The 51,811-nt window shown below is 71.9% G+C and carries 44 protein-coding genes, 1 tRNA gene and 1 pseudogene (1 of these 46 only partly in view); 29 read left to right on the top strand and 17 right to left on the bottom strand.

Annotated elements, in window-relative coordinates:
- On the bottom strand, nucleotides 1–375 hold the 5' portion of the coding sequence (locus ABZS77_RS17860; RefSeq protein ID WP_354823799.1) for a YceI family protein. Its footprint begins 294 nt before the window's first position; the window shows 375 of its 669 coding nt (coding positions 1–375); its start codon is at nucleotides 373–375; its stop codon lies off the left edge, out of view.
- Between the two features lie 220 nt (nucleotides 376–595).
- Between ABZS77_RS17860 and ABZS77_RS17865 the strand changes: the two genes are divergently transcribed.
- Together ABZS77_RS17865 and ABZS77_RS17870 are read left to right on the top strand one after the other, a co-directional pair.
- On the top strand, nucleotides 596–1,060 hold the full coding sequence (locus tag ABZS77_RS17865) for an Rrf2 family transcriptional regulator (protein WP_007462839.1): 465 nt from the start codon (nucleotides 596–598) through the stop codon (nucleotides 1,058–1,060).
- 238 nt (nucleotides 1,061–1,298) lie between these two features.
- Complete coding sequence (locus ABZS77_RS17870; RefSeq protein WP_354823801.1) at nucleotides 1,299–2,291, top strand: sulfite exporter TauE/SafE family protein; 993 nt, start codon at nucleotides 1,299–1,301, stop codon at nucleotides 2,289–2,291.
- A gap of 239 nt (nucleotides 2,292–2,530) precedes the next feature.
- Here the strand turns inward: ABZS77_RS17870 and ABZS77_RS17875 are convergent, their stop codons facing one another.
- Nucleotides 2,531–3,958, bottom strand: coding sequence for a pyridoxal-dependent decarboxylase (locus tag ABZS77_RS17875; protein ID WP_354823803.1), 1,428 nt, complete (start codon nucleotides 3,956–3,958; stop codon nucleotides 2,531–2,533).
- Between the two features lie 282 nt (nucleotides 3,959–4,240).
- Here ABZS77_RS17875 and ABZS77_RS17880 point away from each other — a divergent pair, with 282 nt between their 5' ends.
- Nucleotides 4,241–6,502 carry a cellulose binding domain-containing protein gene (locus ABZS77_RS17880; protein ID WP_354823805.1) on the top strand — a complete coding sequence of 754 codons (2,262 nt, stop codon included), beginning with the start codon at nucleotides 4,241–4,243 and terminating at the stop codon, nucleotides 6,500–6,502.
- Between the two features lie 200 nt (nucleotides 6,503–6,702).
- Here ABZS77_RS17880 and ABZS77_RS17885 read toward each other — a convergent pair whose 3' ends face one another.
- Together ABZS77_RS17885 and ABZS77_RS17890 are read right to left on the bottom strand one after the other, a co-directional pair.
- The gene (locus tag ABZS77_RS17885; protein ID WP_354823807.1) at nucleotides 6,703–7,698 is read right to left on the bottom strand and encodes an LLM class flavin-dependent oxidoreductase; all 996 of its coding nucleotides are present in this window, start codon (nucleotides 7,696–7,698) and stop codon (nucleotides 6,703–6,705) included.
- Between the two features lie 60 nt (nucleotides 7,699–7,758).
- Complete coding sequence (locus tag ABZS77_RS17890) at nucleotides 7,759–8,238, bottom strand: Lrp/AsnC family transcriptional regulator (protein WP_354823809.1); 480 nt, start codon at nucleotides 8,236–8,238, stop codon at nucleotides 7,759–7,761.
- Nucleotides 8,239–8,321: 83 nt separating this feature from the next.
- On the opposite strand from ABZS77_RS17890, the gene ABZS77_RS17895 reads away from it, so the two are divergent.
- Entirely contained in the window at nucleotides 8,322–9,503 is a 1,182-nt protein-coding gene (locus tag ABZS77_RS17895; protein WP_354823811.1) for an aminotransferase class I/II-fold pyridoxal phosphate-dependent enzyme, read from the top strand.
- 344 nt (nucleotides 9,504–9,847) lie between these two features.
- Here the strand turns inward: ABZS77_RS17895 and ABZS77_RS17900 are convergent.
- Nucleotides 9,848–9,921, bottom strand: a tRNA-Leu gene (locus ABZS77_RS17900).
- Nucleotides 9,922–10,014: 93 nt separating this feature from the next.
- Between ABZS77_RS17900 and ABZS77_RS17905 the strand changes: the two genes are divergently transcribed.
- From ABZS77_RS17905 to polA, 8 genes are all read left to right on the top strand, one after another.
- Nucleotides 10,015–10,638 carry a response regulator gene (locus ABZS77_RS17905; protein WP_234584542.1) on the top strand — a complete coding sequence of 208 codons (624 nt, stop codon included), beginning with the start codon at nucleotides 10,015–10,017 and terminating at the stop codon, nucleotides 10,636–10,638.
- 50 nt (nucleotides 10,639–10,688) lie between these two features.
- Nucleotides 10,689–11,873 carry a hypothetical protein gene (locus tag ABZS77_RS17910; RefSeq protein WP_354823813.1) on the top strand — a complete coding sequence of 395 codons (1,185 nt, stop codon included), beginning with the start codon at nucleotides 10,689–10,691 and terminating at the stop codon, nucleotides 11,871–11,873.
- Between the two features lie 208 nt (nucleotides 11,874–12,081).
- Nucleotides 12,082–13,248 carry a branched-chain amino acid ABC transporter substrate-binding protein gene (locus tag ABZS77_RS17915; protein WP_354823815.1) on the top strand — a complete coding sequence of 389 codons (1,167 nt, stop codon included), beginning with the start codon at nucleotides 12,082–12,084 and terminating at the stop codon, nucleotides 13,246–13,248.
- Between the two features lie 109 nt (nucleotides 13,249–13,357).
- The gene (locus tag ABZS77_RS17920; RefSeq protein ID WP_354823817.1) at nucleotides 13,358–14,308 is read left to right on the top strand and encodes a branched-chain amino acid ABC transporter permease; all 951 of its coding nucleotides are present in this window, start codon (nucleotides 13,358–13,360) and stop codon (nucleotides 14,306–14,308) included.
- On the top strand, nucleotides 14,305–15,495 hold the full coding sequence (locus tag ABZS77_RS17925; protein WP_354823819.1) for a branched-chain amino acid ABC transporter permease: 1,191 nt from the start codon (nucleotides 14,305–14,307) through the stop codon (nucleotides 15,493–15,495). The genes ABZS77_RS17920 and ABZS77_RS17925 overlap by 4 nt, the downstream gene beginning before the upstream one ends.
- Nucleotides 15,488–16,405: an ABC transporter ATP-binding protein gene (locus ABZS77_RS17930; RefSeq protein ID WP_354823821.1), complete on the top strand. Its 918-nt coding sequence runs from the start codon at nucleotides 15,488–15,490 to the stop codon at nucleotides 16,403–16,405. The genes ABZS77_RS17925 and ABZS77_RS17930 overlap by 8 nt, the downstream gene beginning before the upstream one ends.
- Nucleotides 16,395–17,105 (top strand): ABC transporter ATP-binding protein, encoded by a 711-nt coding sequence (locus ABZS77_RS17935; protein ID WP_354823823.1) that lies wholly within the window; start codon nucleotides 16,395–16,397, stop codon nucleotides 17,103–17,105. Before ABZS77_RS17930 ends, ABZS77_RS17935 begins: the two co-directional genes overlap by 11 nt.
- A gap of 132 nt (nucleotides 17,106–17,237) precedes the next feature.
- Entirely contained in the window at nucleotides 17,238–19,937 is a 2,700-nt protein-coding gene (polA, locus tag ABZS77_RS17940; RefSeq protein ID WP_354823825.1) for a DNA polymerase I, read from the top strand.
- Nucleotides 19,938–20,009: 72 nt separating this feature from the next.
- Here the strand turns inward: polA and ABZS77_RS17945 are convergent.
- The 3 genes and pseudogenes from ABZS77_RS17945 to ABZS77_RS17955 all read right to left on the bottom strand — a co-directional run.
- Nucleotides 20,010–20,354, bottom strand: a pseudogene (locus ABZS77_RS17945) (DUF3140 domain-containing protein); the annotation flags it as partial.
- Nucleotides 20,341–20,559, bottom strand: coding sequence for a DUF2945 domain-containing protein (locus ABZS77_RS17950; RefSeq protein ID WP_354823827.1), 219 nt, complete (start codon nucleotides 20,557–20,559; stop codon nucleotides 20,341–20,343). The gene ABZS77_RS17950 and the pseudogene ABZS77_RS17945, both read right to left, overlap by 14 nt.
- A gap of 150 nt (nucleotides 20,560–20,709) precedes the next feature.
- On the bottom strand, nucleotides 20,710–21,516 hold the full coding sequence (locus ABZS77_RS17955; RefSeq protein WP_354823828.1) for a class I SAM-dependent methyltransferase: 807 nt from the start codon (nucleotides 21,514–21,516) through the stop codon (nucleotides 20,710–20,712).
- Between the two features lie 370 nt (nucleotides 21,517–21,886).
- Here ABZS77_RS17955 and rpsA point away from each other — a divergent pair, with 370 nt between their 5' ends.
- Nucleotides 21,887–23,386 (top strand): 30S ribosomal protein S1, encoded by a 1,500-nt coding sequence (gene rpsA / locus ABZS77_RS17960; RefSeq protein WP_354823830.1) that lies wholly within the window; start codon nucleotides 21,887–21,889, stop codon nucleotides 23,384–23,386.
- A 497-nt stretch (nucleotides 23,387–23,883) separates the two neighbouring features.
- A complete protein-coding gene (gene coaE / locus ABZS77_RS17965; RefSeq protein ID WP_354823832.1) occupies nucleotides 23,884–25,065 on the top strand; it encodes a dephospho-CoA kinase in 1,182 nt (393 codons plus the stop codon).
- Nucleotides 25,066–25,089: 24 nt separating this feature from the next.
- Here the strand turns inward: coaE and ABZS77_RS17970 are convergent, their stop codons facing one another.
- Complete coding sequence (locus ABZS77_RS17970; RefSeq protein ID WP_354823834.1) at nucleotides 25,090–26,577, bottom strand: hypothetical protein; 1,488 nt, start codon at nucleotides 26,575–26,577, stop codon at nucleotides 25,090–25,092.
- A gap of 300 nt (nucleotides 26,578–26,877) precedes the next feature.
- Here ABZS77_RS17970 and uvrB point away from each other — a divergent pair, with 300 nt between their 5' ends.
- The 4 genes from uvrB (at nucleotide 26,878) to ABZS77_RS17990 (ending at nucleotide 31,704) form a co-directional block, all read left to right on the top strand.
- The gene (uvrB, locus tag ABZS77_RS17975; RefSeq protein ID WP_354823836.1) at nucleotides 26,878–28,986 is read left to right on the top strand and encodes an excinuclease ABC subunit UvrB; all 2,109 of its coding nucleotides are present in this window, start codon (nucleotides 26,878–26,880) and stop codon (nucleotides 28,984–28,986) included.
- Between the two features lie 67 nt (nucleotides 28,987–29,053).
- A complete protein-coding gene (locus ABZS77_RS17980; RefSeq protein WP_354823838.1) occupies nucleotides 29,054–29,899 on the top strand; it encodes a helix-turn-helix domain-containing protein in 846 nt (281 codons plus the stop codon).
- A 400-nt stretch (nucleotides 29,900–30,299) separates the two neighbouring features.
- Complete coding sequence (locus ABZS77_RS17985; RefSeq protein WP_354823840.1) at nucleotides 30,300–30,668, top strand: VOC family protein; 369 nt, start codon at nucleotides 30,300–30,302, stop codon at nucleotides 30,666–30,668.
- Nucleotides 30,669–30,846: 178 nt separating this feature from the next.
- Nucleotides 30,847–31,704, top strand: coding sequence for a helix-turn-helix transcriptional regulator (locus tag ABZS77_RS17990; RefSeq protein WP_354823842.1), 858 nt, complete (start codon nucleotides 30,847–30,849; stop codon nucleotides 31,702–31,704).
- Between the two features lie 102 nt (nucleotides 31,705–31,806).
- Here the strand turns inward: ABZS77_RS17990 and ABZS77_RS17995 are convergent, their stop codons facing one another.
- Nucleotides 31,807–32,100: an antibiotic biosynthesis monooxygenase gene (locus ABZS77_RS17995; RefSeq protein ID WP_354823844.1), complete on the bottom strand. Its 294-nt coding sequence runs from the start codon at nucleotides 32,098–32,100 to the stop codon at nucleotides 31,807–31,809.
- Between the two features lie 400 nt (nucleotides 32,101–32,500).
- Between ABZS77_RS17995 and ABZS77_RS18000 the strand changes: the two genes are divergently transcribed.
- Nucleotides 32,501–33,499 (top strand): TerC family protein, encoded by a 999-nt coding sequence (locus ABZS77_RS18000; RefSeq protein ID WP_354823846.1) that lies wholly within the window; start codon nucleotides 32,501–32,503, stop codon nucleotides 33,497–33,499.
- A gap of 38 nt (nucleotides 33,500–33,537) precedes the next feature.
- Here ABZS77_RS18000 and ABZS77_RS18005 read toward each other — a convergent pair whose 3' ends face one another.
- Both ABZS77_RS18005 and ABZS77_RS18010 read right to left on the bottom strand, forming a co-directional pair.
- The gene (locus ABZS77_RS18005) at nucleotides 33,538–34,452 is read right to left on the bottom strand and encodes an NlpC/P60 family protein (RefSeq protein ID WP_354823848.1); all 915 of its coding nucleotides are present in this window, start codon (nucleotides 34,450–34,452) and stop codon (nucleotides 33,538–33,540) included.
- Nucleotides 34,453–34,511: 59 nt separating this feature from the next.
- Nucleotides 34,512–35,609 carry a dipeptide epimerase gene (locus ABZS77_RS18010; protein WP_354823850.1) on the bottom strand — a complete coding sequence of 366 codons (1,098 nt, stop codon included), beginning with the start codon at nucleotides 35,607–35,609 and terminating at the stop codon, nucleotides 34,512–34,514.
- A 43-nt stretch (nucleotides 35,610–35,652) separates the two neighbouring features.
- Here ABZS77_RS18010 and ABZS77_RS18015 point away from each other — a divergent pair, with 43 nt between their 5' ends.
- Nucleotides 35,653–36,450 carry a tyrosine-protein phosphatase gene (locus ABZS77_RS18015; RefSeq protein WP_354823852.1) on the top strand — a complete coding sequence of 266 codons (798 nt, stop codon included), beginning with the start codon at nucleotides 35,653–35,655 and terminating at the stop codon, nucleotides 36,448–36,450.
- Here ABZS77_RS18015 and ABZS77_RS18020 read toward each other — a convergent pair.
- The 3 genes from ABZS77_RS18020 to typA all read right to left on the bottom strand — a co-directional run bounded on the left by ABZS77_RS18020 (nucleotide 36,419) and on the right by typA (nucleotide 40,004).
- Nucleotides 36,419–37,120 (bottom strand): lysoplasmalogenase, encoded by a 702-nt coding sequence (locus ABZS77_RS18020; protein ID WP_354823854.1) that lies wholly within the window; start codon nucleotides 37,118–37,120, stop codon nucleotides 36,419–36,421. The genes ABZS77_RS18015 and ABZS77_RS18020 overlap by 32 nt on opposite strands.
- A 52-nt stretch (nucleotides 37,121–37,172) precedes the next feature.
- Nucleotides 37,173–38,021 carry a serine hydrolase gene (locus ABZS77_RS18025; RefSeq protein ID WP_354823856.1) on the bottom strand — a complete coding sequence of 283 codons (849 nt, stop codon included), beginning with the start codon at nucleotides 38,019–38,021 and terminating at the stop codon, nucleotides 37,173–37,175.
- A 114-nt stretch (nucleotides 38,022–38,135) separates the two neighbouring features.
- Nucleotides 38,136–40,004 carry a translational GTPase TypA gene (gene typA, locus ABZS77_RS18030; RefSeq protein ID WP_203176814.1) on the bottom strand — a complete coding sequence of 623 codons (1,869 nt, stop codon included), beginning with the start codon at nucleotides 40,002–40,004 and terminating at the stop codon, nucleotides 38,136–38,138.
- A gap of 133 nt (nucleotides 40,005–40,137) precedes the next feature.
- Between typA and ABZS77_RS18035 the strand changes: the two genes are divergently transcribed.
- Both ABZS77_RS18035 and ABZS77_RS18040 read left to right on the top strand, forming a co-directional pair.
- The gene (locus ABZS77_RS18035; RefSeq protein ID WP_354823858.1) at nucleotides 40,138–41,508 is read left to right on the top strand and encodes a DedA family protein; all 1,371 of its coding nucleotides are present in this window, start codon (nucleotides 40,138–40,140) and stop codon (nucleotides 41,506–41,508) included.
- 34 nt (nucleotides 41,509–41,542) lie between these two features.
- Nucleotides 41,543–42,430, top strand: a complete 888-nt coding sequence (locus ABZS77_RS18040; protein WP_354823860.1) for a transglycosylase SLT domain-containing protein — start codon at nucleotides 41,543–41,545, stop codon at nucleotides 42,428–42,430.
- 60 nt (nucleotides 42,431–42,490) lie between these two features.
- Here ABZS77_RS18040 and ABZS77_RS18045 read toward each other — a convergent pair whose 3' ends face one another.
- Complete coding sequence (locus ABZS77_RS18045) at nucleotides 42,491–44,617, bottom strand: efflux RND transporter permease subunit (RefSeq protein ID WP_354823862.1); 2,127 nt, start codon at nucleotides 44,615–44,617, stop codon at nucleotides 42,491–42,493.
- Between the two features lie 123 nt (nucleotides 44,618–44,740).
- Here ABZS77_RS18045 and ABZS77_RS18050 point away from each other — a divergent pair, with 123 nt between their 5' ends.
- The 5 genes from ABZS77_RS18050 (at nucleotide 44,741) to ABZS77_RS18070 (ending at nucleotide 49,880) form a co-directional block, all read left to right on the top strand.
- On the top strand, nucleotides 44,741–45,256 hold the full coding sequence (locus ABZS77_RS18050; protein ID WP_354823864.1) for a MarR family transcriptional regulator: 516 nt from the start codon (nucleotides 44,741–44,743) through the stop codon (nucleotides 45,254–45,256).
- Nucleotides 45,257–45,258: 2 nt separating this feature from the next.
- Nucleotides 45,259–46,926 (top strand): CocE/NonD family hydrolase, encoded by a 1,668-nt coding sequence (locus ABZS77_RS18055; RefSeq protein WP_354823866.1) that lies wholly within the window; start codon nucleotides 45,259–45,261, stop codon nucleotides 46,924–46,926.
- Between the two features lie 153 nt (nucleotides 46,927–47,079).
- The gene (locus ABZS77_RS18060) at nucleotides 47,080–47,955 is read left to right on the top strand and encodes a hypothetical protein (protein ID WP_354823868.1); all 876 of its coding nucleotides are present in this window, start codon (nucleotides 47,080–47,082) and stop codon (nucleotides 47,953–47,955) included.
- A 72-nt stretch (nucleotides 47,956–48,027) separates the two neighbouring features.
- The gene (locus tag ABZS77_RS18065) at nucleotides 48,028–48,603 is read left to right on the top strand and encodes a helix-turn-helix domain-containing protein (protein ID WP_354823870.1); all 576 of its coding nucleotides are present in this window, start codon (nucleotides 48,028–48,030) and stop codon (nucleotides 48,601–48,603) included.
- A complete protein-coding gene (locus ABZS77_RS18070; RefSeq protein ID WP_354823872.1) occupies nucleotides 48,600–49,880 on the top strand; it encodes an MFS transporter in 1,281 nt (426 codons plus the stop codon). Before ABZS77_RS18065 ends, ABZS77_RS18070 begins: the two co-directional genes overlap by 4 nt.
- A 49-nt stretch (nucleotides 49,881–49,929) precedes the next feature.
- Here ABZS77_RS18070 and ABZS77_RS18075 read toward each other — a convergent pair whose 3' ends face one another.
- Nucleotides 49,930–50,133, bottom strand: a complete 204-nt coding sequence (locus ABZS77_RS18075) for a cold-shock protein (protein WP_007072071.1) — start codon at nucleotides 50,131–50,133, stop codon at nucleotides 49,930–49,932.
- Between the two features lie 193 nt (nucleotides 50,134–50,326).
- On the opposite strand from ABZS77_RS18075, the gene ABZS77_RS18080 reads away from it, so the two are divergent.
- Together ABZS77_RS18080 and ABZS77_RS18085 are read left to right on the top strand one after the other, a co-directional pair.
- Nucleotides 50,327–51,010, top strand: a complete 684-nt coding sequence (locus tag ABZS77_RS18080; protein ID WP_354823874.1) for a 50S ribosomal protein L11 methyltransferase — start codon at nucleotides 50,327–50,329, stop codon at nucleotides 51,008–51,010.
- 101 nt (nucleotides 51,011–51,111) lie between these two features.
- Entirely contained in the window at nucleotides 51,112–51,720 is a 609-nt protein-coding gene (locus tag ABZS77_RS18085; protein ID WP_354823876.1) for a VTT domain-containing protein, read from the top strand.
- The last annotated feature ends 91 nt before the right edge of the window (nucleotides 51,721–51,811 follow it).

Here is a 51,811-nt window from a genome sequence, read left to right on the forward strand (position 1 = left end):
GCCGAGTCGGCTACTGCGCAGTCGCGCCCATTGGAAGATGGGATCCTCGTTGCGCTTCCATTCGATGCCCGTACTTCTATATTCAAGATTGGGAAAGCGTTCCACGTCGAGGAAGTCGGCGCTCTTCAGATGGGTGTCCCGGTCCAGGCTCCCGGTGGTGATGCTCGCCGCCTCGATGGTCGCGGTCACGGACGAGAGCAGCGGATCCTCCGCCACGGAGATCTGCGCGGTCGCCTCGGCGAACTCGCCACGCACCGGGCTCACCATCATGTGCCGGGAGAGGAAACCGATCCGCTTGTGCGCCTGATCGAGAAGATAGGTGCCGGCGACCGGGATGGTCATGCCATCCCAGGTACGTGTGGCGACATCGGTCATCGTGTTGCCTTCCCCCCGACGTGATCCAGGTGTTTATCAATATGCTTCCGGAGCCGCCCAAACGATTGGTCAGTCGTACTCCCCGCCCAGCATAAGGTCGCTTCGTCGTCGCATTTCGGGCCCCACCCGACGGTGGATCGAGACGTACGCCGCCGGTGGCCGGATGATCGGTTGAGGGCCGCCCGTCCGGCCGGTCGGCCACCGGGCTAACCTTGCCGACATGCGCCTTTCCGCCCGCGTCGACTACGCCCTCCGCGCGGCCGCGGAACTCGCCGCGACGGCCAGCGGCCCGGGGCGCGGCCGGCCGGTCACCGCTGACCAGATCGCCCGAGCCCAGGAGATCCCGCCGAAGTTCCTGGAGAGCATCCTGCTCCAGCTGCGCCGAGGCGGCATCGTGCACGCCCAGCGTGGCCCCGAGGGCGGCTACTGGCTCGCCCGCCCGGCCGAGGAGATTTCCCTCGCCGAGGTCATCCGCGTCATCGACGGCCCGCTCGCCCACGTCCGCGGGCAGCGCCCGGAACAGCTCGGCTACCACGGCCCGGCCCGCGCCCTCCAGGAGGTCTGGATCGCCCTGCGGGCCAGCGAGCGGGAGATCCTGGAACTGGTCAGTGTCGCCGACGTGGCCGCGGGCACGCTGCCCGCCCGCGTCACCGAGCTGGCCGCCGACCCGCGCGCCTGGATCTGACCGACTTCCCCCTCACCAGTTCGTCCCGGCCCGCGGTGCGCTGCCGTTGTGTGGTGCGCCGCCGTTGTGCGGTGCGGTGCGCTGCGGTCGTGCGCTGCCGTCCTGCGGTGCGCTGCCGTCGTGGGGTGCGCCGCCGTCGGCTGGCGTCCCATCCACCGATCAGGGGCTTGACCCCGGCTGCCCCGTGGCGCATTGTCGACCAAGTCGATAGGAGATATCGAAAAGTCAGGGGGCGCTCGTGCGAAAGCTGCTGGTTCTCGCTCTGGTCGGGCTCGTCGCGCAGCTGATCGACGGCTCGCTCGGCATGGCGTACGGGCTGACCTCGTCCACCCTGCTGCTGGTCGCCGGCGTCGCCCCGGCCGCCGCCTCGGCCTCGGTGCACCTGGCCGAGATCGGCACCACCCTCGCCGCAGGCGTGGCCCACTGGCGTTTCGGCAACGTCGACTGGCGTGTGGTGAGCCGCATCGCGCTCCCCGGCGCGATCGGCGCGTTCGCCGGCGCCACAGTGCTCAGCTCGATCTCCACCGAATCCGCCGCGCCGTGGATGGCCGGCATCCTGTTCACCCTCGGCGCGTACCTGCTGGTCCGCTTCGCCCGTCCACTGCGTACCGACCGGGTCGGCGGGCGGCTGCGTGGCCGGTTCCTCAGCCCACTCGGCCTGGTCGCCGGCTTCGTCGACGCCACCGGCGGCGGAGGCTGGGGTCCGGTCGCCACCCCGGCGCTGCTCGTCTCCGGCCGCCTCGAGCCACGCAAGGTGATCGGCTCGGTGGACACCGCCGAGTTCGTGGTCGCCGGCGCCGCCAGCATCGGCTTCCTCATCGGACTGGGCACCGAAGGATTCCTCCTGCCCACCGTCGCCGCCCTGCTGGTCGGCGGGCTCATCGCCGCCCCACTGGCCGCCTGGCTGGTCCGCATCGTGCCGGCGCAACTGCTCGGCGCGGCCGTCGGCGGCGTGATCGTGCTGACAAACGCGCGCACCCTGATCCGCTCCGCCGAACTGGACGGCCCGGTCCGCCCCGCGCTCTACGCCCTGCTGGCGGCCGGCTGGCTGGCGGCCCTCGCCCTGGCCGTGCGGGCACTACGCCGTACCCGCCGAGCCCGCGCCACCGCCGCCGAGGCCGCGACCGCTGGCCCCGCCGCCGAGCCCGCCGGGGCCTGCCCTGTCGCGCCCGTCGGGTCACCCGCCGTCTCTGCCGACCTGGCCGCGACGGGTACGTCCACCCCACGCTGAACCCCACCCGCCCACCGGCTGCGACAGTGGCCGGGTCGCGGCCTGGCGCGCCTGGGGCCTGCTGCGGTCTGGTCAAGATCGCGCTCGATCCTGGATGTAGTTCCTTCCCGCCGTCTCGAGGCCACTACATCCAGGATCGAGCACGATCATGACCAACGGTGGAGTCCGGGACCTGCCTTCAGACGGGACGCGTCCGGCGGGGCGCGTCGGGCGGGGCGGGTCAGGCGGGGCGGGGCGCGTCAGGCGGGGCGCATCAGGTGGTCGGCGGCGGAGGACAGCAGCGTCCACGCCTCGTCGACGTGCGCCTCGGTGGTCTGGGGTGACCCCACGGCCAGCCGCAACGTGTACCGGCCGCCGACCCGGGTGTGCGTCAGGAACACCCGGCCGCTGTGGTTCACCCGTTCCAGAAGTGACGCGTTGGTGTCGTCGTCGGCGCGTAGCCGGAAGCAGACCAGCGAGAACGGGTGTGCCGCGGCCAGGTCGAAGCGGTCGTCGTCGTGGATCCGTTCGGCGAACCGAGTGGCCAGCGCCACTCCGGAGCGGATGTGTGCCCGCAGCCCTTCGGCGCCGTACCAGCGCAGCACGAACCAGAGTTTGAGGGCGCGGAAGCGGCGGCCCAGCGGTACCTGCCAGTCCCGGTAGTCGATGACCGCCCCGGATTCGGTGGCCGCGTTGCGCAGGAACTCCGGCAGCACGGTCAGCGCCTCGACCAGTTCGGCGCGGTCGGCCACCCAGAACGCGTCGCAGTCGAAGCCGGTGAGCAGCCATTTGTGTGGGTCGAAGCAGTACGAGTCGGCGTACTCCAGGCCGGCGTGTGACCAGCGCAGTTCGGGACAGACGGCGGCGGATCCCGCGTACGCGGCGTCGACGTGCAGCCAGATGCCGTATTCGGCGCAGATCGCCCCGATCTCGGGGATGGGGTCGACGGCGGTGGTGGAGGTGGTGCCGATGGTGGCGACGACGATGGCGGGGATGTCGCCGGCGGCCAGGTCGGCGTCGATCGCGGCGCGCAGCGCGGCTGGCAGCAGGGCCTGGGTGTCCGGGTCGACGTCGATGGTCCGGACCCCGTCGGCGCCCAGCCCTGCGATCCGGGCGGCCTTCTCGATGGAGGAGTGCCCGTGGGTGGAGGTGTACGCGCGGTAGCGCCGGTCGACGCCGGTCGTGCGCCAGCGGCCGTGGCTGGCCCGGTGCAGTGCGGCGAGTGTGGCCACCAGGGTCGCCGAGGACGCCGAGTCCTGGATCACGCCGCCGCCGCTGCCGGTGGAGTGGAACCGCTCGGGAAGGTCCAGCAGTTGCGCCAGCCAGTCCATCATCACCGTTTCCAACTCGGTGCAGGCGGGGCTTGTGGCCCAGAGCATGCCCTGGACGCCGAGCCCGGAGCTGACCAGGTCGCCGAGGACGCTCGGGCCGGACGTGTTGGCCGGGAAGTAGCCGAAGAAGCCGGGGTGCTGCCAGTGGGTCAGCCCCGGTACGACGATGGAGTCCAGGTCGGCGAGGACCGCTTCGACCGGTTCGCCGCCGGCGGTGGGGGGCGAGGCGGGCAGCCCGGACGCCACGGTTCCGGGCGGGTCGGTCGGGGTGACCGGCCGTTGCTCCACTGTGGCCCAGTAGTCGGCGATCCAGTCGATGACGGCGTGTCCGGCGCGGCGGAACTCGTCAGGGCTCATGTGCGCAACCATCGGGTGAGTCGATCAGGTGCGCGGGACCGAGGGCAAGACGTCCGGCGGGTCGGTGGAGTCGGGTGACATCCGCAATCTTCGACGGTCGTCGATGTTGCGTCCTGGAAAGCGCTTGCCCTACGATGCGGTTCGAGCCGGATCCGTGATTTCCAGGGCGTTCATCCCGATCAGATTCGCCGTCCGTCGCCGTCGCGGCGGGCAGGGTTCCACCGTGCTCCCGGGCAGGGGCGGTGGACCGCGGCGGTCACCACCGGATCCCGGAGGCAGTTCATGCACCCGTCCAGACATCGGCTGATCCTGCTCGCCTCGGCGACGGCGGCAGCCGTCGTGACCGGCACCGTCGGCACGGTGGTCGCTTCGGCCGCCGCCGCGGGCTGCCGCGTCGACTACCAGGTCACCAACCAGTGGCAGGGCGGCTTCGGCGCCAACGTCACAGTCACCAACCTCGGCGACCCGGTCGACGGCTGGGCCCTCACCTGGTCGTACGCCGCAGGTCAGCAGGTGGCGCAGGCGTGGAACGCGACGGTCACCCAGTCCGGCGCGCAGGTCACCGCGCGCAACGTCGACTACAACGCGGCGATCGCGACCAACGGCACCGCCGCGTTCGGCTTCAACGCCTCGTGGAGCGGCAGCAACCCGGTCCCGGCCAGCTTCGCGCTCAACGGCGTCACCTGCACCGGCGCACCGCCCACGGGCGAGCCGACGACCCCGCCACCGACGACTCCGCCACCCACCACCCCGCCACCGACCACGCCACCACCCACCACCCCGCCGCCGACCGGCAGCGGACTGCAGATGGAGAACCTCGACCGGGGGTTGGTCAGTGTCCGCTCCGGCAGCGGCAACCTGGTGTCCTGGCGGCTGCTCGGCACCGAGACCTCCGGCGTGGCGTTCAACCTCTACCGGGGTTCGACCAGGGTGAACTCCAGCCCCATCACCGGCGCCACCAACTACCTCGACAGCGGCGCGGCGGCCGGCTCCGCGTACACCGTGCGGGCCGTGGTGGGCGGCGCCGAGCAGGCGGCGTCGGCGCCGGCCCTGCAGTTCGGCAACGGTTACCTGGACGTGCCGTTGCAGGTCCCGGCCGGCGGTACGACCCCGAGCGGGGAGAGCTACACCTACAGCGCCAACGACGCCTCCGTCGGTGACCTCAACGGCGACGGCAGCTACGAGATCGTGCTCAAGTGGGACCCGTCGAACGCCAAGGACAACTCCCAGTCCGGGTACACCGGGAACGTCTACGTCGACGCGTACACCCTCACGGGCACCCGGTTGTGGCGCGTCGACCTGGGCCGCAACATCCGCGCTGGCGCGCACTACACCCAGTTCCAGGTGTACGACTACGACGGCGACGGCCGCGCCGAGGTGGCCATGAAGACCGCCGACGGGACCCGCTCGGGCACCGGCCAGGTGATCGGCTCGTCGTCGGCGGACTACCGCAACTCCAGCGGCTACGTGCTCGCCGGTCCGGAGTACCTGACCATGTTCGACGGACGCAACGGCGCGATCCTGTCCACCGTCACCTACGACCCGCCGCGCGGAACGGTGTCGTCCTGGGGTGACTCGTACGGCAACCGGGTCGACCGGTTCCTCGCCGGCACCGCGTACCTGGACGGGCAACGCCCCTCGCTGATCATGGCCCGGGGCTACTACACCCGCGCGGTGATCGCGGCCTGGGACTTCCGTAACGGCACCCTGACCAGGCGCTGGACGTTCGACTCGAACTCCTCGGGCAACGGCGCCGCCGCCGGGCAGGGCAACCACCAGCTCTCCGTCGCCGACGTGGACCGCGACGGTCGCCAGGAGATCGTGTACGGCGCCGCCACCATCGACGACAACGGCCGGCTGCTCTACTCGACGGGCAACGGGCACGGCGACGCCCTGCACGTCGGGGACCTCGACCCGGGCCGTGCCGGCCTGGAGGTGTTCAAGGTCGACGAGGACGGCAGCAAGCCCAGTTCCTGGTTCGCCGACGCCCGTACCGGTCAGATCCTCTGGTCGACGCCGGCCTCGGGCGACAACGGCCGGGGTGTCTCCGCGGACATCTGGGCGGGCAGCCCGGGTGCGGAGTCGTGGTCGTCGGCGGTCGCGGGCCTGGCCAACACCCGGGGGCAGAACGTCGGCCGTAAGCCGTCGTCCGCCAACTTCCTCGCCTGGTGGGACGGCGACCCGGTGCGGGAGCTGCTCGACGGCACGAAGATCGACAAGTACGGCACCGGCGGCGAGACTCGGCTGCTCACCGGCAGCGACGTGGCCTCCAACAACGGCACCAAGTCCACGCCCGCGCTCTCCGGGGACATCCTGGGGGACTGGCGTGAGGAGGTGGTCTGGCGGACCACCGACAGTCGGGCGTTGCGCATCTACAGCACACCCGTCCCGACCAGCACCCGGATCCACACCCTGATGCACGACCCGCAGTACCGGGTGGCGGTCGCCTGGCAGAACACCGCCTACAACCAGCCGCCGCATCCGGGGTTCTTCATCGGTGACCAGATGGCCAGCCCGCCGACCCCGAACATCTACCTACGTTGATCCGAACCCTGGCGGTCCCGAACGGGGTCGCCTAGGGTGGCAGGCACCGGGCCGCAGCCGCGGAATCCGCTCAGCTCCGGCCCGGTGCGCCACACCGCGGCATTCCCGACCCGTCCCGACCGGGAATGCCGTACCACCACCGGCACCAACATTAGGCACCGTCCGGGTCGCTAGGGTGACGCTGACGTGAAGATCGTGTTTCACGCGTCCTGGCGCAGGCCGCCCGCCACCCGGTCGGCGATCAGCTCGTACGAGCGCACCCGGTCCTCGACGTCGTACACCAGCGTGGTCAGCATCAGCTCGTCCGCGCCGGTGCGCTCCTGAAGGTCGGTCAGCTGCCGGCGTACCGTCTCCGGCGAGCCCATCGCCTGACCGTCCCGGCGTGCCAGGACGAACTCCCGCTCGGCATCCGTGTACGGGTACGCCGCCGCCTCGTCGGGCGTCGACAGCGGCTCGGGTCGACCGGAGCGCAGCTTCAGGAACGACAGGGCGCTCGGCCCGGCCAGCCACTCGGCGCGCTCGTCGGTGTCCGCGCAGACCGCGTTGACGGCCACCATCGCGTACGGCTTGTCCAACCACTGCGACGGCTGGAAGTTCTGCCGGTACAGGGCCAGCGCCGGCAGGGTGTTCGCCGAGCTGAAGTGGTGCGCGAAGGAGAACGGCAGGCCGAGCAGTCCGGCGAGCTGCGCGCTGAAGCCACTGGACCCGAGCAGCCACACGGCCGGCTGCTGACCGCGACCGGGGGTGGCGACGATCATTCCCGGCTTCTCGCCACTGAAGTAGTTCATGAGGTCGGCCAGCTCGCGGGGGAAGCCCTCGGCGGACAGGCCCTCCATGGTGCGGCGCAACGCCAGCGCCGTGACCTGGTCGGTGCCCGGCGCCCGACCGATGCCCAGGTCGATCCGACCCGGGTGCAGCGCCTCCAGGGTGCCGAACTGCTCGGCAACCACGAGCGGCGCGTGGTTGGGCAGCATCACCCCACCCGAGCCGAGGCGGATCGTCGAGGTGTTCGCGGCCAGGTGCGCCAGCAGCACGGCGGGGGCGGAGCTGGCGATCGCCGGCATGTTGTGGTGCTCGGCGACCCAGAACCGGCGGTAGCCCAGCTCCTCGGTGCGCCGGGCCAGCTCGGTGGTGGCCCGCAACGCGGCGCCGGCGGTGGCGCCCTTCGCGACCGGGGCAAGATCAAGAACAGACATCGGTACGGTGATCACACGTTGTGCCAACTCCCCGACCTGCCCGTTCATTCCAATCGTGGCTCAGCCCATCCCGCGGGCCTGCTCGAAGATCAGGCTGGTCTGGGTGTGCTGCACCACGGGATCGACCGCCAGATGGTCCAGCACGAAGTCGCGCAGCGCGTCGCCGGACGCCGCCCGCACGTGCAGCACGTAGTCCTCCGCGCCGGCCACGTGGAACACCGACACGACCCCCGGCAGCCGCACCGACCGGGCCCGGAACGCGTCCACCGCCGCCCGCTCGTGCGCGGTCAACCGCACCGACACCAGCGCCTGCAACGGCAGGCCCAGTGCGGCCGGGTCCACCTCGGCGTGGAAACCGCGGATCGCGCCGCGCTCCCGCAGCGCCCGCGTACGGGTCAGACACGTCGACGGCGCCACCCCCACCCGCTCGGCGAGGGCGTTGTTCGGCAACCGGCCGTCCGCCGCCAACTCGGACAGGATCGCCCGGTCCACCTCGTCCAGGGCCGGATAGGACCGCACATCGTTCGGCTCAGGAGGCATTCCACCATTCTCGCCCGAACGCAGCGATGAAAGAAGGCCTCTCGACAGAATGATCTGCCGAACTATTGCCCTGATACCGGCGGATGTTCGACGCTACGCGCATGACGACGACGGTGGACACCCGAGCCGTACACGCCGGCCGCGACGACCTGCGTGCCCTCGGCGTGCACGTACCACCGATCGACCTCTCCACCACCAACCCGCTGCCATCGGTCGACGACGGCGGCAACGCCTACGAGCAGCTCGCCACCGGCGGCACCCTCCCCGCCGACGGCAGCGCCGTCTACCAACGGCTCTGGAACCCCACGGTCGCCCGCTTCGAAACCGCCCTGGCCGACCTGGAGGGCACCGAGCAGGCAGTCGCCTTCGGCAGCGGCATGGCCGCCCTCACCGCCACCCTGCTGGCGGCCACCCGCGACGGCCACCGGCACATCGTCGCCGTCCGACCCCTGTACGGCGGCACCGACCACGTCCTGGCCACCGGCCTGCTCGGCACCTCGGTCACCTGGGCCAACCCAGACCAGGTCGCCGACGCCATCCGTCCCGACACCGCGCTGGTCATCGTCGAGACACCCGCCAACCCCACCCTCGACCTCGTCGACATCGCCGCCCTGGCCACCGCCGCCGGCGACATCCCGCTGCTCGTCGACAACACCGTCGCCACGCCCGTCCTGCAACAACCCGCCAGGCACGGCGCCGCCCTCGTCCTGCACAGCGCCACCAAGAGCATCGGCGGCCACGGCGACGTCCTCGCCGGCGCCGTCGCCTGCGACGTCGACTGGGCCACCCGGCTCCGCCAGGTCCGCGCGGTCACCGGCGCGATCCTGCACCCCCTCGGCGGGTACCTCCTGCACCGCGGCCTGCAGACCCTGCCGCTGCGGGTCCGCGCCCAGCAGGCCAGTGCGGAGAAACTCGCCGGCTGGCTCGCCGACCACCCCGCCGTACACCGGGTGCACCACCCGTCGGTGAACGACCCGGCGGCGCTCGTCGGCCGGCAGATGGCCGGCCCCGGCAGCCTGCTCGCCTTCGAGGTACGCGGCGGCGCCTCCGCCGCGGCCACCGTCGCCGGAGCCTGCCGCCTGATCACCCACGCGGTGTCCCTGGGCGGCGTCGACACCCTCATCCAGCACCCGGCGTCGCTCACCCACCGGCCGGTCGACGGCGACGCGAAGCCCGCGGCATCCCTGCTGCGCCTCTCGGTCGGTCTCGAAGACCCCGAGGACCTGCGCGCCGACCTCGCCCACGCGCTCGACACGATCGCCTGATCAGCGCAGTTCGCGGTTGCCCACCATCCGGGTCTGCGAGCCCTGCGCCCACATGACCCGGCCCGCTCCGACGAGTCTGTCCCCACCCCCGAGACGTGGACAACCGTGATCTGCGTGCTCGCCTCCGCGAACAACCGCGCCGCAGCGGGCGGGTGGTAGCGGCCGAGCAGGTAGGCGCATGCGGCGCGATCTGTCTGATTGTCGACCGCGGGCCGGCGGCGAAAGCAACGAAACCCGGTGCCGGGCTGGCGTGGCTCAGCCGGCGAGGTGCTGCTGCCGTGCTCGCAGGCGCAGTTCAGGTGGGTGCACAGCCCGCTGTCGACACGGCTGTACGACAGGTTTTGTGCCCCCGGTGGGACTCGAACCCACACTGTCGGAGGTTTGAGCTCCGTCTCTCTGCCGGTTGGAGTACAGGGGCCTCCGTAATTCGACCCAGACAGGTTACCCACTACGCTAAGAACGGTGACACCCGGCTCGGTGCGTGTCGGGTTCTGACTGGTGGGAGTGGCTGGTGGCTGAGATGCCGACGGATGCCGAGCGCAGGCGCGTACTGATCGCCGAGGACGAGGCGCTGATCCGGCTGGACCTCGCCGAGATGCTCGTCGAAGAGGGCTACGAGGTCGTCGGGGAGGCCGGTGACGGCGAGACCGCCGTCCGGCTCGCCGAGGAGTTGAAGCCCGATCTGGTCATCCTCGACATCAAGATGCCGATCATGGACGGGCTGGCCGCCGCCGAGCGGATCGCCGGCGCGCGGATCGCCCCGGTGATCATCCTGACCGCGTTCAGCCAGCGTGACCTGGTGGAGCGGGCGCGGGCGGCCGGCGCGATGGCGTACCTGGTGAAGCCCTTCCAGAAGAGCGACCTGGTCCCGGCGGTGGAGATCGCCCTGTCGCGCTACTCGGAGGTCGCGGCCCTGGAGGCCGAGGTCGCGAGCCTGACCGACCGCCTGGAGATCCGCAAGACGGTGGAGCGCGCCAAGGGCGCGCTGATGACGACGTACGGGATGACCGAGCCGCAGGCGTTCAAGTGGATCCAGCGCACGGCGATGGACCACCGGATGACCATGAAGGAGGTCGCCGAGCGGATCCTGGCCGAGACCGCCGGCGGTGAGGTGGCGCAGCAGCCGACGGTCTGACCGTCGCGGCGGGGGCGCGTCCGGGCGTCCGGATCGATAGCATCACATGCGTGTCGGTCCGGCGTGTGATCGCGGTGTTCGGGGTGGTGGTCACGCTGCTCGGCGGCTGCCGGGCCGGTGGTGGCGAGGGCCCCCCGGAGCCGGTCCGGCCGCGGTGGGAGGCCTCGGATCTGCCGGTGCCGCCGGGTTCCGCGGGTCGGCTCGTCGTCCGTGACGTGACGGGCTGCGCCGGTCGGTGGTACGTGGTCGGCGCGGTCGCCGGCCCGGACGGCGCGACCCGTCCGGCCGCGTGGGGCAGCGCGGACGGCCGCACGTGGGCGCCGCTGCCGTTGCGTCCGATCAGTTACTACGGTGAGCGGGCGATCCTCTACGCCGTCGGCTGTCATGAGGGACGCGTCGCCGTCATCGGGGCGCGCTCGGGCGGCGCGCACGGCAATCCGCGGGTTCGGACGTGGCGGCAGGACGCGGACGGCGGTCTGACCGAGGTGCCGGTGGAGTTCGTGGTGTACGGCGGCCCGGAGGCGGTGAGCGCGAGCCGCATCGCCGGTGGCGCCGGCGGCTGGTTGATCGCGGGCGCCCGTACCGGCGGCGCGGCGGTGTGGCTCTCCCCGGACGCGGCCGACTTCCAACTTGTCGACCGCGCCCCGGCGCTGGCCAGCGACGCGGGTCTGACGACGCTCGCCACGGACGCGGTGGCGGTGCCGGACGGCTGGCTGGTCGGTGGCGGTGGGCGGCCGGCGGGTCGGGCCGATCGTGATCCGTTCGTCTGGTTCTCCGGCGACGGCCGGTCGTGGACACGGGTGGCGTTGCCGGCGACCGGGGACGACGAGATCGTGCAGCGTCTCGTGCGGATCGGGTCGACCATGTACGCGGTGGGGGTGCGCGGCGGCGCGTTCCAGGCGTGGGTGAGCGAGCCTGGCGGTGGGGCCACGAGCGCCGCCGCGTGGCGGGCGGTGGGCCGTTTCGGCGCGACGGGCACGGGCGCGGTGGCCGGTGTGGAGTCGGCGTCCGGCGGCGGGGATGGGCTGGTGGCGATGACCATGGCGGCCGGTGGGCATCGGCTGTGGCGGTCCGCCGCGGGTGCCTCGTCATGGGTGCCGGTGGTGCTGCCGGTGGATGTTCCCACTGGTGGGGACACGTCCGGGGCGGTCGCGGTGATGGCTGACCGGGTGGTGCTCACCGTCGATGACGGGGTGGCGGGGAGGGTCTGGTTCGCGCCGTCCGGGGGCGTCTGACGGGTTGTCGACAACCGCCGATGTGACATCTAAACGCGAGGTTCTCCGCGTCTGGTAACGGTTGAGTCAATGCCGCCTACGACACCTTACGGTGAGTAGTGCTTCTGGGATAACGTCCCGCCCCAGACCGGGTGAACGGTCCGGTCCGGTGCCGTCGCGGCGCTCTGCCAGGCGACATCGGGCTTCTGGACGGAGGAGGGTTCCAGCCTTGAGGCAAAACTTCGTGCGCGTCCTCGGCAGCGTCGCCATCGTGGCGCTCGTTGCCGGCGGCGCCAGCGCATGTAAGAAGGACGAGGGCACGTCGGGTGGTTCCGCCAGCAAGGCGTGCGACCTCAAGATCGGTTTCTTCGGGGCGCTGTCGGGCGCCGACGCCGGCCTGGTCACCCCGATGAAGCAGGGTGCCGACCTGGCCGTGGAGAAGTACAACGCGGCGAACGCGGACTGCAAGGTCACCGTTCAGGCGTTCGACTCGCAGGGCAAGGCCGACCTGGCCGGCGGTCTGGCCACCAGCGCCGTCGCCGACACCAAGATCGTCGGCATGGTTGGCCCGGCGTTCTCCGGTGAGAGCGAGGTCGCGCTGCCGATCTTCGACACCGCGAGCCTGCCCAGCATCAGCCCGTCGGCCACGCGGCCGAGCCTCTCGGAGAAGGGCTGGAAGGTCTTCCACCGGGGTGTGGGTAACGACTTCTCCCAGGGCCCGGCGATCGCCAGCTACATCAAGAACGTGCTCAAGGCGCAGAAGGCGTTCGTCATCGACGACCAGTCGGCGTACGGCGCGGGTCTGGCCGACGAGGCCAAGAAGGGCCTCGGCCCGCTGGTCATCGGCACCGACAAGGTCGTCGACAACGCGCAGGAGTTCGGTGCGCAGATCTCCAAGGTGAAGACCAGCGGCGCGACTGTGCTGTTCTACGCGGGTTACACCGAGGAGGCGGCGCCGTTCCTCAAGCAGCTGCGTGCCGCGGGCTGGACCGGCACGTTCATCGGTGGCGACGGCATCAACGACGCCAACATGCTGTCGGTGGCCGGTCAGAAGGACGTCGAGGGCACCATCGCGACCTGCCCGTGTGGCCCGGCGACCGCGGCCAAGGGCACCTTCGTGACCGACTTCAAGGCCAAGTACAACGTGGACCCGGGCGTGTACGCCGACGTGGCGTTCGACCTGGCCAACATCTACCTTGAGGCCATCAAGGACGGCAAGACCACCCGCGCCGACATCCAGGCCTTCCTCTCCTCCTACAACAAGGCCGGTTCCGCCTCTGGCGTGACCTACAAGTGGGAGGCCAACGGCGAGCTGGACCCGGCGCAGGTCAAGGTGTGGGCCTTCAAGGCCACCGCCGGTGCGTGGGCTCCGGACGTGGAGATCCCGAAGGCCTGATCCCGTCCGGGTCACAGGTTTGAGGGCGTGACGAACAGAGTTGTTTCGATGCGGTCGGGGTGCGCAGCCCCGGCCGCATCGGCTCAACGCAACACCCTTCGGAGCATCGGTGGACTTTGCAGAACTCGTCCGGGGCTTCCCGGAACTGACCACAACCGGGTTGGTGCAGGGTGCGATCTACGCGCTCATCGCCCTCGGCTACACCCTCGTTTACGGCGTACTGCGCCTCATCAACTTCGCGCACTCCGAGGTCTTCATGATCGGCACCTTCGGTGCCATCTGGACCTGGGCGGCCTTCGGGCTCAATAGCAACAGCGGGGCCCCGTCGGTGGGTCGCGCCCTGCTGCTGATCGCACTGGCGATCGTGGCCGCGGCGCTGCTGTCCGGCAGTGTCGCGCTTCTGATCGAGGTTACCGCCTACCGTCCGCTACGGCGGCGCAACGCGCCGCCGCTGGCCTTCCTGATCACGGCCATCGGTGCGTCGTACGCCCTGATGGAGCTGATGGGGACGCTGACCCAGCGTCGCCAGGTCGGCGCGCCGGCTCTGCTGCCCGCCAAGACGTTGTTCAGCATCGGCGGCTGGAGCGTCACGCCCGTGCAGATGCTGACGTTGAGCGTTGCCATCGTGATGATGGTCGGGCTCGACTGGTTCGTTAACCGCACCCGTTTCGGCAAGGGCATCCGCGCGGTCGCGCAGGACTCCAACACGGCCGCGCTGATGGGTGTCAACAAGAGCCGCGTGATCGCGCTGGTGTTCGTGCTCGGTGGTCTGATGGCCGGTGTGGCCGCCGTCTTCAGTGACATGAAGAGCGGCAACACCCGGTACAACATCGGCTTCCTGCTCGGGCTCAAGGCGTTCTCCGCAGCGGTGCTCGGCGGTATCGGCAACCTGCGGGGCGCGGCGATCGGCGGCGTGCTGCTGGGTCTGGTCGAGAACTACGGGTCGGCGCTGTTCGGCTCGCAGTGGCGGGACCTTATCGCGTTCGTCGTGCTGATCGTCCTGCTGATGTTCCGGCCGACCGGTCTGCTGGGCGAGTCGTTGGGGAGGGCGCGGGCATGACCGCTCTGCGAGAGCGCTGGCACTCCGCTTCGAGTGCCATCGGTCGGCGGGTCGACGGGCTGCCGAAGTCCGCCCGGATCACCGGGTTGCTGGCCTTCATCGCCTTCCTCTACGTCCTGCCGAACAAGTGGTTCTACGAGTACCTGAACATCCCGGGTCTGTGGATTCCGCTGTACACCACGCGCAACGACATGGCGGCGGTGCTGTTCTACTGCGCGTGGATCGTGCTGCTGTCGCTCGGCCTCAACGTGGTGGTGGGGTACGCCGGTCTGCTGGACCTGGGCTTCTTCGGCTTCTTCGCCGTCGGCGCGTACACGGTGGCGTTGCTGACGTCGCCGGAGAGCAAGCTCATCACCGAGTACAACTGGCTGGAGAGCCCGTGGCCGTGGCTGGTGACGATTCCGATCGCCATCGCCCTGGCGCTGCTATCAGGTGTGCTGATCGGTGCGCCGACGTTGCGGTTGCGCGGTGACTACCTGGCGATCGTGACGCTCGGCTTCGCCGAGATGATCCGGATCATCGCGAAGAACCAGGACTGGATCCTCAACGGCGACCGGGGTATCCCGCAGGTGGCCCACCCGCCGGGCAAGTACCCGGACGGCACGGCCATCTTCCAGTTCGAGTTCAAGCCGTACTACTGGCTGCTGCTCACCGTGATCATCGGCGCGGTCTTCCTGATCCGTAACCTGGCCAACAGTCGGGTGGGTCGGGCGTGGGTCGCGATCCGTGAGGACGAGGACGCGGCCGAGCTGATGGGCGTGCCGACGTTCCGCTTCAAGCTGTGGGCGTTCGCGATCGGCGCGGCGGTCGGCGGTCTGTCCGGCACGCTGTGGGCGGGTCAGGCCAACTTCGTCAACTCCTCGACGTTCTCCCTGGAGAACTCGATCCTGGTGTTGGCGGCGGTGCTGCTCGGCGGCGCCGGCAGTATCGGTGGCGCGATCCTCGGTGGCTTCCTGGTCATCTACATTCCGGAGTGGCTACGGTCGGTGGGTGACGTGTTCGGCCTGCCGGAGACGGCCACCGTCTTCGGTAACGACTTCGACGTGAGCCCGACGTCGTTGCGCTACTTCATCTTCGGGGTTCTGCTGATCATCGTGATGATCTTCCGACCGCAGGGTCTCTGGCCGAACCGGCGGCGGGCCGCCGAGCTCAAGGACCGGCAGAAGGAGGTGGCTGTCGTTGAGTGAGCCACGGATGGGCAGCGCGCGCGACGTCACCAGCGAGCGCGACATGGCGATCGACGCCCGGACGACTGTGGGAAGCCCCCCGGAGACCTCGTCGACGCCCGACGAGACGGTCAGCGAGCCGACCCCCACCAGCGGTCGCAAGCCGCTGCTGGAGGTCGACCACGTCACGCTCCGGTTCGGCGGCGTGGTGGCCCTCAACGACGTCAACTTCACCCTCTACGAGGGGGAGATCCTCGGGCTGATCGGCCCGAACGGCGCGGGCAAGACCACCTGCTTCAACGCCATGACCGGCGTGTACACCCCGACGACCGGGCAGATCCGGTTCCAGGGTGAGAAGGTCAGCGGTCGCAAGCGGTTCCAGATCACCAAGCTGGGCATCGCGCGTACCTTCCAGAACATCCGTCTCTTCCCGGAGATGACGGCACTGGAGAACGTGCAGGTCGGCGCGGACGCCAACCACAAGACCAGCGTCCCGAGCGCCCTGCTGCGGCTGCCGCGGCACTGGCGCGAGGAACGACAGGGCAAGGAGAAGGCCCACGAGCTGCTCGAGTTCGTGGGTATCCAGGGCCGCGCCGGCGACCTGGCCCGCAACCTGTCGTACGGTGACCAGCGCCGACTGGAGATCGCCCGGGCTCTGGCCACCGACCCGAAGCTGCTCTGCCTCGACGAGCCGGCCGCCGGCTTCAACCCGGCCGAGAAGGTGGCGCTGCTCCAGCTGATCCGCAAGATCCGCGACTCAGGCGTCACCGTCCTGCTCATCGAGCACGACATGCGACTGGTCATGGGCGTGGTGGACCGGCTCGTGGTGCTGGAGTTCGGGCAGAAGATCGCCGAGGGGTCGCCCGCCGAGGTGCGCGACGACCCGAAGGTGATCGCGGCGTACCTGGGAGGTGTCGAGGATGCTGCTTGAGATCGACAACCTGAAGCTGCTCTACGGCCGCATCGAGGCGTTGCACGGCATCAGCCTGCACGTGGATCAGGGCGAGATCGTGGCGCTGATCGGCGCGAACGGCGCTGGCAAGACCACGACCATGAAGGCGATCTCGGGGCTGCACGCCATCTCCGGGGGGAGCGTCAAGTTCGAGGGCACCGACATCAGTCGGCTCCGCGCCGACCTGCGGGTGATCCGGGGCATCGGGCAGTCGCCCGAGGGCCGCGGCGTCTTCCCCGGCATGACCGTGCTGGAGAACCTGGAGATGGGGGCCTACACCCGCAAGGACAAGGCCGACATCGCCAAGGACCTGTCGATGGTGTTCGACCTGTTCCCGCGGTTGCAGGAGCGCCGCAAGCAGGCCGGCGGCACGCTCTCCGGCGGTGAGCAGCAGATGCTGGCGGTGGGTCGGGCCCTGATGACCCGCCCGAAGCTGCTGCTGCTCGACGAGCCGTCGATGGGGCTCGCGCCGAAGCTGATCCAGCAGATCTTCGAGATCATCACGCGGATCAACGAGCAGGGCACCACGATCCTGCTGGTGGAGCAGAACGCCCAGCAGGCGCTGTCCCGGGCCCACCGGGGGTACGTGTTGGAGACCGGCCGGATCGTCAAGGAGGGCACCGGCCAGGAACTCCTGCACGACCCGGCGGTCAAGGAGGCGTACCTCGGCGTGGCCTGAGCTGTTCGAGCGGTGGCCGGTCGTCCCCTCGGGGGCGGCCGGCCACCGCCGTTCGGCCCGGCTGTCCGTTCCGGGCCCGGCGCGCGGTGCCGCCGCCGGGGGATGTCGGTGCGACGGACTAGAGTCGCAGCCGTGACAGCTACGACGCCGCGCCTGCTCCTCGTCGACGGACATTCCATGGCATACCGGGCCTTCTTCGCCCTGCCGGTGGAAAACTTCTCCACCACGACGGGTCAGCCGACCAACGCGGTGTACGGCTTCACCTCGATGCTGATCAACGTGCTGCGCGACGAGCAGCCCACCCACATCGTCGTGGCGTTCGACGTCTCCCGCCGCTCCTTCCGCACCGAGAAGTACGCGGAGTACAAGGCCGGCCGCAGCGAGACCCCCAACGACTTCAAGGGCCAGGTCAGCCTCGTCAAGGAGGTCCTGGCCGCGTTGCAGATCCCGGTGGTGGAGAAGGAGGGCTTCGAGGCCGACGACGTCATCGCCACGCTCGCCTGCCAGGCCCGCGACCAGGGCATGTCGGTGCTGATCAGCAGCGGTGACCGGGACGCGTTCCAGCTGGTCGACGACCAGGTCACCGTGCTGTACCCGCGCAAGGGCGTCTCCGACCTGGCCCGGATGGACCCGGCGGCGATCGAGGCGAAGTACGGCGTCCCGCCGCAGCAGTACCGGGACCTGGCCGCGCTGGTCGGCGAGACCAGTGACAACCTGCCGGGCATCCCGGGCGTGGGCCCGAAGACCGCCGCCAAGTGGATCACCACGTACGGCGGGGTGGAGGGCGTGATCGCCCGCGCCGACGAGATCAAGGGCAAGGCCGGCGACAGTCTGCGCGAGCGCTTGGCGGACGTGATCCGCAACTACGAGATCAACTGCCTGGTGTCCGACCTGGAGCTGCCGTTGCGCCCGGAGGACACCCGGTGGACCGGTTGGGACCGCGAGGCGGTGCACCAGGTCTTCGACACCCTCGAGTTCCGCATCCTGCGCGACCGCCTCTACCAGTATCTGGAGTCCGTCGAGCCGGAGGCCGAGTCCGGCTTCGACCTCACCGGCGCGGTGCTCACCGAGCCGGGCGCGCTGGCCGGCTGGCTGGCCGAACACGTTCCGACCGGCACCCCGGTGGGGCTGGCGGTCAAGCTCGACACCGGCCCCAACCGCCGGCACACCGCCTCGATCACCGGCCTGGCGCTGGCCACCGCCGGCGGCGCGGCGGCCTGGGTCGACCCGGCGGGGCTCGAGCCGACCGACGAGAGCGCCCTGGCCGCCTGGCTGGCCGACGCGCAACGACCCAAGGTGCTGCACGACAGCAAGCCCGCAGTGCTGGCCTGCGCCGCGCACGGCTGGGAGCTGGCCGGCATCCAGCGCGACACCCAGATCGCCGCCTATCTGGCCCGACCCGACCAGCGGTCCTACGACCTGACCGACCTGGCGCTGCGCTACCTGCACCGGGAGCTGCGCGTCGACGTTCCGGAGTCCGGCCAGCTGACCCTCGACGGGCTGGGAGACGAGGGCGTCGTCGAGCAGAACCTGATGCTCCAGGCCCGCGCCACCCTGGATCTGGCGGACGCGATCGACGCCGAGCTGTCCCGCGACGGTGAGCAGTCCGCCCGGCTGATGGCGGGGGTGGAGCTGCCGTTGATGCGGGTGCTCGCGGGCATGGAGCGCACCGGCATCGCCGCCGACACCCACTACCTCTCCGAGTTGGAGGCGCACTTCGCCGCCGAGGTGAAGGCCGCCGCCCAGGGCGCGTACGAGGCGGTGGGCCGGGAGTTCAACCTGGGCTCACCCAAGCAGTTGCAGGAGATCCTCTTCACCGAGCTCGGCCTTCCGAAGACCAAGAAGATCAAGACCGGTTACACCACCGACGCGGACGCGTTGCAGTGGCTCTACGCGCAGCAGCCGCACCCGGTGCTGGCCCACCTGCTGCGCCACCGCGACGTCGCCAAGCTCAAGTCGACGGTGGACGGTCTGCTCAAGTCGGTCTCCGACGACGGCCGTATCCACACCACGTTCAACCAGACGGTGGCGGCCACCGGGCGGCTCTCCTCCACCGAGCCCAACCTGCAGAACATCCCGATCCGCACCGAGGAGGGCCGGCGGATCCGCCGCGCGTTCGTGGTCGGCGAGGGCTATGAGTGCCTGCTCACCGCCGACTACAGCCAGATCGAGATGCGCATCATGGCGCACCTCTCCTCCGACGACGCGCTGATCGAGGCGTTCAACTCCGGAGCCGACTTCCACGCCGCCACGGCGTCGTCGGTGTTCGGGGTGCCGGTCGACGAGGTCACCCCCGACCAGCGTCGCAAGATCAAGGCGATGAACTACGGCCTGGCGTACGGGCTGAGCGCGTTCGGCCTCTCCCAGCAACTCGGCATCAACACCGAAGAGGCACGCGGGCTGATGGAGAACTACTTCGCCGGCTTCGGCGGAGTGCGTGACTACCTGCACCAGGTGGTCGCTCGTGCCCGCCAGGACGGCTACACCTCGACGATCCTGGGTCGCCGGCGTTACCTGCCCGACCTGGTCAGCGACAACCGGCAGCGCCGCGACATCGCCGAACGGATGGCGCTCAACGCCCCGATCCAGGGCTCGGCGGCCGACATCATCAAGGTGGCGATGCTGCACGTCGACACCGCGCTGGGCGAGGCCGGGCTGCGCTCGCGGATGCTGCTCCAGGTGCACGACGAACTGGTCTTCGAGGTCGCCCCCGGTGAGCGGGAGGCGTTGGAGGCCCTGGTCCGGCGGGAGATGGGCGGGGCGTACCCGCTGTCGGTGCCGCTCGAGGTGTCGGTCGGCGAAGGCCGGGACTGGAACAGCGCCGATCACTGAGGTGAGGCACCACCTGCCCTGACGCTGCGCGGGTCTCGCGTCGGAAGTAGGGCGCAGCGGTCCGGCGCCCTACTTCGTCGGGTCGTGGCCCCAGTTCATGAGGGACCAGCGCCACCTGGTGTCGCGCACGTCGCCGGACGGACGCTGGGCCATGTGCCGACGGACGTAACCGACCACCTTGCGCATGTGCTTGTAGTCGCCCTCGGACAGGTCGGCGCGCTTGCGACGCAACAGGTCGATGATCTTCCGACCGGACTCGTGACCGACGGACTCGCCGCCGCCGGACCGGCCGCCCTTGTGCCAGCCGACCTGCTTCGACTCGTCGGTCTCCAGCCAGGTGGACAACTCGCGGGGCTTCATGTTCACCGCCTCGGTGAACTCCCGGTAGGTGTCCCGGCCGTCGTCACCTCTGCTCATGGCGCAGCGCCCCGGGTCGGTGGGCCACGTCGCGGCCCGTTCCGTCACTGCGAACCCGGTACTGCGGGTCGTCGGGAGCCGCGTTCACGGCCCGCCCACGGATCCGCGTCCGCTCGGTGATCTTCCCCTGCACCACGCCGTACGCGCGGCTTCCGTGGGCCGACCAGGAGACGTGGTCGCCCTTGTGAAACCTCTGTTCGGCCATGCGCCTCGGCTACCCGACCCCGTCGAGGTGAAACGGCGATCTCGGCGACCGGCTCGTACTGCCGCTCACCGCCCGGCACCACCCGGTACGCGTACACGTGCACCGGGTCGTGCTCGATCCGCCGCAGGTCGGACCACGGGTGCGAGGCGCTCAGCCGGCGGGCTTCTCGGTGACGAAGATGGCGGTGCCGGGGAAGAGTCGCCCGCGCAGCGGGCTCCACTGCCCCCAGATCCCGTCGTGCCCCTGCGGCCACTCCGGCTCCACCAGGTCCACCAGCCGGAAACCGGCGCCGACCAGCTCGCGGATCCGGTCGCCCAGGGTGCGGTGCTGCTCGACGTACGTGGCCACGCCGGTCTCGTCCTGCTCGACGTAGGGGGAGCGGTCGAAGTACGAGTGCACGGCCGTCAGGCCGCCCTCGCCCGGGTCGTCGAGGAAGATCCACCGCATCGGGTGGGTCACCGAGAACACCCACCGCCCGCCCGGGCGCAGCACCCGGTGCACCTCGGCGTGCAGCGTCGCCGAGTCGTCCACGAACGGGATCGCGCCGAACGCGGTGCACGCGAGGTCGAACGACCGGTCGGCGAACGGCAGGGCGAGTGCGTCGGCCTGCGCCAGCGGTACGCGTACCCCGGTGCGGTCGGCGGCCTCGGCGGCGTGCCGCAACATGCCGGCGGACAGGTCGAAGGCGACCGGCCGGGCGCCCTGGGTGGCGAGCCAGCGGGCGGCGGCCGCCGCGCCGCAGCCCACCTCGAGGACCCGGCGGCCCGACACGTCGCCGAGCAGTCGGGCGTCGGCCTCCCGCAGGCCCTCCGGGCACCAGACGAAGTCGACGTCGCCGAGGAACGCGCCGTGCTCGGCCTGGTAGTCGTCGGCGTCGGTGTCCCACCAGCCGCGGTTGGCGCGCCGGGCCTCGGCGTCACCCACCCGGCGCCGGGTCACCCGGCTGTCGTCATCCACCCGCCCACGCTAGGCCCCGTCGGGGCCGGCCGGCCCGATGGGCCGATCCGACCCGCCGCCGTGTGGCTCCCGGGGCCGGTGTGACGCACGAGACAGCAGGGGCGGTTTCCGGGCGATTGTTCGGCTTTCGCAGGTCATCGCATCCAGAGAAGCCGGGAGGGCTTGCACGCTGTGGTAATGCGCACGGTAGGCTAGACGATGCGCTCGCGGATCGTGTGTCTCGGCAGGGAGCAGGTGCGCGGTCGACGGAGCCACATCATGATCTCACTAGGCGATCGTTCGGTGTGCCCGGCGACGGATCCGCTGGCGCGAACAGGTCACCGCGACACCAGCCTGCTGTGACAACCCACCGACCGGAGCAACCGCCCACATGACGAGCAGCATCGAGGCCCCCTCGAGCGCCACCCGGGTCACCCACGACGATCTCGGTTCCGAGGAGGCTTTCCTCGCCGCGATCGACGAGACCATCAAGTACTTCAACGACGGCGACATTGTCGAAGGCACCGTCGTCAAGGTCGATCGGGACGAGGTCCTGCTCGACATCGGCTACAAGACCGAGGGTGTCATCCCCTCTCGGGAGTTGTCGATCAAGCACGACGTGGACCCCGCCGAAGTTGTGACGGTTGGCGACCACATCGAGGCCCTGGTCCTCCAGAAGGAGGACAAGGAGGGTCGTCTGATCCTCTCCAAGAAGCGGGCGCAGTACGAGCGGGCCTGGGGCACGATCGAGAAGATCAAGGACGAGGACGGCGTCGTTCGCGGCTCGGTCATCGAGGTGGTCAAGGGTGGCCTCATCCTCGACATCGGGCTGCGCGGCTTCCTGCCCGCGTCCCTGGTCGAGATGCGGCGCGTGCGCGACCTGCAGCCGTACGTCGGGCGGGAGCTCGAAGCCAAGATCATTGAGCTGGACAAGAACCGCAACAACGTGGTCCTGTCCCGCCGGGCCTGGCTCGAGCAGACGCAGTCCGAGGTGCGCACCGAGTTCCTCAACAAGCTGCAGAAGGGCCAGGTCCGCAAGGGCGTCGTGTCCTCGATCGTCAACTTCGGCGCGTTCGTGGACCTCGGCGGCGTCGACGGTCTGGTGCACGTCTCCGAGCTGTCCTGGAAGCACATCGACCACCCGTCCGAGGTCGTCGAGGTGGGCCAGGAGGTCGAGGTCGAGGTCCTGGACGTCGACCTGGACCGCGAGCGGGTCTCCCTGTCGCTGAAGGCGACGCAGGAGGACCCGTGGCGGCAGTTCGCCCGCACCCACGCGATCCAGCAGATCGTGCCGGGTAAGGTCACCAAGCTGGTGCCGTTCGGTGCGTTCGTCCGGGTGGACGACGGCATCGAGGGCCTGGTCCACATCTCCGAGCTGGCCGAGCGCCACGTGGAGATCCCGGAGCAGGTCGTCCAGGTCGGCTCCGAGGTCATGGTCAAGGTCATCGACATCGACCTGGAGCGCCGCCGGATCTCGCTGTCGCTCAAGCAGGCCAACGAGGGCTTCGTCGAGGGCGAGGAGCACTTCGACCCGACCCTCTACGGCATGGCCGCGACGTACGACACCGAGGGCAACTACATCTACCCGGAGGGCTTCGACCCGGAGACGGGCGAGTGGCTCGAGGGGTACGACAAGCAGCGCGAGACCTGGGAGAACCAGTACGCCGAGGCTCGTCAGCGTTGGGAGGCCCACACCAAGCAGGTGCAGACCTCTCGGGCCGCCGACGCCGAGGCCGCTGCCAACCCGACTCCGGCCGTCCCGGCCGCCACCGGGGGCACCACCTCCTCGTCGAGCCCGGCCCCGAGCCGGCAGGCCGAGGAGCCGGCCGGCACGCTGGCCACCGACGAGGCGCTCGCCGCACTGCGGGAGAAGCTCGCCGGCGGTAAGTGACCCGCTGAACGACGACAGGCCCCGCCCCCGCGATCTTTCCGATCGCCGGGGGCGGGGCCTTCGCCGTCTGCGGGCCCGGCCTTCGCCGTCTGCGGGCCCGGCCTTCGCCGTTCGGTCTTGGCCGCGCTGTGCCGCTCGGGACGGGCCGTGTTGTGCCGTTCGGGACGGGCCGTGTTGCGCCGTTCGGAACGGGCCGTGTTGTGCCGTTCGGAACGGGCCGCGCTGCGCCGCTCGGACTGGCCGCGCTGCGCCGCTCGGACCGGCCGCGCTGCGCCACTCCGGACCAGCCGCGCCGCCACTCCGGGCCAAGATCCGCACAACAACAGGGATGTTGTTGCCTCCCGCGCGCCGGAGACAACAACATCCAGGAAGTTGCGCGATCTTGAGGCGAGAGCGCGCGGCACGCGGTCGGGCGCGGCGCGCAGAGCCAACGCGGCGCGTAGGGCCGGCGCGGCGCGGGTTTGGCGGCGGGCGCGGTGATCCGGTTGACTGGTCTGGTGCTGAGGGTGGGATTGACCGGTGGAATCGGGTCGGGCAAGAGCGCGGTGGCCGCGCGGCTCGTCGAGCGGGGCGCGGTGCTCATCGACGCCGACCAGATAGCCCGTGAGGTCGTCGCCCCGGGCAGCCCGGGCCTGGCCGAGATCGTCGACGCCTTCTCCGATCGGGTGTTGGACGCCGACGGCGCGTTGGACCGGGCCGCGCTCGGGGCGGTGGTGTTCGCCGACGAGGCCGCCCGCCGCCGGTTGGAGGCCATCACCCACCCTCGGGTCCGGGCCCGTACCGCCGAGCTGACGGCCGCTGCGGCACCCGACGCGGTCGTCGTCAACGACGTGCCGCTGCTCGTCGAGGTGGGGCTCGCGCCCACGTACCACCTGGTGGTCGTGGTGCAGGCGGCCGTGTCGACCCGACTGGACCGGCTGGTGCGGACCCGGGGGATGGACCGGGCGGACGCCCAGCGGCGGATCGCCGCGCAGGCCGACGACGACCGGCGCCGCGCGGCGGCGGACGTGGTGCTGACCAACGACGCGTCCCTGACGGCGTTGCACAGCGCCGTCGACGCGCTTTGGGAGCAGCGCCTGCTGCCCTACGAGCGCAACGTGCGGGCACGGCGGGTGGTCCCGCCCGCCCGGGCCGACGTGGCCGTGGCCGACCCGACGTGGCCCGAGCAGTACGCCCGGCTGGCCGCCCGGATCCGGCACGCGCTCGCGCCTGCCGAGCTCCGGATCGACCACATCGGGCCGACCGCGCTGCCCGGCCTCGCCGCCGAGGACGTCATCGACGTGCAGGTGGCGCTGCCCCACATCGCCGACGCCGACGGGACGCTCACCGACCGGCTGGCGGACGCCGGGTTCCCCCGGGTGCCGGGGCAGTGGTGGGACGACCCGCGGCCGGCCGGCAGTGGCCGTTGGGAGAAGCGGCTGCACGGCGGCGCGGACCCGGGCCGGCCGGTGCGCCTGCACCTACGGCAGATCGACTCGCCGGGGTGGCGGCACGCGTTGCTGATGCGCGACCACCTGCGGGCCGACCCCGATCGGCGGTCCGCGTACCTGCTGCTCAAGCGGGAGCTGGTGGACGCCGCGCCGGACGCTGGCGGGTCCGGTACGGCGCGCGACCCGTGGTTCGACGAGGAGTACCTGAGCGCCGAGCGGTGGGCCACCCAGACCGGCTGGCGGCCCTGAGGGTCGCGGATTCGCGGCGTGGGGTCAGCGGGGCCGGGGCCCCCGGACCGGGCGGGTGGCGCCCGGTGGTCGGGGCGGTGGGGGCAGCCGGGGCATGACGCCGGGGCTGAGGTCCAGCTGCGCCCACATGCCAGCGCTGGTCCGCAGTTCCAGCCGGCGCAGTGAGCCGTCCCGGTCGATCCAGTAGCGCAGCCGCCCGAGGGTGGCGCTCAGCTCGACGACGTCCACGGTCCGCCCGTCGGCGACGTCCTCGCGTAGCCACAGGGCCGCGGCGCGCTGGACGTCCGTGCCGGCGGCGAGCGCGGCGCCGGCCAGGACGCTCAGGTCGTCAGTGCCGGGGCGGGCGGACCGCCAGGGCCCGGCGGGCGGCGGCAGGGGTGGCCGGCCCGGCGTCTCGGCGGCGCCACCGCCGCCAGCGGTGGCGGGCACGTCGGCGCGGGCCTGGCTCACGGCGTCACGCCACAGCAGGCTCCGCCGATCGGGTACGCCGAGGTCGGCGACCGCCAGGTAGGCGGTGCGGGTGGTCCAGCTCAACCAGCCCGAGCCCCGCAGGTTGGTGTCGGTGCCCACGGGCGCGGTCAGGGTGGCCGTGGCGCCGCCGCCCTGGGCCCGCAGGCGGGCGGGCAGGCGGTCGAGCCGGCGCCGTTCGGTCTCGGTGAGCGCGCGGGGCAGCCCGGGCCGGCCGCCGAGCGCGTCCACCGGGCGCAGGGTGGGGCGGTCCGCCCGGTTCAGGATCACCGTGACCGGGCCGACTCCGGGTAGCCGGGTCACGATCTTGTGCAGCCGGGCGTTCCGGTCCAGCCAGTAACGGGGCTGCCCGTCGTCGACCGCCCCCGTGCCGTTCGGTGTCGCGGCGGGGGAAGGTGTGGCGGCGGGCAGCGGCGCGGCGAGGACGTCCACCGGACCGGCCGCGACGGTGTCCCGGGCCACCCAGCGGCCCGCCGCCGGCAACGCGTCCGGGCGGTCGGCGGAGAGGCCGAGGAGCAGGTCGAGCACCGGCGCCAGGCCCGTACTGGGCGGCAGGTGGTGCAGCCGCCAACGGTCGGCCGGTGGCACCAGGGGAGGTGCTGCGGGAGTGGGCACCGCCGCCGGATCCGGTCTGATCACCAGGGCCGCGCCGACGCGCTGCACCAGACCCCGTTCGGCCCCCGCTCCGGGCCCGCCCACGTCGAGGTAGAGCAGCGAGCGAGACCAGTCCACCCAGCCGACCAGCTCGATACGCGCGGCACCGGTGCCGGCGGTCACGCGGACCCCGGCACGCAGGTCCCGCAGGTTGGTTACCCGCATCGCGGCCAGCCGCTCGCCCTCGGCGACGGTGAGCGGCCGGGCCGGGTCGGGCGGGTCGGGAGCCCAGCTCAGCAGCCCGACCACCAGGGCGGTCGCGGACATCGCCGCGGTCAGGCCGAGCAGCAGCAGCACCGTCCGCCGCCGTCGGGCGGGTGGGGTCGGGCCGTCGGGCCGGGACGCGTCCCCGAGGTCGGTGTCGGTCGTCGGGTGCGCAGAGGTGTCCACGGATGTGAAACGGGCGGGACGCGACGGGGTGACGAGCAGGGGCGCTCGCGGCGGCCGGTCTGCGCCTCGAGCGCGACCACACGGGTGCGCACGCCGGACGTGCCGGGTGCTGCGACCCGCAGTGCCGGGGGCGACCGGCCGTGATGAACAGCCTGGCCACCGGCCCGGTCGGCCGCCGCGAGCGGCCTACGGGGAGAGCCTAGCGCCGGTGACATGTGCCACACAATGGGAATATTGAAGCTGATCACGTACCCGCCGTGACGGCCGATCCTGTCGGACCTCCGGCGTACCGTTGAGGTCATGGCGCTCGACATTCCCCGGCTGGACAGCCGCTTCCAGGTCGTCAGTGAGTTCCAGCCGGCCGGCGACCAACCGGCGGCCATCGACGATCTCGAACGACGCGTCAGGCGTGGCGACCGCAACACGGTGCTGCTCGGCGCGACCGGCACCGGCAAGAGCGCCACGACGGCGTGGCTGATCGAGCGGTTGCAGCGCCCGACCCTGGTGCTCGCCCCCAACAAGACGCTCTGCGCGCAGCTGGCGAAGGAGTTCAGCGAGCTGCTGCCGCACAACGCGGTCGAGTACTTCGTCTCGTACTACGACTACTACCAGCCCGAGGCGTACATCCCGCAGACCGACACCTACATCGAGAAGGACTCCTCGATCAACGAGGAGGTCGAGCGGCTGCGGCACTCGGCGACGATGTCGCTGCTCACCCGCCGCGACGTGATCGTGGTGGCGACGGTGTCGGCGATCTACGGTCTGGGCACCCCGGAGGAGTACCTGGACCGGGCGGTCCGGGTCGCGGCCGGTCAGGAGCTCGACCGTGACCAGCTGCTGCGCCGGTTGGTCGACATCCAGTACACCCGCAACGACATGGCCTTCCAGCGGGGCACCTTCCGGGTCCGCGGCGACACCCTGGAGATCATTCCGGCGTACGAGGAGCTGGCGGTCCGCATCGAGCTGTTCGGCGACGAGGTGGAGAAGCTCTACTACCTCAACCCGTTGACCGGTGACGTGGTCCGTGAGGTCGACCAGTTGGTGATCTTCCCGGCGACCCACTACGCGGCCGGCCCGGAGCGGATGGAACGGGCGATCCGCGACATCGAGGCGGAGCTGGCCGAGCGGCTGGCCGAGCTGGAGCGGCAGGGCAAGCTCCTGGAGGCGCAGCGACTGCGGATGCGGACCACCTACGACATCGAGATGATGCGCCAGGTGGGCTTCTGCTCCGGCATCGAGAACTACTCGATGCACATGGACGGGCGGCTGCCCGGCAGCCCGCCGCACTGCCTGCTCGACTACTTCCCGGACGACTTCCTCACCGTGGTCGACGAGTCGCACGTGACGATCCCGCAGATCGGCAGCATGTACGAGGGTGACGCCTCCCGTAAGCGGATGCTCATCGACCACGGCTTCCGGCTGCCCAGCGCCGCCGACAACCGGCCGCTGCGCTTCGACGAGTTCCTGGAGCGGGTCGGCCAGATGGTCTACCTCTCCGCGACCCCCGGCCCGTGGGAGCTGGAGCAGGCCCAGGGCGAGTTCGTCGAGCAGGTCATCCGCCCCACCGGGCTGATCGACCCGGAGGTCGTCATCAAGCCGACCAAGGGCCAGATCGACGACCTCATGCACGAGATCAAGCTGCGCACCGAGAAGGACGAGCGGGTGCTGGTCACCACGCTGACCAAGAAGATGGCCGAGGACCTGTCGGACTACCTGCTCGAGAACGGCATCCGGGTGCGCTACCTGCACTCGGAGGTGGACACGCTGCGCCGGGTGGAGCTGCTGCGCGAGCTGCGCAAGGGCGAGTACGACGTGCTGGTCGGCATCAACCTGCTCCGCGAGGGTCTGGACCTGCCCGAGGTGTCGTTGGTGGCGATCCTCGACGCCGACAAGGAGGGCTTCCTGCGCAGCGGCCGCTCGCTGATCCAGACCATCGGCCGGGCCGCCCGTAACGTGTCCGGGCAGGTGCACATGTACGCCGACAAGATCACCCCGTCGATGGCGGCGGCGATCGACGAGACCGATCGGCGTCGGGCCAAGCAGATCGCGCACAACGAGGCCAACGGCATCAGCCCGGAGCCGCTGCGTAAGAAGATCCACGACATCCTGGACGACATCTACCGCGAGGCGGAGGACACCGAGAACTCGCGGGTCGGTGGCGCGGTGCGCCAGCTGTCCCGGGGCAAGGCGCCCGTCAAGGAGACGCGCAGCCGCAGCCGGGCCGGCGCCTCCACTCCCTCGCGGGAGGGGATGGCCCGTGCCGATCTCGCCCAGCTCATCCAGGAGCTGAACGACCAGATGCTGGCCGCCGCACGCGAGCTGCAGTTCGAGCTGGCGGCCCGGATCCGCGACGAGGTGGCCGACCTGAAGAAGGAGCTGCGCGGTATGGACGCCGCAGGCGTGAAGTGACGAGGATCCCGGCGACGACGCCCCGGGCGGGGCGCGGGCGGCCGGGGCGCGGGGAGGGTGGCCGCGGGTGACAGCGGTGACGCCGGTCGACGAGATGGTCGTCGGGCTGCCCGAGGTCCGGTTACGTCCGTACGTCGACCGGTACATCGGCTATCGGGAACGCGCGGACGTGCCGCTGGTCCGTCGGGAGACCGCGGGCGTCTTCGTGGTGCTGATCCTGGGCTGGGGTGCTCCGCTGGACGTGACCGACCCGCGCAGCGCGGAGCGTGGCGTCCGGCGGGCGGACTCGTTCGTGGCCGGCACGTTCGACGGCTGGTGCACGACCCGCACGGTGGGTGTGGGGGAGGGCGTCGAGCTGCTGTTGTCGCCGCTGACCGCCCGCCGCGTTCTCGGCCTGCCGCTGGGTGAGCTGACCAACCGGGCGGTGTCCGTCGGGCAGCTCCCGGGCGGGTGGCTCGACCGGCTGCGGTGTCGGCTGGCCGAGGCCCCGGACTGGCCGCGACGCTTCGCGCTCCTCGACCTGACGCTCGCCGCCCGGCTGGCGGCGTCCCCGCCGGTCGACGCCCGGCTCGACTGGGCCTGGCGGTGGCTCGTGGGCAGTGGGGGACGCGGCGCCGTGGGTGCGCTCGCCACCGAGTTGGGATGGAGCCGGCGGCACCTGGCGGCCCGGTTCCGGCAGGAGATCGGCCTGCCGCCCAAGACGGCGGCCCGGCTGCTGCGCTTCGAGCGGGCCCGCGCGGCACTTGCCAGCGCCGACGCGCCGACCGGAACGGCGTCGTCCGGCCGGGTCGTCGACTGGGCCGAGGTGGCGGCCCGGTGCGGCTACTACGACCAGTCCCATCTCATCCGGGACTTCCACCAGTTCGCCGGGGCCACCCCGGCGGCGCTGCTCGCCGCCCGCCCGACAGGTTGACCCGACAGCCCACGCGAGGACGCGGCGGACCCGGCACAGCCGCGGGCCCGCGGCGCTGCTCGCCGCCGGCGGCGCTGCTCGCCGCCCGCCCGACGGGCTGACCCGACAGCGCACGGGAAGGACGCGGCGACCCCGGCCAGCGCGGATGCTGTCGCGTGAGGACGCGCGCGATGCCCTCCACATCGCCCGCCGCCCCGCGGTGTTGCTGATGAGCGATATACCAGGGAGTCATATTTATGCCTCAGAGGTATGGCGGTCACCCGGGTGGTGCGGTCCGGCGCGGGCGACCAAGGGACCCGATCGTTCCGGGGAGGGTGCCCGATCTGCCGACGGGACGACGCGACGGCCGCAGGTCACATTCGTCCAATCCGGAACGGGCTCCGGGTTGGAGACTTGTCACATGCGAACCATCTATCCGATCCTCCGTTATCCCGATCCCCGCGCAGCGATCGACTGGCTCTGCTCCGCGTTCGGTTTCCAGGTGCACGCCGTGCACGACGCCCCGGACGGCACCGTCGCGCACGCCGAACTCGTCCTCGACACCGGCATGGTCATGCTGGGGCCTCGGGCCGAGGCGGCGCCTCGGCCGGCCGACGACGGCTGGTCGGTCTACGTGGCCGTACCGGACGTCGACGCCCACTGCGCCCGGGCCCGCGCGGCCGGGGCGGAGATCACCCGGGAGCCGTTCGACACCGACTACGGCTCACGCGACTACGCCGCCCGCGACCTGACCGGCACCGTGTGGGCGTTCGGCACGTACCGGCCCTGACGCCCGACGCCGACCGCAGCGGCACGGGGCGTTGCCGGTCGGCCGGTCGCCGGAGACGAAACCGCAGGTGCGGGCCGGTCGGCGGGGTGGCCGGACGGACCGCCCCGGTTGCGGTGTGCGAGCGAGGTATTGCACTGGGTGATCGTCCTGCGTACTCTCCCTCGGTGGGGAGGCCGGGATGCCGCTGCCAACAAGTCCTGTCATTCGACGAGTACGGCTGGGCGCAGAACTGCGCCAGTTGCGCCGACGTGGGGCGCTGACCCTGGAACAGGTCTGTGACCGGCTGGGGTGGGCCTCGACGTCGAAGCTGTCCCGCATCGAGCTGGGTCAGAGCCGACCGGACCTCGCCGACGTGCTGGACCTGCTGGACGTCTACCAGGTGCCGTCGCCGGACCGCGACGCGTTGATCGTGATCGCCCGGGACGCGGCCACCAGCCGTGGCTGGTGGAAGACCTTGGGCGAGATGAGCGAGCGGCAGCGCACGTACGCCGAGTTGGAGGCCGGTGCCGCCCAGATCGTGGAGTACCAGCCGGCGGTCGTGCCGGGGCTGCTCCAGACGCCGGCGTACGCCCGGTTGCGGGTCGCCGCCGGCGTTCTGCTCACGCCCGACGTCGACGTGGAGGTGGAGGTGCGCGCCCGGGCGTTGCGCCAGGAGGTGTTGCGTCGGGCCGACCCGCCGCGCTACACGGCGGTGCTCGCCGAGGCGGTGTGCGAGCCGGGCGACCTGCCGGTCGAGGTGTGGCGCGAACAGCTACGGCACCTGGTCGCCGTGACCGGTCTGGCCCACGTGACGGTGCGGCTGCTGCCGCGCGGCGCGGCCGGCGGCGGACTGCACCCGCTCACGCCGTACTCCTGCTATGCCTTTCCCGACCCGGCGGACCCGCGGACGGTGATGATCGAGGCCTTGACCACCGACGTCCGGTTGGCCACGGTGGTCGACGTCGACCGCTACGAGCGGATGACCGAGGCGCTGCTGGCGGCCGCGCTGTCACCGGAGGAGACGGTCACCACGCTGGCCCGCCGCGTCGGCGGGTGAGAGGGCGCCCGCGCGGCCACCGGGCCCGGCGCCCCCGAGCCCGTCGGGACCGGCGGCCGGCGCGTGCGCGGGCACGCTAACCGGGGGGTACGACAGGTCCACTCAGGCCGGTACGTCGAGGAAGTGTTCGACCACGGGCGGGCCGGCGAAGTGCGGGCCGATCAGGGCCCGCCACTGTTCGAACCGCTCGGTGGCCCGGAAGTTCTCCTCGTGCGCCTCGACGGAGTCCCACTCGACGAGCAGCACGAACCGGGTCGGGGACTCGATTCCCCGGGTCATCCGCACCGACCGGCAGCCGGTCGCGCCGGCCAGGATCGGGTGACCCTGGGCGTACGCGGCGGCGAACACGTCCTCGTGTCCGGGCAGTACGTCGATCAACGCGACCTCAAGCACCATGCCGCACAGCCTCCCACGGCCCGTGCGGACGACGGCGTCGTGGGGCCCGCAGTCACCCGTCACGCACTAGCCTCCTAGGACACGCGCGGGGGTGTGACGGGCCGCGGGATATTCCCGGCGGGCGGGTGGGCGGTGCCACCGGCCGCCCGGGGTGTGATCACGGCGCGTGGTGGGCAAGAATGGTCCCCGAGGAGGGGAGTATTCCCTCGCGTCGGAGTCGTCAGCACGGTCGATCGCCGCAACCCCGGGCGTCCCGACCCGGCTCCGTCGGTCACCACCCGGTTCCGGGCGGCGGCGGAAGAGACCTCCGACAGTCACCAGAGTGAGCGTCACCGGTACACCAGCCTCCGCGGAGGCGTACGGTGTGCCGGACGCCGCGTGTCTGCCGGAGGATTGAACGTTGGACGTGTCCGGATTGGTGTGGGCGGGGACTCTCGTCGCACTGACTGCGGTTCTGCTCGTCGATCTGCTGATCATCGGCCGGCGTCCGCACGAGCCGAGCGTGCGGGAGTCGAGCCTCTGGGTCGCGTTCTACGTCGGCCTGGCACTGCTCTTCGGTGTCGGCGTCTGGTTGGCCTCCGGGGCCAGCGCGGCCGGGCAGTTCTACACGGGCTGGCTCACCGAGTACAGCCTCTCGGTGGACAACCTCTTCGTCTTCGTGATCATCATGGCCCGCTTCGGGGTTCCCCGGCAGTACCAGCAGAAGGTGCTGCTCGTCGGCATCGTGCTGGCCCTGGTGATGCGCGGCGGGTTCATCGCCGCCGGTGCCGCGCTGATCTCGCAGTTCTCCTGGGTCTTCTACATCTTCGGCGCGTTCCTGATCTACACGGCGGTCAACCTGGCCCGCCAGGGTGAGCCGGACGAGGACGAGTTCTCCGAGAACGTGCTGATCCGGTGGAGCCGCCGGGCGCTGCCGATCTCCAAGGGCTACGACGACGCGAAGCTGATGACCCACGAGAACGGCCGGCGGCTGTTCACCCCGATGCTCATCGTGATGATCGCGATCGGCACCACCGACCTGATCTTCGCCCTGGACTCGATCCCGGCGATCTTCGGCATCACCCAGGAGCCGTACCTGGTCTTCACGGCGAACGTGTTCGCGTTGATGGGTCTGCGGCAGCTCTACTTCCTGCTCGGTGGCCTGCTGAACCGGCTGATCTACCTGAGCTACGGCCTGGCCGTCGTGCTCGGCTTCATCGGGGTCAAGCTCGTGCTGGAGGCGCTTGCCGACAACAACCTGCCGTTCATCAACGGTGGGGAGCACGTGGGCTGGGCGCCGCACATCCCGATCTGGCTCTCCCTGCTGGTCATCATCGGCACGCTGGGCATCGCCACCGCCGCCAGCCTGATCAAGTCCTCCCGGGACCGGCGCCGCGAGCTGGCCGACGCCCGACGCTGACGTCGTCGCCGGCCGGGCGCCCGAACGCGCCCGGCCGGTCAGACGCGGTGCGCGCCGACCAGGGTGGCGGTGCGGTCGTCCGGCAGGGCCTCCTCGATGACCCGCCGCCGCCGGTAGCAGGCGTGCAACATCCGACGCTGCTCCCCGCCGGGGGCCGCCGTGACGATCCCGATGTGGTGGATGCCGCGGCCGGGCCGCGCGAAGAAGTAGAGGTCGCCGGGGCGTTCCGCGCCCAGTGGCAGCGGAGTGGTGGCCACCGCCTGGTCGTCCGCGTCGCGGGGCAGCAGGACCCCGAAGCGCCGCCACGCCAGGTGCACCAGCCCCGAACAGTCGATGCCGTACGCGGACAGGCCGCCCCACACGTACGCCACGTCCAGGAGGCGCTGCGCCACCGCCAGCACCTGCTCGGCGTCCGGCGGCTCGGTGGACGGCGGGGCGAGGTCGCCGTCGGGTAGCCAGAGTGGCGTGGGCTGGCCGGGGACGTGCACCGGCTGCCAGCCGTCGCAGGCCGGGCCGGCGGGGACGAGGCGGGTCCCGACCACGACGCCGGGCACCACGACCGGCCCGTGCGGCTCGGCGCGCAACCCGGTGACCGTCGCGTCCACCACCAGCGGGTCACCGGCGAGGGTCGGGTCGACGGGGGTCAGGTGGTCGGCGGGGAGCCAGCCCGGGTAGCCGCGCGGGTCGAGTTTGGCGGCCGGCTGCTCCACGGCGACCACCCGCGCCCAGCCGTCCGGGCGCAGCTCGCTGACCAGGACCCGCTCACCGAGCAGGAGTTGGCTCAGCACACAGTCTCCGACCTGCTGGTCGGTGTCCATGCCGGAGATCCAGGCCGAGATGTCGGCGCCGGCCGCCAACGCCGGGCCGTCGACCGGGCGGACCGCCTCGGGCGAGGTCCACAGGGTGGCCACCGCGACCCGGACGAGGGCCTCGCGGCCCGTTTGCAGCTCCACGTCAACCCCCAGCTCGAGTCGGCTGTTCGGGGAAACTCTATGAAAGAAACCAACGGTCATCAACCGCGGGCTTGCACCTTAGCTTCAGTCAGGCCGGAGATGCCCAGGCCAGGGGCCTCCGGAAGCACCACCGTCGCCCCGTCGTACCGGATCCCACCCTGCACCGGCGACCAGGCCAGCCACCACGCGGCGTCCAGGTCCGCCACGGCCGTGGTGCCGTACGCCGCGACCAGGCTCGCCGCCGCGCCGATGCCGACCTGACTCTCCATCATCGACCCGACCACCGTGCCGAGGCCGTGCGCGGCGGCCAGCTCCAGCAGCGTGCGCGCCGGGCGCAGCCCGCCGCACTTGGCCAGCTTGACGTTCACCAGGTCGGCGGCCCGGCGACGGATCACCTCCACCAGGTCACGCACCCCGAAGACCGCCTCGTCGGCCAGGATCGGCACGGACACCCGGTCGCTGACCCACGCCAGACCGTCCAGGTCCCAGCGTGCCACCGGCTGCTCGACCAGCTCCACGTCGAGGCCGGCGTCCTCGATGCCGCGGATCACCCGCACCGCCTCGCGGGGCGTCCACCCCTGGTTGGCGTCCAGCCGGATCCGCACCCCGGCGCCGACCGCCGCGCGGACCGCCCGCACCCGGTCCAGGTCACCGGCGGCGTCGGTGCCCACCTTCAACTTGAGCACGCCGAAGCCGTCGGCCTGCCGCTGCCGCGCGGCCGCCGCCAGGTCGACCGCGTCGCCCGCGGCGAGCGTCACGTCCGTCGGGACCCGCAGCGCCGTGCCACCCAGCAGACGCACCAGGGGTACGCCCAAGCGCCGCGCGGCCAGGTCGTGCAGCGCCACGTCCACCGCCGCCTTCGCGGCCTCGTTGCCGGCCACCGCCCGCTGCACCTCCGCGCAGCGGGCCACCAGGTCGTCCGCGTCCCGGCCGATCAACAGCGGCCCGAGCAGCTCGTGGACGCACGCCTGGGAACCGGCGACCGACGCCCCGGTGACCTGCCAGACCTGCGGCGCCTCGCCGAAGCCGGACCGGCCGTCGGCGTCGACTAGTTCGACGACCACGGTGTCGACAGTGGTGGTGCGGCGCAGCGCGGTGACGAACGGGGTGTGTAAGGGGGCGGAAACCCGGTGGGTGCGTACCGCCGAGATCGTCATGTGGGGCACCCTATACGCAGACTCGCGACCGAGGGGGAGACCGATGACCGGGCGGGACTGGGAGCTGGTGGGCGCGCCGAACGCCCGTGACCTGGGCGGCCTGCGGGGCGCCGACGGCCGGCGGGTACGCGCCGGACTGTTGATCCGTACCCCCGCGCTGGGCCGCCTCACCGACGAGGACCTGCCGGTGCTCGCGAAGCTCTCACCGGCCTGCGTGCTGGACCTGCGGGACTCGTCCGAGGTCGCGGTCGCCCCGGCCGACCGGCTGACCGGCGAGCCGCGGGTGGTGCACCTGCCGGTGCACGACCCGGAACACCCCGTCTTCACGTACGTCTCGGCGGTGTTGCTCGGCCACGACCTCGACGCGTACGCGGAGCTGGCCCGACAGGGCACGGCGGGGGCGATGGCCGAGATCTACCGCTGGTTCGTCACCGGTGAGTCGGCGCGGGTCGGCTTCGCCGAGGCGGTCCGGCTGGCCACCCGGCCGGAGAACCTGCCGCTGGTCTACCACTGCTCCGCCGGCAAGGACCGCACCGGCTGGCTCACCGTCATCCTGTTGACCGCGCTGGGCGTCGACGAGGCCACGATCCGCGCCGAGTACCTGCGTAACAACGCGCTGACCGACAGCCTGCGCGCCGTGATCGTCGAGGCGATGCGCCGGCGGCAGCCGGAGCTGGACGTCGAGGCGGTGCTGCCGGTCCTGGAGGTCCGCGACGCGTACCTCGACGCCGGCTACGACGAGGTACGCCGGGTACACGGCTCGTTCGACGGCTACCTGCGCGACGGGCTCGGGCTGACCGACGACGTCCTCACGGCGCTGCGGGCGCAACTGCTGGAGTGACCGGTGCCCCCGGTGGCACCTGCGCGTGAGCCGCCCGGCCCGCGGCGATCAGCGCCTGACCGGCCGCGTACGTCGCCATGACCAGCACCGGCGCCCCCGGCGGCTGTGCCACGTCGGCCACCCCGGCGGCGATCAGCAGGTCGGAGCCGAGGAACAGCGCGGCGCCGACACCGACCCGCCAGCCCTGCGTGACGGCGGTGGTGGCCATCGCGGCCAACGCGAGCGCGTAGCCGGCCACCGGTACGGCCAGACCCGCGTCGGTCAGTCCCGGCCACATCCAGGCCAGCGCGAGGACGGTCAGGACCGCGTACCCCAGGGGGACCGCGACCAGCGGCGGGCGGCGCAGCGCGGTCGCCGCGCCACCCCGGGTGAACGCCGCGAGGTAGCACAGATGGGTGCCGAGGAAGGAGGCCATGCCGGCGATGAACCAGCCGGTGCCGTCGCCCAGCAGGGCCACGTCTCCGCCGGTGGCGAACGCCAGCCCGGCGAGCACCAGCCGGTCCGCCCGGGCGCCACGCTCGACGGTGGACCGCCACAGGTACGCCGCCAGCAGGGGCATGAGCAGCGGTTTGCTGAGGATCTCGGCCAGGCGGTTGTCGGTGGCGTTGGCCACCAGGTTCACCGCCGTGACGGCGAGGAAGACGACCAGGAGGGTACGGCTGCGGGGCATCGGCGGCTCCGGGGTGGGGGTGCGAGCAGCCTAGCGGTAGCGGCGGTCCCGGTCAGAGCCGGTGACGGGCGGCCCACACCTGCGCCGAGATGTGCGCGAGCAGCAGGCAGGCGTCGTCCTCGACCTCGTCGCCGGCGGCCAGGTCGGTGGTGGTGCAGACGGCGATCAGGTACGGCGGGGCGTCGTCGGGCAGCACCACGCCGGCGCCGTGCCGGACCCCGCGCACCCACCCGTTCTTGTGCGCGATCCGGGTGCCGTCGGGCAGGCCGGCCGCCAGGTCCTCGCGGTTCTCCTGGGCGAACAGGACGTCAAGCATGGCCGCGCAGGAGGCCGGCGACGCGAGGCTGCCGGCGGTGGTGGCTCCGGTGGCAAGCGCGCCGAGCAGGGCGGCCAGGTCGGCGGCGCTCACCACGTTGGTGATGCCGGCGTCGCGGGCGGCGAAGTCCTCGATACCCCGCCCGGTGACGCTGGTGAGGGCCCCGACCGCCGACCACACCCGCGCCACGGCGGGCAGCCCGACGTGCCCGATGACCAGGTTGGTGGCCAGGTTGCTGGACCGCACGATCATCCGGTCGGCGAGCCAGCGCAGCGGCGCGGTGCCGCCCACCCGGTCCCAGACCGCGTCGTCGTTGTCGTAGTGGCGGGCGCAGGAGAACCGGGGCGCGCCGGGCTGGGCCGAGTCGAACTCGTTGACCACCGGGACCTGCGCGTCCAGGTCCAGGACACCGGACTCGGCGGCGCGGTGCAGCGCGGCGAGCACCGCCACCTTCATGGTGCTCGCGGCGTAGTGGGCGGCGTCGGCGTGCCGGGTCCAGGTCGGTGGCGCATCGAGCCGGCCCGCGTACGCCGAGACGGTGCCGGGCACCCGGTCCAGGTGGGCGTCGAGATCATCCCAGGTCATGCCGGTGACCGTAGCCGATCATCGGCGGGGCGGGCCGCGTACCCGTGCCGGAAAGCGGACGGGCGCGCCGGCCGCGAACGGCCGACGCGCCCGGAAGCCGGGTGCTGGTCGTGATCAGCCGGCGTGCTTGCGGCGGGCGGCGGCCCGACCGCGCAGCTGCTGGTCGAGCACCACCTTGCGGATGCGCACCGCGGTCGGGGTGACCTCGACGCACTCGTCCTCGCGGCAGAACTCCAGCGCCTGCTCCAGCGACAGCTTGCGCGGCGGGATCAGCTTCTCGGTCTCGTCGGAGGTCGAGGCCCGCATGTTGGTGAGCTTCTTCTCCTTGGTGATGTTGACGTCCATGTCGTCGGAGCGGGAGTTCTCCCCGACGATCATGCCCTCGTACACCTCGGTGGTCGGCTCGACGAAGAGCTGACCGCGCTCCTGGAGATTGATCATCGCGAAGGCGGTGACCGCGCCGGCCCGGTCGGCTACCAGCGAGCCGTTGTTGCGGGTACGCAGCTCGCCGAACCACGGCTCGTACGACTCGAAGACGTGGTGCAGGATGCCGGTGCCACGGGTGTCGGTGAGGAACTCGGTGCGGAAGCCGATCAGGCCACGCGCCGGCACCAGCCACTCCATCCGGATCCAGCCGGTGCCGTGGTTGACCAGCTGCTCCATGCGGCCCTTGCGGGTCGCCAGGAGCTGGGTGATCGCGCCCAGGTACTCCTCCGGGGCGTCGATGGTCAGCCGCTCCACCGGCTCGCAGGTCTTACCGTCGATCACCCGGGTGACCACCTGCGGCTTGCCGACGGTCAGCTCGTAGCTCTCCCGGCGCATCTGCTCGACCAGGATGGCGAGCGCCAGCTCACCGCGGCCCTGCACCTCCCAGGCGTCCGGCCGCTCGGTGGGCAGCACCCGCAGCGACACGTTGCCGATCAGCTCCTTGTCGAGCCGGTCCTTGACCATCCGGGCGGTGACCTTGGAGCCCTTGACCCGGCCGACCAGCGGCGAGGTGTTGGTGCCGATGGTCATCGAGATGGCCGGCTCGTCGACGGTGATCAGCGGCAGCGCCACCGGGTTCTCCGCGTCGGCGAGGGTCTCACCGATCATGATGTCGGAGATGCCGGCGACGGCGATGATGTCGCCCGGGCCGGCGGTCTCGGCCGGCTTGCGCTCCAGACCCTCGGTCATCAGCATCTCGGAGATGCGGACCCGCTGGGTGCTGCCGTCGGTGCGGCACCAGGCCACCGTCTGACCCTTGCTGATGGTGCCCTGGCGGACCCGGCACAGCGCGAGCCGGCCGAGGAACGGCGAGGCGTCCAGGTTGGTGACGTGCGCCTGCAACGGCGCGCCGTCCTCGTACGCGGGGGCCGGGATGGTGTCCAGCAGGGTGCGGAACAGCGGCTCCAGGGAGGTGCTGTCGTCGGGCACCGAGCCGTCGGCGGGCTGGGTCAGCGAGGCGATGCCGTCGCGGGCGCAGGCGTAGACGATCGGGAAGTCGATCTGCTCCTCGTCGGCGTCCAGGTCGAGGAAGAGCTCGTAGGTGTCGTCCACGACCTCCTTGATCCGGGCGTCGGGACGGTCCACCTTGTTGATCACCAGGATGATCGGCATCCGGGCCCGCAGGGCCTTGCGCAGCACGAAGCGGGTCTGCGGCAGCGGGCCCTCACTGGCGTCCACCAGCAGCACCACACCGTCGACCATGGTCAGGCCGCGCTCCACCTCGCCACCGAAGTCGGCGTGGCCCGGGGTGTCGATGATGTTGATGGTGACCGGGTCCGACCCATCGGCGGGCAGGTAGCGCACGCCGGTGTTCTTGGCCAGGATGGTGATGCCCTTCTCCCGTTCCAGGTCACCGGAGTCCATCACCCGCTCGGTCGTCTCGCCTCGTGCGCCGTACGCGCCGGCCTGCCGCAACATGGCGTCGACCAGGGTGGTCTTGCCGTGGTCGACGTGAGCGATGATGGCGACGTTGCGGAGGTCGGTGCGAAGCTGCATACCCTCTATCCTTCCGCCTGCGCTCGCGCAGGCTGCGTCGGGGTCACCCCCAGGTGCCCCTGATCTCTGGTGAAACCGCTGTGCCGGTCGTTCCCCCGGCTGGCATGCTGGCTCCCGTGTCCCGGGGGCCTGAGTGCACGACCTGCTGACCACGGTGCAGGGTCTGCCCACTCTGTGGATCTACCTGGTCGCCGCGCTGATCGTGGCGGGCGAGACCGCGGTGATCTTCGGCCTGCTGGTGCCGGGTGAGGCTACCCTGCTGCTCGTCGGCTTCCTCACCTACAACGGTACCTTGCGGCTGGGCCCGGCGTTGCTCGCGATGATCGTCGCGGCTGTCCTCGGTGACGGGCTGGCGTTCCGCGCCGGGAGGCGGTACGGCCCGAAGCTGCGCGCCGGGCTGGGGCACCGGGTCGGGCCGGAGCGGTGGGGCCGGGCCGACGCCATGCTCGCCCGCCTCGGGGGGCGGGGCGTGTTCGCCGCCCGCTGGGTGGCCTTCGCCCGCACCCTGGTGCCCCGGCTGGCCGGGGCGGCCGACATGCCGTACCGGCGGTTCGCCCCGTGGAACCTCGCCGGTGTGGTGACCTGGGTGGGCGGTTCGGTGCTGCTCGGGCACCTCGCCGGTGAGTCGTACGACACGGTCTCCGCCTTCCTCGGCCGGGCCACCGGCGCGGCGCTGGTGCTGCTGGCGGGCCTGCTGGGCGTGGTGCTCGCAGGCCGCTGGCTGGGCCGCAACCCCGACCCGGTCCGCGCGCTGCTCTCCCGAGCCGGCGCGCTGCCCCCGGTGCGCTGGCTCAGCGCCCGGTACGGGCTGCTGTTCTTCCTGGTCGCCATGCGGGTCGGACCGGCCTGGACGCTGCTGCTCAACCTCGCGGCGGGGCTGCTGCTGCTCTTCGCCGCCGGGTTCGCCATCGCCGGCCTGCTCGCCGTGGTGGTACGCAACAGCGGGCTCAGCGCGCTGGACGGGGCCATCGAGGGCTGGTTCGCGGTCCGCCGGACCCCGGACGCCGCCGACGCCACGATGATCGTGGTGTCGCTGGTGCGCGGGTGGGTGCTGATCGTGCTGGTGGCGCTGGTGGCGGCGGTGCTGGCGTGGCGCGCGTTCGTGCCGCTGCTGGTGCTGGCCGTGGTGGCGGAGCTGACCGGGTCGCCCGCGGCGGGGCCGGGCGGGCGCGAGTCGGTCCCGTTCCCCACCCAGAACGCGGTGGTCGCGGCGAGCTTCTGCACCCTGGCCTGGCTGGTGTCGCGCAGCGCCCGCTGGCCGGTGGCGGTGGCCGCCTGGACGGCCGCCGCCGCGGGCGTGGTGGGCGTTGGCGGCGCGCGGCTCTACCTCGGGTTGGACACGGCGAGCGGGACCGCGGCGGCGGTGCTGCTCGGGGTGCTGTGGACCGTGGTGTTCGTCGTCGCCTGGGCCACAAGGGACCGGGCGATCAGGGATCGGGAGCAGCCCGCGGAGCCGGTCCGGACGCCGCCGCAGGGGCCTCGTCGGCCGGTCGAACCTTGCTAGGGTGCGGCGACAGTCTCACGGGGGAGGCACGGCGATGGTTCGATGGACAGGTCGGTTGAGCGCCGCGGGGCTCGCCGGGCTCCTGCTGGCGGGCACACTGGCCGGCTGCGCGGACAGGGGCGACAGCCCGGCGGCGGACCTGGGCGCGCCGGTCGCGGTCACCGACGCCCCGACCGAGGCTCCCCTCGACGAGGTCACCGGCGAGCCGACCCCGTCGGCGAGTGCCGTGGAGTCGATGGGCGTCGCGCCGAGCCGCACCGCGTCCCCGACCACCAGGCCGACGAAGAAGCCGACAGGCACGACCGGGTCGGCGCCGAAGCCGCGCGCCGTGGCCAAGCCGCCCAGCGAGACGAAGGTCCCGCCCGCCCCACCGAAGCCGGCTCCGGCCTCCTGCAAGCCGAGTTACAAGGGCACCCAGGCGAGCCGGTCCGCCGTGAAGGCGGCGCTGACCGACGCCGCCGGGCGCACCTACTGGCCGACCTCGGCACCCGACATCAAGATCCCGCTCGACCTGGTTAAGGCCACCGCCTGGCAGGAGAGCGGCTGGCAGTCCAACATCTACGCCTGCGACGGCGGCGTCGGCCTGATGCAGGTGATGTCGGGCACCGCCACCTGGATGAACCAGCGGTTCGAGCAGAGCTACGACATCGACGACTACCGGGACAACGCGTACCTGGGGGCCAACTACCTGGCCTGGCTGACCAAGTACATCGGCGACATGTACTTCGAGTCCGACTTCCGCCTCGACGCCGCCCTGTGCACCTCCGAGCTGAACTCCTGCCTGCTCAACGCCGTCATCGCCGCGTACAACTACGGGCACGCGGCGGTGGCGGAGGAGGGCGAGCCGTTGACCATCCCCAACCCTTCGTACGTGCGCAACGTGCGGGCGTTGATGACCGAGTGCGTCTGCCTGACGTACTGACCGACGACGGCGGGGCCGTGGCAGTCGCGCCACGGCCCCGCCGTCGGGTTGGTACGCCGGTCAGTCGCCGGCGGCGACCGGCTCGGCTGCGGCCGGGGTGTCCGCGTCGTGGTCCCGCTTGATCCGGCCGGGCCACCAGAAGCGGTCGCCGAGCAGGAACGCCAGCGCAGGCACCAGGACCGTGCGGACCAGCAGGGTGTCGAGCAGGACGCCGATGCAGACGATGATCCCGATCTGGGTCAGCGTGATCAGCGGTAGCACACCGAGGACGGCGAAGACCGCGGCGAGCAGCACGCCGGCGCTGGTGATCACGCCGCCGGTGACCCGCAGGGCGGAGAGCATCCCGTCCCGGGTGCCGGCCGTGCGGGCGTCCTCCCGGGCCCTGGTGACCAGGAAGATGTTGTAGTCCACGCCGAGCGCCACCAGGAACACGAACGCGAGCAGCAGCACCCCGCTGTCCAGCGCCGGGAAGTCCAGCACGTGGTCGAAGAGCAGCCACGCGGCGCCGAGGCTGGCGAAGAACGACGCGATGACGGTGAGCACGAGCAGCAGCGGCGCGAGCAGGCCACGCAGCAGCAGCACGAGGACCGCGCCGACCAGCAGCAGGATGATCGGGATGATCAGCCGCAGGTCCCGGTCGTTGGCCTCGTCGGAGTCGTACGTGGCCGCCACGGTGCCGCCGACGATCGCCCCGGTCGGCGCGTCGGCGCCGTCCACGGCGGGAGGCGCGGAGTCGGGGACGGCGGCGACGGCGTCGCGCAGCGCCTCGATCGCCCGGTCCGAGGCGGCGGTGCCGGGTTCGGCCTCCAGCACCACGTCGACCTGGGCGACGGCCTCGCCGGCGTCGCCGGGGCGGGCCGAGGAGACGCCGGGCACGCCGGTGGCGGCGTCGGTGACCGCCCGCACCGCGGCCGGGGTGGTGAGCACGGCCACCGGCTGGGTGGTGCCGGCGGGGAACGCCCGGGCCAGGGTCTGTGCCCCGGTGACCGCCTCGGGCTGCGCCCGGAACTGCTCGGTCTCGGACAGGCCGGTGCGGATCCCGAGCCCACCCAGCGCCAGGCCGGCGAGCAGCAGGGTGGCGAGCACGGCGACCGGCAGGGGGCGGCGCTCCACGGCGGCGCCGAGCCGACCCCAGAGCCGGCCCTCGCGGGCCGGGCCGCCGACCTTCGGCACGAACGGCCAGAACAGGCCACGGCCGAAGAGCACGAGCACGGCGGGCAGCACGAACAGCGCCGAGAGCATGGCGAAGACCACACCCGTGGCACAGGCCACGGCCAGCGCCCGGTTCGTCTCCTGCTCGCTGAGCAGGAGGGTCAGCACACCGAGGACCACGGTGCCGCCGCTGGCCAGGATGGGTTCGGCCGTACGGCGCAACGCGGCGCGCATCGCCGCGAATCGGTTCTCCTCGCGGCGCAACTCCTCGCGGTAGCGGGCGATGAGCAGCAGGGCGTAGTCGGTGGCGGCGCCGAAGACCAGCACGCTGGCGATGCCGGTGACCTGCCCGGACTGCAGGGTGATCCCGAACGCCGGCACGATCGTGTCGACCGCGCGCAGGGTGATCTGCTCGGTCGCCGCGACCACGACCAGCGGCACGATCCACAGGAACGGGCTGCGGTAGGTGATCAGCAACAGCAGCGCCACCACGGCGGCGGTCACCGCGAGCAGGGTGATGTCGGCGCCCTCGAACACCGAGGCGAGGTCGGCGGTGAAGGCGGGAGCGCCGGTCACCTCGACGGCGAGCCCATCGGGCAGTGCCTCCAGTGCGCTGCGGACCTCGCCGACCTTTCCGGTGACCTCCTCCTGGCCGCCGGCGGTGCTCAGCGGTACGGCAACCAGCGCCACAGTGCCGTCCGGGGACAGCTGTGGGGGACTGACCTGCCCGCCCACCGCGAGGTTGCCCAGCTCGCCGGAGCGGGCGGCGAGGGCGCCTCGGTCGGCCTCGCTCAGCGGGCCGCCGTCGTCACGGCTGACCACCACGATTGCCGGCTGCACCTCGCTTGACGGAAGCTGGTCCTGCAGGCGTTCCACCTGCGTCGACTGCCACTGCACGGACAGCCCGCTGGCGGAGACCGGTGCCGGATTGTCCGGCCGAGGTAGCCCGAAGACGGCCGCGCCGACGACGATCGCGGCGGCCACGGTCAGCCAGGCGGCCAACCGGCCGCGGGCGACTCTGGTGAAGACGGACATCAGGTGACCTCATGTGTTTCGAGCGCCGAGTATCTTGGTTATCGAGATTATCGGCGGCTGCTCTATGCTGCAACCGGAGGTCGGGACGACGGGGAGAAGCGGCACGAGGTGGCGACTCACGGCATGTATCGGCGGCGTGACACACGCCGCGCCCAACTGGTCGGGGAGATCACCAACAACCTCCGGCGGTACTCGGTGGACGCCCAGCAGGTCGGCCACGCCTTCGCCAACCTGCACGGGCTCAACCCGACCGACCTCCAGGCGCTGATCGCCGTCATGGAGGCCGAGATGCTCGGCGACCCCATCACCCCCGGGCGCCTCGGTGAACAGCTCAACCTCTCCTCCGGCTCGGTCACCGCCCTGATCGACCGACTGGAACGGGCCGGGCACATCCGCCGGGACCGGGACACCGCCGACCGGCGCAAGGTCCTGCTGCACTACGCCGACCAGGGCGCCGCACTCGCCATGGAGTTCTTCCGGCCGCTCGGCACCCGTACCGACACCGTGATGGACCGGTTCAGCGAGGACGAGCTCGAGGTGGTGCAGCGGTTCATGGCGGCGATGAGCGAGTCGATTCGTACGCACCGCGACTCGGTGCGCGCCGCCCGACCCGAGCCGCCCCGCCGCCCGACGAGCTGACCGTGCCGCCCCCGTTCGTCGCCCGCCTGGCCAGCGCCGCGTTGCGGCTGCCGGCGATCCGCACCGGACCGGTACGGATCACCCGCGACATCCCGGTGCGCGCCCGCGACGGTGTGGTGCTGCGCACCGACCACTACGCCCCGACCGTCCCCGACGCGCCGACCGTGCTGATCCGCACCCCGTACGGGCGGGGTGGACCGCTCCGCCTGCTCGGGCGGCTGCTCGCCGCACGCGGCCAGCACGCCGTCATCCAGTCCTGCCGGGGCACCGGCGGATCCGGTGGGACCTTCGCCCCGCTGGTGCACGAGCGCGACGACGGGTTGGACACCCTCGACTGGCTGCGCCGCCAACCCTGGTGGGCGGCCGGGGCGCTCGGCATGTTCGGGATCAGCTACCAGGGTTTCGCGCAGTGGGCGCTGGCCGCCGACGCCGACGACGACCTGCGGGCGATGGTCGCGGTGGTCACCGCCTCGGCCACCCGCGACTCGACGTACGCGGGGGAGTCCTTCGCCCTGGACACGGTGCTGACCTGGGCGGAGCTGCTGCACGCGCAGACCGTGCCGTGGCTGGCCCGGCAGTGGGAGCTCAAGCGGGGGCAGCCCCGACTGGCCGCCGCCCTGGAGCACCTGCCGCTGGCCGACGCCGACCGGGTGGCCACCGGTGTGACCATCCCCTTCTTCCAGGAGTGGCTGCGCCACCACACCCCGGACGCCCCGTACTGGCGCACCCGGGTCTTCGCCGACCGGGTCGCGCGCGTGCGGGCGCCGGTGCTGATGGTCACCGGCTGGCACGACATCTTCCTGCCCGCCCAGCTCGACGACCACGCCACGCTGCGCGCTGCCGGCACCCGAGGGCGCCTCGTGATCGGGCCGTGGACCCACGGCAGTCCCGGTCTGTTCATCGGCGCCCTCCGCGAGGGGCTGGCCTGGCTCGACACGCACCTGACCCCGCGGGCTCGGCGTCCGGGCGGGTCGACGGCGCCGGTCCGGCTGTACGTCGGAGGCCGGGGCGGCGGCTGGCGGGACCTGCCGGACTGGCCGCCGCCCGCGACGGACACCGCGTGGCACCTGCACCCGGGCGGCGAGCTGGCCACGCGCCCACCGGTGCCGTCGACGCCTGACGGGTTCCGTTACGACCCGGCCGATCCCACCCCGTCGCTCGGCGGGCCGCTGCTCGTCGCGAAGCGCGCCGGCGCGGCCGACAACCGACGCGTCGAGGCCCGCCCCGACGTGCTGACGTACACGAGCGCCCCGCTGACCCGGCCGCTGGAGGTCATCGGGCCGGTACGCGCCGACATCCACGTCCGGGGCGAGCTGCCGTACCTGGACGTTTTCGTGCGACTGTGCGACGTGGACCGTCGGGGCCGGTCGTGGAACATCTGCGACGGGCTGGTGCGGGTCGCGCCCGGCCGGTTTGCGGTCGACGCGTCCGGCGCGATGCGGGTGCCGGTGCCGCTCTGGCCGACGGCGCACCGGTTCGCGGCCGGGCACCGGCTGCGGTTGCAGGTCAGCGGAGGCGCCCACCCGCGCTGGGCGCGCAACCCGGGCAGCGGCGAATCCCTCGGTACGGCGGTGACGCTGCGTGCCGGATGGCGGCAGGTCTTCCACGACCCCGAGCGTCCTTCCGCGCTGGTGCTTCCGGTCGTCCACTCTGGCCATCCGCAACCGTAACGCCCCTGAGCTGGGCATTCGTCCATTTAGCGGGCTATGGTTGGGTCAACGCCCGGCGCCGTGCACCAGTAGGCCGGGCTCGCCCGCAAGCCCACACCGCGTACGCGGCGTGACGTCGTGCCCGGCCCCCGTTCGTTCGGAAAGGGGGACCCCATGACCCGGGCCCCGGCGAATCTGTTGGCCCTTCGAACCCTGCTCCTCACCCACCTCGACAACGCCCCCGGACCGGACGACCTGGAGCCGGCGGAGGTCGGCATCGTCGGCGACCCGGCGCACCGGGGCGGGTACCACTGCGGATCCGATCGGGTGGTCACCAACGACTACTCGGTGGTGGAGTCACCCCGGGACCGGTCCGGCCTGACCCTCGACGCGGCGGCGCTGGACGTCGGCGGTTTCGAGGTCCGCTCCGCCGGCCGTACGCACACACTGGCCAGCTTCTCGCTCTGGTGTGTGGGGCAGTGCGCCGCGAAGGCGGCGGACACCAGGGACATTCGCGAGATCATCTACAGCCCCGACGGTAAGACCGTGAAGCGTTGGGACCGTCTCGGCAAGCGCACCAGCGGCGACAGTTCGCACCGCTGGCACACCCACGTCAGCTTCTTCCGCGACGCGATCAAGGCGGGTCGTGACCAGCGACCCCTGTTCCGCCGTTACCTCAGCTCCATCGGACTCCTGGAGGAGAACGACATGACCCCCGAAGAGCACAACTGGCTTGCCGCCGTCCACAAGAACCTGACGGTGCTCGACGGCCGTAACCCGATCGGCCAGATCTACACCCGGATGGCGATGGGCGAGGACGCCACGGCCACCAACTACGTGCCGGCGCACCCGACGCTCAAGACGCTCGGCGCGCAGTTGAACGCCCTGGAGTCCGCGTTGGCCGCGCTGTCCGGTCGGGACTTCACCGACGAGCCCGCCATCATCCAGGGCGTGCTGGCGGGGCTGACCCCGGAGCGGATCGCCGCGGCGATCCCGCCCACCATGGCCAAGCAGGTGGCCGACGAGTTGGCGCGCCGCCTGGTCTCCTGATTCAGCGATCCGCAACAACTCTTGGGCAAAACTTATTGCGCAAGAGTTGTTGCGGATGTCAGGCTGGGTGGCATGGAGAGCCCAGACGTACGCCAGGTCACCGACTCCCGGGTCCTCGCGGCCATGGCCCACCCGCTACGCCGGCGGCTGATGGACGTCCTCAAGGTCCACGGGCCGTCCACGGTCGGCATGCTCGCCGACCGCACCGACCAGGCGCCCGCGAACGTCAGCCACCACCTCAAGGTCCTCGCCGCCGCCGAACTGGCCACCGAGGCCCCCGAGCTGGCCCGCGACCGACGGGAACGGTGGTGGCGGCTCGTCACCAGGGGAGTGCGCTGGTCCAACAGCGACTTCGACGGCGACCCCGGCGCCCGAGCCGTCGCCGACGCGGCCACCTCGCTCAACCTCGACCGGCACGTCGCCCTGGCCCGGGCCTGGCACGCCGCCGACGAGTCGACGCAGGCCGCCTGGCACGACGGCCCGTTCTCCGCCAACAAGTGGCTGCACCTCACCCCCGACGAACTGGTCGAACTGAGCCGCGAAATGATCGACCTGCTGGCCCGCTGGGCCGACCGGCCGCTGCCCGACGACGGCCGCGACCGCCAGCCCGTGTTCGTGTTCGCCCACGGCATCCCGGCCCGGCCGTGACCGCGACCGCCCACGCCGGCCCCGACCGTGCCCGGGCACGCGGCGGGCTGCTGCGGCACCGGGACTTCCGGCTGCTCTGGGCCGGCCAGACCGTCAGCAGCATCGGCAGCAACGTCACCACCGTGGCACTGCCGCTGGTCGCCGTGGCCGTCCTCGACGCCGGCACCTTCCAGGTGGCGGTGCTCACCGCCGCGGCCTGGCTACCGTGGCTGCTGATCGGCCTCCCGGCCGGCGCGTGGGTGGACCGACTGCCCCGCCGGCCGGTGATGGTGATCTGCGACCTGCTCTGCGCGCTCGCCTTCCTCAGCGTGCCCGTGGCCGCCGCGCTCGACCAGCTCACCGTCGGGCACCTGCTGCTCGTCGCACTCGGCGCCGGCGCCGCGCGGGTCTTCTTCGAAACCGCCGACCAGGTCTACCTGCCCGTCGTGCTGCGACCCGAGCAACTACCCGAGGGCAACGCGAAGCTCCAGGCCACCCAGACCGTCAGCTACGTCGTCGGGCCGGGCCTCGCCGGTCTGATCGCCCAACTCACCGGGGCCGTCGCGGCGCTGCTGCTGGACGCCGTCACATTCCTGCTCTCGGCGGCCTTCCTGCTGCGCATTCGCACCGTCGAGCCACGCGCCGGCCGAACCGACCGCTCCCGGTCGCTGCGCCGCGACATCGCCGAAGGGCTGCGCTTCGTCATCCGCGACCCGTACCTGCGGGTACTCACGGTCTTCGGCGCGGCCAGCAACATCGGACTGACCGGTTACCAGGCCGTCCTGGTGGTCTTCCTCGTCCGCGAACTGCGACTCGCGCCAGGCATGGTGGGCGCGCTGGTCGCGGTCATGAGCGTCGGAGGGATCGTCGGCGCGCTGCTGGCCACCACACTGGCACGCCGCTGCGGCACCGCACGGGCCATGCTGATCGGGGCGGCCCTGACCGGCCCGCCCGCGCTGCTCATCCCACTCGCCGCACCCGGCGTGGGCCTGATCTGGCCCGCCCTCGGCGGAGTGCTGATCGGCCTCGGAGTGGCCGTCGGCAACGTGGTCAAGGGCGCCTTCCGGCAGACGTACACCCCGCACCACCTGCTCGGGCGCGTGACCGTGAGCATGCATCTGCTCAACTTCGGCGCCATTCCGCTGGCGGCCCTACTGGCCGGCGCCGTCGGCGCGCGCTACGGCGTCGGGACAGCGATCACGGTGATGACCGCCTGGCTGGCCCTCACGCCGATGATTCTGTTGCTCGGACCGCTCCGGCGGCGGCGGGACCTGCCCGCCGCCCCGGCAGCGTCTTGAGTGCGCTGCGACGGCGGCCGGAGACCCGGCCGCCGTCACCGGCACGGAGCTACATCGGGCGGACGTTGTCCGCCTGCGGACCCTTCTGCCCCTGGGTCACCTCGAACTCGACCTTCTGGCCCTCGTTGAGCTCCCGGTAGCCGCTCGTCGCGATGGCGGAGTAGTGGACGAACACGTCCGGCCCTCCACCGTCCTGCTCGATGAAGCCGAAGCCCTTTTCCGAGTTGAACCACTTAACCGTGCCGGTTGCCATGCATCTCTCCCTGTTCAAAGCGGCTGACCCTCGGCCGTTGGCCGATGATCGCCCGTACCTGTTCGACAGTAACGGGCAAACGCGGGATCCGCCGGCCGAAGTGCCGTAGGTCTTTGTGCGAACTCGGGTGAACTCTGCGCGGCGGCACGTGAAACACGCCCCGCCGACCCTCCGCTGGGGCATGCTTGCGCCGATGAAGGGTGCCACAGCCGCCGCGCTGTCCGTGCTGGAGCGCGAGATCGACGCGCCCGGCGCCGGGCTGGACCGGCTCCGGCTGGTGCCCACCCCCTTCGTCCCGGAGGTACGACTGCACCTGGCCGAGGACGCGATCGTCTGGTGGGCCCGGATGGAGGCGGCCGCCGGGCACACCCTCCCGCCGCCGTACTGGGCCTCCGTCTGGGCCGGCGGTCAGGCCCTGGCCCGTCACCTGCTGGACCATCCGGAACTCGTCGCCGGCCGCCGGGTGCTCGACCTGGCCGCCGGATCGGGCCTGGTGGCCATCGCCGCCGCGCTGTCCGGCGCCGCGCGGGTCGTCGCCAACGACATCGACCCGTACGCCGTGGCCGCCGTCACCATCAACGCGCGGGTCAACCACGTCACCGTCGACACCACCGGGGACGACCTGCTCGACCAGGCCGGCGCGGAGGCGGACCTGGTGGTCGCCGGAGACGTCTTCTACAGCCGCGCCCTGGCCGACCGGGTGCTGCCCTTCCTGCAACGGGCCGCCGCCGGCGGCGCCGAGGTCCTGGTCGGCGACCCGGACCGGGGGCACCTGCCCGAGGACCGGCTGACGGTGCTGGCCGACTACCCGGTGCCCACCACCGAACCGTCGGTCGACTCCGCGCTACGCCAGGTGCGGGTGCTGCGACCGGTCTGAGGCCGAGGCCACCTCAGGGGCGACCCCGAGGCCGATACCAGGGGACGCTGGGGGACGCGACCGGATGTCCACCGTGGCCCGCCGGCCATAGCGTACGGGGCATGACGCAATGGCTTGCCCAGGTCGGAGAGCTGCCCATCCTGCTGCTGATGGGGGCGCTCGGGGTCGTCATGCTCTTCGACGCCGTACCGCTGCTCGGGGTCCTCATCCCCGGCGACGTGGCGATCCTCGCCGCGGTCGGGGTGGGCCGTCCCACCACCGGGCTCGCCACCTTCGCCGCGGTGCTCGCCGGCTGCCTCGGCGGCTGGTCGCTGAGCTTCCTCGTCGGCCGCCGGTACGCCGAACGGCTGCGTCACAGCCGGGTCGGCGACTGGATCGGCGAGGCCCGCTGGAGCGCGGCGGAAGGAATCCTGCGTCGCGGCGGCGGCCGGATGATGGTGGTCGCGCCGTTCCTGCCGGTGTTCAACGCGCTGCTGCCGCTGGCCGCCGGTGGGCTGCGCATGTCGTACCGCAGGTTCCTCGGCTGCGCGACTGTCGGCGCCGCCGCCTGGGCCGGTCTCTACCTCGCGCTGGGCACCGCGTCGCGGTCCCTGGCCGGCCTGCTCCCCGGCCAGCCGAGCCCCCTGCTGGTCACGATGGGGGTGGGCCTGGTGCTGGCCTCGGTCGTGCTGCTGGGGGCTCGGCGTCGGTTGTTCGCTGTCGCTGGCTGAGCCTCTGGTCGCGGTGGGGGCGGGGGCCGCGCCGGGCTGGCTGGAGTGGTTCCGTGGTGGCCGGCCGGCGCCCGAGTGGCTGCGCCGCGTC

The sequence above is a fragment of the Micromonospora sp. NPDC005298 genome (genome assembly GCF_040607375.1).
Classification (GTDB): Bacteria; Actinomycetota; Actinomycetes; order Mycobacteriales; family Micromonosporaceae; genus Micromonospora.

What these genes read in the sequence shown, in the direction of transcription:
- ABZS77_RS17865 (WP_007462839.1), top strand. Translation starts at nt 596, where the DNA reads ATGCGCCTTTCCGCCCGCGTCGACTACGCCCTCCGCGCGGCCGCGGAA.
- ABZS77_RS17875 (WP_354823803.1), bottom strand. Translation starts at nt 3,958, where the DNA reads ATGAGCCCTGACGAGTTCCGCCGCGCCGGACACGCCGTCATCGACTGG.
- ABZS77_RS17880 (WP_354823805.1), top strand. Translation starts at nt 4,241, where the DNA reads ATGCACCCGTCCAGACATCGGCTGATCCTGCTCGCCTCGGCGACGGCG.
- ABZS77_RS17885 (WP_354823807.1), bottom strand. Translation starts at nt 7,698, where the DNA reads ATGTCTGTTCTTGATCTTGCCCCGGTCGCGAAGGGCGCCACCGCCGGC.
- ABZS77_RS17890 (WP_354823809.1), bottom strand. Translation starts at nt 8,238, where the DNA reads ATGCCTCCTGAGCCGAACGATGTGCGGTCCTATCCGGCCCTGGACGAG.
- ABZS77_RS17895 (WP_354823811.1), top strand. Translation starts at nt 8,322, where the DNA reads ATGTTCGACGCTACGCGCATGACGACGACGGTGGACACCCGAGCCGTA.
- ABZS77_RS17925 (WP_354823819.1), top strand. Translation starts at nt 14,305, where the DNA reads ATGACCGCTCTGCGAGAGCGCTGGCACTCCGCTTCGAGTGCCATCGGT.
- ABZS77_RS17935 (WP_354823823.1), top strand. Translation starts at nt 16,395, where the DNA reads ATGCTGCTTGAGATCGACAACCTGAAGCTGCTCTACGGCCGCATCGAG.
- ABZS77_RS17950 (WP_354823827.1), bottom strand. Translation starts at nt 20,559, where the DNA reads ATGGCCGAACAGAGGTTTCACAAGGGCGACCACGTCTCCTGGTCGGCC.
- rpsA (WP_354823830.1), top strand. Translation starts at nt 21,887, where the DNA reads ATGACGAGCAGCATCGAGGCCCCCTCGAGCGCCACCCGGGTCACCCAC.
- uvrB (WP_354823836.1), top strand. Translation starts at nt 26,878, where the DNA reads ATGGCGCTCGACATTCCCCGGCTGGACAGCCGCTTCCAGGTCGTCAGT.
- ABZS77_RS17985 (WP_354823840.1), top strand. Translation starts at nt 30,300, where the DNA reads ATGCGAACCATCTATCCGATCCTCCGTTATCCCGATCCCCGCGCAGCG.
- ABZS77_RS17990 (WP_354823842.1), top strand. Translation starts at nt 30,847, where the DNA reads ATGCCGCTGCCAACAAGTCCTGTCATTCGACGAGTACGGCTGGGCGCA.
- ABZS77_RS17995 (WP_354823844.1), bottom strand. Translation starts at nt 32,100, where the DNA reads ATGGTGCTTGAGGTCGCGTTGATCGACGTACTGCCCGGACACGAGGAC.
- ABZS77_RS18010 (WP_354823850.1), bottom strand. Translation starts at nt 35,609, where the DNA reads ATGACGATCTCGGCGGTACGCACCCACCGGGTTTCCGCCCCCTTACAC.
- ABZS77_RS18015 (WP_354823852.1), top strand. Translation starts at nt 35,653, where the DNA reads ATGACCGGGCGGGACTGGGAGCTGGTGGGCGCGCCGAACGCCCGTGAC.
- ABZS77_RS18020 (WP_354823854.1), bottom strand. Translation starts at nt 37,120, where the DNA reads ATGCCCCGCAGCCGTACCCTCCTGGTCGTCTTCCTCGCCGTCACGGCG.
- ABZS77_RS18025 (WP_354823856.1), bottom strand. Translation starts at nt 38,021, where the DNA reads ATGACCTGGGATGATCTCGACGCCCACCTGGACCGGGTGCCCGGCACC.
- typA (WP_203176814.1), bottom strand. Translation starts at nt 40,004, where the DNA reads ATGCAGCTTCGCACCGACCTCCGCAACGTCGCCATCATCGCTCACGTC.
- ABZS77_RS18040 (WP_354823860.1), top strand. Translation starts at nt 41,543, where the DNA reads ATGGTTCGATGGACAGGTCGGTTGAGCGCCGCGGGGCTCGCCGGGCTC.
- ABZS77_RS18045 (WP_354823862.1), bottom strand. Translation starts at nt 44,617, where the DNA reads ATGTCCGTCTTCACCAGAGTCGCCCGCGGCCGGTTGGCCGCCTGGCTG.
- ABZS77_RS18050 (WP_354823864.1), top strand. Translation starts at nt 44,741, where the DNA reads ATGTATCGGCGGCGTGACACACGCCGCGCCCAACTGGTCGGGGAGATC.
- ABZS77_RS18060 (WP_354823868.1), top strand. Translation starts at nt 47,080, where the DNA reads ATGACCCGGGCCCCGGCGAATCTGTTGGCCCTTCGAACCCTGCTCCTC.
- ABZS77_RS18065 (WP_354823870.1), top strand. Translation starts at nt 48,028, where the DNA reads ATGGAGAGCCCAGACGTACGCCAGGTCACCGACTCCCGGGTCCTCGCG.
- ABZS77_RS18075 (WP_007072071.1), bottom strand. Translation starts at nt 50,133, where the DNA reads ATGGCAACCGGCACGGTTAAGTGGTTCAACTCGGAAAAGGGCTTCGGC.
- ABZS77_RS18080 (WP_354823874.1), top strand. Translation starts at nt 50,327, where the DNA reads ATGAAGGGTGCCACAGCCGCCGCGCTGTCCGTGCTGGAGCGCGAGATC.
- ABZS77_RS18085 (WP_354823876.1), top strand. Translation starts at nt 51,112, where the DNA reads ATGACGCAATGGCTTGCCCAGGTCGGAGAGCTGCCCATCCTGCTGCTG.